Raw genomic sequence first — 57,671 nt, forward strand, 5'->3', positions numbered from 1 at the left:
GCTTTTCGCAGGCTATCACGTCTTTCATCGCCTCTGACTGCCAAGGCATCCACCACATGCACTTAATTACTTGACTATACAACCCCAAACAGTCGCTAACACATACAAGTGAGTGTTATCGTTGCAAACTTAATTGCTACTGATTCGTTGTCTGTGCATTTAAGCACTGTACAGCTTCAATCTAAATTCATATACCAAAACGCTTGATTCAGTGTTTTTGCTAGTTCTCAGATTAACTCTTCATCTAACTGAAATACTTACGTATTACCGTTAGTGTCAAATTAATCGAGTTTGAACAATTTATTTCAGACTCAATTCTACTAATCTGTTAATGATTAACTACCACCTCGTCGGTGCGTAGTAAACTGTGATAAATCACAGAGATTAATAAACCAGTCAACTTGGACTGTATTCACTAAACTCTATAATCTTCTTAGCTTTGAATTAATTTCGTTCTTACAAACTCTTTTAATTCATGGTGGAGACTAGGAGAGTCGAACTCCTGACCTCCTGCGTGCAAAGCAGGCGCTCTACCAACTAAGCTAAGTCCCCAGCTTATCACTTAATGAACGACATATCTTTTAATCTAAGCTACTGCAATCAGATTTGGTGGGTCTGACAAGACTTGAACTTGTGACCCCACGCTTATCAAGCGTGTGCTCTAACCAACTGAGCTACAGACCCTCAGATACATCTTCGAAGAACAACTTGTTGTGGATTCTTACCAGTCACCAATCTTTCGTTAAGGAGGTGATCCAGCCGCAGGTTCCCCTACGGCTACCTTGTTACGACTTCACCCCAGTCATCGGCCACACCGTGGTAAGCGTCCTCCTTACGGTTAGACTACCTACTTCTGGTGCAACAAACTCCCATGGTGTGACGGGCGGTGTGTACAAGGCCCGGGAACGTATTCACCGCGGCATTCTGATCCGCGATTACTAGCGATTCCGACTTCATGGAGTCGAGTTGCAGACTCCAATCCGGACTACGATCGGCTTTTTGAGATTAGCATCCTATCGCTAGGTAGCAACCCTTTGTACCGACCATTGTAGCACGTGTGTAGCCCTGGTCGTAAGGGCCATGATGACTTGACGTCGTCCCCGCCTTCCTCCAGTTTGTCACTGGCAGTATCCTTAAAGTTCCCGACTTTACTCGCTGGCAAATAAGGAAAAGGGTTGCGCTCGTTGCGGGACTTAACCCAACATCTCACGACACGAGCTGACGACAGCCATGCAGCACCTGTATCTAAATTCCCGAAGGCACCAATCCATCTCTGGAAAGTTTCTACTATGTCAAGACCAGGTAAGGTTCTTCGCGTTGCATCGAATTAAACCACATGCTCCACCGCTTGTGCGGGCCCCCGTCAATTCATTTGAGTTTTAGTCTTGCGACCGTACTCCCCAGGCGGTCTACTTATCGCGTTAGCTGCGCCACTAAAGCCTCAAAGGCCCCAACGGCTAGTAGACATCGTTTACGGCATGGACTACCAGGGTATCTAATCCTGTTTGCTCCCCATGCTTTCGTACCTCAGCGTCAGTATTAGGCCAGATGGCTGCCTTCGCCATCGGTATTCCTCCAGATCTCTACGCATTTCACCGCTACACCTGGAATTCTACCATCCTCTCCCATACTCCAGCTTCCCAGTATCGAATGCAATTCCCAAGTTAAGCTCGGGGATTTCACATCCGACTTAAAAAGCCGCCTACGCACGCTTTACGCCCAGTAAATCCGATTAACGCTCGCACCCTCTGTATTACCGCGGCTGCTGGCACAGAGTTAGCCGGTGCTTATTCTGCGAGTAACGTCCACTATCCTAGAGTATTAATCCAGGTAGCCTCCTCCTCGCTTAAAGTGCTTTACAACCAAAAGGCCTTCTTCACACACGCGGCATGGCTGGATCAGGCTTCCGCCCATTGTCCAATATTCCCCACTGCTGCCTCCCGTAGGAGTCTGGGCCGTGTCTCAGTCCCAGTGTGGCGGATCATCCTCTCAGACCCGCTACAGATCGTCGCCTTGGTAGGCCTTTACCCCACCAACTAGCTAATCCGACTTAGGCTCATCATTTAGCGCAAGGTCCGAAGATCCCCTGCTTTCTCCCGTAGGACGTATGCGGTATTAGCATTCCTTTCGGAATGTTGTCCCCCACTAAATGGCAGATTCCTAAGCATTACTCACCCGTCCGCCGCTAGGTTAGGTAGCAAGCTACCCTTCCCCGCTCGACTTGCATGTGTTAAGCCTGCCGCCAGCGTTCAATCTGAGCCATGATCAAACTCTTCAGTTTAAAATCATTAGTAGCTTATGGCTACAAATCTTGGCTCATCAATTTTCTGACTAAAAATTCGCTCAAATAAACTTCGAGAAATTTCTACTCTTCAATCAATGAAATATTTTCGATTGATCAACTAGTAAAAATCCACACAAGTTGTTCTTCTATTCTCTTAATGATCTTCTCGATGATTCGTCATCATCAAGCTAGGTCGGCTATATTACTCTCAATTTCTTAAAAGTCAACAGGTAATTTAGATATTTAGTAAACTTATCAATCAACTCAAGAATCCAACCTTTTCAGCCAAATCCTTGTTTCTCAACAAGTTTTTATCTGCATCACCGCCGATGGATGTGCATTCTACAGCATTCCCAACCCAATACAACCCCCTAAATAAACTTTTTTATTCAAGTGAACATTTTTAAACCAAAATCACAATTTTTCTTATATTTTTCGATCGAATTTGTTTTAATAATAAGAGAACAACTAAACTATATATCTCATCTCTATGTTTTGCGTTTAATAGCGCAATCATTTAATGGCTGTATCATTTCGCTCTAACAGCGATTAAGGACTTATATGCATTACTCTAATTTTATCTTGCTTGGGTTGTTAACTGCTGGGGCTTGTTCATCAGTATTTGCTCAAGACACATCAACTGATTCAGCCACTCAACCGGCCCCAGCTGGCACTCAGGTTAATGCTGAGCAAAAAGTTACAACCATACAAGCTATAAAAGACTTAAAGCATCTTACCAAGAATGATTTAAAGGTGAATGCAAATGCCGCACAACCTGATTCAGTGAAAGACCCACTACAACCATTGAACCGCCAGATTTATGCTTTTAATGATATGTTAGATCGAAATATCTTAAAGCCTGTTGCGATTCAATATGTCGCTAAAGTACCAGAACCAGTTCGCAGCCCATATCGTCAGTTCCGTAAAAACCTAGGTGAGCCTTGGAATGCAGTTAACCAGCTCGTTCAAGGTCGCCCAACGCGTGCAGCAAAGACACTCGGTCGTTTTACCTTGAATACCTTAACAACTTTAGGCTTTGCCGACCCTGCCCGTCGTTTGGATTTAAATACTGAAGAAGAAAGTTTTGGTGTAACTCTTGGTTATTATGGCGTTCCATCTGGTCCTTATGTGATGTTACCGTTCTTTGGCCCAAGTACCTTCCGTGATGGTTTTGGTTTAGCTGCAGATAGTTTTGGCCGCCCTCAAAAATATTTATTAAATGATCAACAAGGAATTTATTGGTCAACCAATCTATTACAGGCAATTGATGCACGTTCACAGATTTTAGATATTGAAGAAAGCCTAAAAGGCGATAAATATTCGATGATCCGAGATTTTTACTTACAACGTAAATCATTCCAGATTGCAGAGAAACGTGGTGATTCAAATGACGTCTCTTTTGTTGGTGATGTAGATGATGCTGACGACGGCGCTTCTAAAGCAAAATGATTTATTTAAAATAATGTTTTACAAACTTATGTATTGTCAGAAAATTTAAACTCTGGCAATACTATGTTCTAGATTTTATTCATTTCTACGAATGAATTAAAAAACGATCATACAAAGGATTGACTACTCATCTATGTATTTCATTCAACCTTCCCGCTCTATACCTTGTTTAAATCAAGCTTTAACTGAGTTGCCGAGTCTACAGGTTATTCAAATCGATGATTTGGATTTGTATGATCAAACCATCATTGCAATAGCAGATGTACAAGATTTTTTAAAATATCAATGGAAATTTCCTACCGTTGTCCTTGCATTTGAACATGAAGGCGCTGCTTTGGCCCAAGCATGGGAATTAGGTGCGTTGGCAGGTTGGATTTGGGATAGTTTACCTAAAAACCCAGTTCATTCTTTATTTAAAATCGATGCGCAATACAAACGCAATCAAGACAGTCGAGATTTACCCTCTGCGGCAGAATTACAAAAGCGCCTGTTACCCAATCCAATTGAATTACCCAATTATCAATTTGAATCCTTTTTTCAGCCTTCTGCTTATTTATCCGGTGATTGGTATGATTATTGGCGCCTAAATGATGAAGAGGTTTTATTCTATCTTGCCGATGTTTCCGGGCATGGTGTTACCAGTAGTTTATTAACCTCCTGGATGGCCGCTTTTCATGGCCGTTCAAAGACCCCAGGTCAGTTGATTCAAAAACTCAATGCCATGTTAGTACAGGAAAATATTGAAAAACATATTACCATGGTTGCAGGTATATTAAACCTTGCAACACATGAGGTGCGCTGGTCCAGTGCTGGGCATTATCCACCTCCAATTATTTTTGAACCGAATAAACCACCACAAATTTTAACCACCAGTAGCTTTCCTTTGGGTCTAACCGAAGAACTTGAAGTTGAAGAACATCATTGTAAATTAAGCCGTCATGCAAGGTTCATTTTATGCTCAGATGGCGCTTTAGAGCCCTTTGATGGTGGTCTTAATGATCAGTTCAACCAATTGGTCGAACATCTACAAAAAGACTCCTTCAAAGCGCCTGATCACGTTGCAGATGACATCGCAATTTTGAGCCTCCGCCGAATGAATTAACATTAAAATCAATTATTTAATTTAATAACCTCGCGCAACCACTTGTGTCTGCAATATCACTATGGGATAATTTTATATCCTTTCTCTGAAAATGGCATTTATATGTCAACAGGTCATGTTGAATATGCAAGTTTGAACGGAACGCATATTTTCAAGCTTATTGGCGAAGTGCGTGCTCACTCTTGTATAAGTCTAGACAAACTACTCAACAGGATTGAACAACAACAGAATGTTGTTGGTGCAATCGTTGATTTAACTGAAACCACATTTATTGATAGTACTGTGTTAGGCATACTAGCAAAATTGGGTTTAAAGCTTAAGCAAGCTCATCACATACAAGCAGTTATGCTGTCGACAAATCCAGACATTACCACCTTAGCCAACAGCATGGGGCTAGGGCAGGTGTTTGTGATTTTAAATTACTGCGGCGATCCAAATGTATGCACGCTAGAGCTTACAGATGAACATGTCACACATAGTGCTATGCTCAATACCGTACTCGATGCGCATAAAACGCTGATGCGTTTGAATGAAAACAATCAGAATATGTTTGAACCACTGGTGAAGCAATTGCAAAAAGAACAAGATTGTTTAAACCACGACGTACAAAAACAAAACGCTTGATCATTAAACCTAGTATTGTGGCTTCTATATGACCTTACTTTCCGTTGCACAAATGAATTCTCAAAATGACATTGAAGCAAATTTCAATGTCATTGAATCATTGCTTCAGCAGAGTAAGGCTCAAGGAGCAGAGCTGATTGTTTTTCCAGAAAATTTTGTTTGCTTTGCAGCGGGCAAGCAACGCGAAACTGCTGCGCAATTCGAAGTCATTCAAGCACGTTTAGAACAATTGGCACATCGTTATCAAATCTGGATTATTGCAGGCACACTCCCATGCCCTTTTCGTCCAGATGGTTCAATCATTTCTGATGGCCGGGTCCGTACAGTAAGTCTGTGTATTAGCCCTGAAAGGACTGAGGCACGTTATGACAAAATCCATTTATTTGATGTACAAGTGGGTGATGCAGTTGGGGGGTATCAAGAATCTAAATTTTTCGAACCTGGCAATCAGGTGGTAGTAGCCAAAACCCCTTTTGGCAATGTTGGTCTGATGGTTTGTTATGACTTACGTTTCCCTGAACTTGCTTTAACTTTACGCCAACAAGGTGCCAATATCTTAACCGCCCCTGCTGCATTTACCTACACCACAGGTCAACTGCATTGGCAATTGCTGCTACAGGCACGCGCCATGGATAGTCAGTGTCATGTTTTAGGCGCTGCACAACAAGGCTGGCATGGTGAACAACGCCAAACCTGGGGCCATGCAGCTATTACGGATAGTCGTGGTCAACTGCTACAAAGCATTGACAGCGAAGGCCATGGTTTAATTAGCAGCAGTTTTAACCTTGCGGAACAAAATCAGCTTCGTCAAGCAATGCCGCTCATGCAACATCGTACAATCATTCATTATTGATCTTGTTCTTGCTATTCTCTTTCTCTAAACAATAAATTGTATAAAATTAATACAGACAGCAACAATCTGACTGAGATGATCAAATTTTATAAATGTCTGATCTATAGAATCATGATTTAATACAAATTATTGATCATCCTAGAACAGATTCAAGTGATTTGGACTACGAATGATGTAACATCGTCAATTAATTCTTATTAAGCTTTATTCATGTTTAGATTGATTTTAATTTTATTTTTTTTGGGGACAACCGCACAACTTCATGCTTCATCGCTTGATCTCGATGGGGATGAGTCCATGCAATCTTCTCGCATTTTATCTACGCCGCAAAATTTATCATTGAATGCTTTTGGGCAATGGGTCATTGGTTGGGGCACAGGTGCTGAAGGTGCAAGGCAACGATTAAGCAATATTCGACGTGAAGATGTTGTGGTAATTAAGCAAAAAGGTGCCACCTTGGATATGATCAAAGCTTGGCAACAGCACTTTGAACTTGAGGCACAAAATAATCTGAGCAGTCCAACAGCACTTTATCGGGCTCGACTGATGAAAAAGATCGCTGAACTTTGGTAGAGACAGTTTTAAAAATTACTCTTTTTTTATAAGCATAAGCATGATCACTTGTGCTTTTTTTGTTTTAGCAGCTTGATCTCTCTATTAAAAAATCAGTTCATCATGTTTCAGCTAGACAAGCCCCGCTCTTTCAACAGATCAAGACTTAACTTTCCTTACTAGAATAGATGACTGACATGCATTTCCGTGAAAGCAGGAATTGCTACAAAAGCGAAGATCAAAACCTACAAACATTCGCACTTTAAATGTCAGAACATACAACGTTTACTTACTTGTTTTTAAATTTAGATCCAGTACGATCTAATTGCACTCAATAATATTCAGGAATAATAATCATGTCTTTAGAACAAGTGGTTTATCGTGCGAAAGCAAAAGCAACGGGTGGTCGTGATGGACGAGCAACTTCTTCTGACGGTGTTTTAGATGTTCAGTTAGGCGTACCAAAAGAAATGGGCGGCGCTGGTGGTGCCGTAACCAACCCTGAGCAACTGTTTGCTGCTGGCTATTCAGCCTGTTTCTTAGGTGCAATGAAGTTTGTTGCCAATCGCGATAAATTCAAAATTAGCAAAGATGCTTATGTCGAAGGTGAAGTCGGGATTGGCCCGATCCCAAATGGTTTTGGGATCGAAGTGACTTTAAATGTTTATCTACTTGGTATGGAACAGGCTGAAGCAGAGCAATTGGTTGCGGCTGCACATATTGTCTGCCCGTATTCAAATGCAACCCGTGGCAATATTGATGTGAATTTTAATATCGTGACTGCTGAATAAGCATTTCACATACAACAAAGAAAAACAGCATGAATAGATCATGCTGTTTTTCTATTTAGCGCTTTGATTATTCTTCCGCAGTCTCATTGGTGACACGAAGTACCTCTTCTAAAGTCGTCTTCCCCGCCAAAACTTTTAATAAACCATCATCACGAATGGAAGCAGCATAACGACGTGCATGATTTTCCAGTTCAAATTCAGCTGCATTACCATGAATGAGACGACGCATCGACTCATCTACAGGCACAATTTCATAAATTGCGGTTCGACCACTAAAGCCAACGTGTGAACATTTTTCGCAACCATGTGGTTCTGGTAGCTGCATATATGCATCCACTTTAAGGTGCTGGAACACTTGTCGCTCAAAATCATCAGCCTTACGCCAAGTCACGCAATGCGGACATAAAGTCCGTACCAAACGTTGCGCGATTACCCCAATCAATGAACTCGCCAACAAGAAGGGTTCAATTCCCATATCCTTCAGACGCGTCACTGCACCAATCGCGGTGTTGGTATGCAGTGTTGACAAGACCAAGTGACCCGTTAAAGAAGCTTGCACCGCAATTTCAGCAGTTTCCAGATCACGAATCTCACCGACCATCACCACATCAGGATCTTGACGTAACATCGCCTTGAGCGCACGCGCAAAGGTCATATCGACTTTGGTATTGACCTGAGTTTGGCCAATCCCTTCCAATTGATATTCGATCGGATCTTCAGCGGTCAAAATATTACGGGTATTGTCATTCAAATCAGATAGTGCCGCATATAGTGTGGTGGTTTTACCCGAACCCGTTGGACCTGTGACCAAGATAATGCCATGCGGACGATGCACCAATTGCGTTAAACGTTCATAGTCATTCTGCATCAAGCCCAAATGCGTCATGTTTAAACGCCCTGCTTGCTTATCGAGCAAACGCATCACCACCCGCTCACCATGTGAAGACGGTAACGTCGAAACACGCACATCCACTTCACGCCCTGCAAGACGCAATGAGATACGACCATCTTGCGGAATCCGCTTCTCGGCAATATCCAGTTTGGCCATGACTTTGATACGTGATACTAGCAACGGCGCTAATTCACGGCGTGGCTGTACAATTTCACGCAATTGCCCATCAACACGTAAACGTACCGAGAGTTTTTTCTCAAAAGCCTCAATATGGATATCCGAGGCACTAACCCGAATCGCTTCTGACAGTAATGCATTGATTAGACGCACGATCGGCGCATCATCTTCCTGATCCATCAAGTCTTCGGCTTCAGGCACTTGATCGGCCAGACTCAAAAGATCGGGATGATCTTCCAAGCCTGCAGCAACCTGCTGCGACTCCCCTGTATCCCCTGCATAGCTAGAACTGAGTAAGGCGTGAAACTCTTGATCAGTACAAAGTTGATCATGAGCTGATTTCCCCAAAATTCGGCGAGCTTCCTGCAAAGCAATACGCGCGGTGTCCTTGCGTCGTACAATAAAAACTTGATCGCCTTCATAACGTAACAAAACGCCATGTCGTTTAGCGAAACTATAAGGAATTTGTATTTGTTTAAGTATTTGCATCACACAAATAATGATAAAAGAAAGCAGTGAGTGTACTCTAAGCAGATTACAGCGTGAAGTCTGTTTAGCATACTCACACAGGAATTTTGCATCTTGTCTCAAAATAATCAATATGAAGCGCCGCATTCCAATAGTTTGAAATGGTGGGGCGAACAACAATTTGAAATCCAGCAAACCAAAGCTTGGCAATTCGGGTCATTACTGTTTCGTCTGACACGCGGTATTAAAGAGTGGCGTTTGGAATATCATCGTCCACAGTCTCAGCACGACTATGAACAGCAATGGAAAATTCTGAACGATACTGAGTTTGCCATGCCGCCCCCAGCAAAAATTGAACGCTATATGTTTCATAAAACCAATAGCAGCTTCCACCTGATGCCCCGTTTGGCCGATCGCTCAGTGGTGATTCGACCTGTTGATCCAATTTATATTCCTGCGGGTCAACGCGGAACCTTATATATCAGCACCCCTTTATGGATTGCAGGTTTGGTGGATGGGCTCTCTGAGCCTTTATTTGATATTCCAGTGATTCAACCCAAAGACACCTGGTTTGGTAAAGATCCGCAGAATGGCGAGATTTGCTATGCGACTTCAGTCGACGGGCGTATTGATTTGAATCTACTCAAACCCCGTGCGTTCCGCGCAGTGACTCCGATTGAGTTCCACAATACCAGTCATCATCAACTGCGCTTTGACCGTATGAATGTACCCGTCCCTGCGCTGCCTTTATTTTATAGTGAAAGTACGGGGCGGTTATGGACCTCACAAATCAAAGTCTATTATGAGGGTACCGACCACCCTGCACGTATCAGAATCGAAAACAAAACCCCAAGTCCTGCGGGTGAAGTGGTTTATGTGCACCCACCTCGTGCCCCAGGCAGTACCTTATTCAATATGTTTGATTCATTCTTTTAAGGGGTTGCCATGCCGAATTCAAATATTCCCAAAGATGTTGCTGGCAGCCTGACCAATGTTTTCACCAACATCAACTTTGAGCGACTCAGTGAAATCGTGGTCGCGATTATTTTATGTTTCATTGGTTTTTTAATTGCTCGTTTGGTTTCGAATGCCTTTATTCGCACTGTAGGCAGCCGATTTAATGCGCATCAACGCCTGCTCTGGCGTCGAGGTATTTTTTACTTCATCTTCTTGCTGTTCATTATGACTAGCTTAAGAGAGGCAGGCTTTAAACTCAGTGTCTTTTTAGGTGCGGCAGGGATATTAACCGTTGCCTTGGGTTTTGCTTCACAAACCTCTGCCAGCAACTTGATCAGTGGTCTTTTCTTGATTGGTGAAGGTTCATTTGAAGTCGGCGATACGATTCAAATTACTTTAATTCGGGGTCAAACCATTGAAGGTGAAGTGATTTCAATTGACTTACTTTCAGTGAAATTACTCACACTCGACAATGTTTATATTCGTTTGCCGAATGAACAGCTGATCCGAACACCGGTGATGAACCTATCCAAATATCCAATACGGCGTATTCCAATCACCTTGGCAATTAATTTCCATGAAGACATTATTAAAGTGCGACATGTGCTGTTAGACGTTGCCGCCAAATACCCGCTGGTGATGGATGACCCCAAAGCCACGGTTACCGTGACTGCTTTCAGGGAGTCTTCAATCGAACTATTATTTGCAGTATGGTGTCGTCAGGAAAACTCACTCAAAGTCCGCGATGAAATGCAGGAACGTATCCGTAATGGCTTTCTACAAAATCAGATCGAAATTCCTGTACCGAAAATGGGTCTGATTGATCGACCACTTCCCTTAGAAAATGATGAAGTCGATCAATATGCCAATCAAAAAGAACTCAAAAAAGAACAGAAAGAGCAGTAATCAGCGCTCTTTCTGAGTCTGTTCTATTGCAGGCGGCAAAGGTGCCAGATAGGCAATCACCAACATCACGACTCCTGCACCAATAAATGAAATTACACGAGTCAATGTGCCGCTTTGTGATAGATCCAATAACAACAGTTTCACCACCACAATCGCTAATAATGCAGCACCAACAAACCAAATTTGCCGGATGTGGCGACGGCTGGAAAAGGTCATCAGAATAAAGGCCAAAATCACCCATAACAACGTCAGACTGAGTTGCACATCACCATTCGACCAAATTGCTGCGCTCCAGAATGGTGTGCCCAAATAATGATGCATGGCACGCACCACCACGCTACTCAACACCAACAAGCCAATTAAAATCGTACTGACTTTAAAGCCCCACTCGATCGAACGCTCTGCACTAAAGTCATGATGATAAATAACCCAGATCAGACCTGCAAACACCAATAAAGACAAAAGATCAGTGACGTTTAGAAGCGGTAGGAAATAGTACTGTTGCACCGAATCTGGATCTAAACTCATTAACACTAACCAAAAGAGGGTTAGACACCATACAGGGAACTGATGCAATAGCGAGGTTCTATTGGATAGCAACAACCAGACACTATAGCTCACAGGTATTAACCCAAGTGCTGCAATCGGCATGATTGGAAAAATAGCGAGGCCAATCAAAGCTAAACCCAGCCAGACTAAAGTGGCCCAAATCTTGGCATCTCCTTTCGGCTTGTTCAAATTCAAGCTGATTAGGAGTAATGATAATAAGGTTGCAGCGATGGCAAAGCTCAGCTGACTTAAACCACTTGGCCAATGCCCAACCGAATAGATCTGTACAGCAAAACTTTCCACATAAAGCAGCAACAATAACACCGCCGCCAAAATCAGTTGTAGATTGCCCCATTGCAAACGTGATTTAAGATACACAGCCACACTAAATAACAGCAACAACGTGGCTGCAATCGCAAGATAAGGGCTCAGTCCATCCTGTTGCGATTGCATCCACTCAACGCCAGCAATTGCTCCCGAATACAGCCCAAGTGCCAGAAATACACCACTTAACATCCGTGCGCTGAAATACTTCTCCACTGCTTGGTAATGCAGTAGGTAAAACGCCGATATAAATTGAGCCAATGCAAAAATTGCAGTACTTAGGATCGGGAAATGATCATTTGACCAGACTTGGAACAGCAATGCCATCGAACTTAACAGCACCAGCGCCACGCCCACATAACGGCTTAATCGGTAACGCTCGGTCACGCCCCAGACAATCAGTGCGGTTCCCTGAATCACCCAACCTGTTGATGTCCAATGTGCCCCTTTGGCCAATGGAAAAACCAACGCAACGAAGACCACGGCAAGGATGAAAAAGCTTTTGGCTAAAATTGAAAGTTGGGGATACTGACGTTTAATCCAGACATTGAGACTGATATAAACAAGCGCGAGTGCAACCGCTCCCCAAGTGAGCGCTGCTGTCGAGTTCTGCATTAGATAGGCATGTAATGAAAAGCCCAATACAGGGACACTAAAAATTAGCCCGACATCTAAAATCGGTTGTAAACGCTGCGTTTTCAGACCGATTTGCTGATCTGACGCTAAACGCTGATTTTGCGCCCGCACCATTAATTGGCTGTAACGAATACTGAGCCAGATAAACAGCGCCATATGTAGCCACAGAATCATATCCAAGGTATTAAACTGCGATGTTTCTGCGTAAATTCCAATTGTTGATCCACCAATAAACATGGTGGCAAAGAAGGCAATTTGATGCAGGATTTTCCATGGCTGAATAAAGTTCAATGCAGCCACAGCCAAGTTAATGACCAAGTAGTAGCCAAATAAGAAAATCACATCAGGATGATTTTGTGGAATTAGCAATGGCGCAAGATAAGCCATGGTTAAAGCCAACATCGCTAAATATAGGGCTTGTTGCTTTAAACTCAGACAGACCGTCACCAATAATAAAATCACAAATAAAATACTGGCCGTGCTTAAACTGGCAATGACCGCAAAATGGTGTGAGAAAATCAGTGTCAGGAATACAACCGCCAGACCGACGCCTTGTAGCGCAACTGCAAATAATTGATTTTTCTTTTGCAGCCAATAACCTGCAAGGGTGGTGATGACACCTGCGCTGGCAATAAAGCCCAGTTTAACACCGAGGCTGAGTTGCCAATGTTCACTGGCAAACCGTAATAACAACACCACACCGACCATGAGTATGGCGACAGCGACACGGAGAATTGGATTGCCATGCATCATCCAGTCCAGTACGGGCTGCCACCAAGCTGGCTGTTTAGGTTTAGGCGGTTGAGAAATTGAATTTTGTCTAGTTGCTGTCTGCCCTGATTCAGGACTGGCCTGCATCCAGGCAGCTTGGTGGCCAAGAGCTGGAGAACTTATCGAGACTGATTGAGCTGACTCAATCACTTGATCATTCTGAGCATGCTGTTGCATCTGATCAGGCTGATTTAAGATATTTGCCGATGTTGGCTGCATTGCAGCTTGCTCTAAATGCAGCAATCGGGTTTGAAAAGCACTGATGGTTTGAATCAAGCAGAGCAACAGTACCAATAACGCCCCACCCGCAAGCCACATCCACGTATTGGCATAGGCAAACAGTGCAAGTAATGCGGTCGCATAAATTACAATTTTTTGTACGCCGATGCCCGTCAGTTGTGTGACATGGTTCGTTGCGGCTTGCTCAAGCTGAGTTAAACGCTGATGTATTTCTGACAGAATGTGCACAATAACAACGGTCAAGCCAATGCCAGCAGCAACAATCGTGCCTTGCCACTTCAATGCAATTGCAGCCACAAGCAACACGGCCAAGCCAATTAAAACGACGATGAGTCCCTGTTTATCTTTTTTATACATAGACTTATATCAATTATGACAGCTTCATTGCGGCTATCTTACTTGATCACCAGATCAGCAGGTATTGTTACATACAAAATACTGCAAATTTTAAACGACACAAGCAGCCGCTCTCTGTCCAGTTCAGATAAGACAGCCACCACTTTTTCACGTAAAATACTAAGTAATTTATAATTAGGATTTGCGCAATGCCACCTTTTGTCTTGGTTGACGGGTCTTATTTTTTATTTCGTGCTTTTCACGCCTTACCTCCATTAACCACGTCGACTGGCTTACATACCAATGCCATTCGTGGCGCAATCTCAGCCATTCAGAAACTGATGCGTCGTACCCAACCGACACATATGGCTGTGATTTTTGATACACCAGAGCCAACCTTTCGTCACAAACTATCACCCATCTATAAGGGTGATCGCCCAAGTATGCCTGAGGAATTGTCACAACAGATTCCCTATTTACATGCGCTCATCAAAGCCCAAGGTATTCCACTTTACAGCCTTCCTGGAGCTGAAGCGGATGATATCATCGGAACCTTAACTAAACGCGCTTTGGCTGAAGGCCATCATGTCTTGATCTCAACAGGTGACAAGGACATGGCACAGTTGGTCAATCAACATGTCAAACTGGAAGACAGTTTTAAAGAACGTGTTTTAGATGAAGCCGGTGTGTTTGAAAAATTTGGTGTACATCCAAATCAAATCATTGATTATCTTACGCTTATGGGCGATGCATCTGACGGTATTATGGGTGTACCTGGTGTCGGTGCAAAAACCGCAGCGAAACTGTTAAATGAATACGGCACACTCAGCAATATCATTGCCAACGCTGATCAGCTTAAAGGCAAAATTAGCCAAAATATCAAAGACAATGTAGACAATATAAAAATTGACCACCAACTGGCCAGTATTGTCTGTGATCTCGATCTTGCTTTGGATTGGCATGACCTGAAACTGTCTAATCCAAATGTGGAGCAGCTTCGTGATCTATACACTGAATTAGAATTCCGTAATCAGTTACAGTCTTTGGATCATCCAAACAATCCAAACAGTTCAGCCTATCAGCAAACGGCACAAAGCATTGCCAAGGCTGAACAAAAAGCAGAACCCGTGGTTGCCGAAGACCACGCCAATCTGTCTAGTCAAGATGATCAACTCGGTGAAGCCACTTATCATACGGTACTGAATCAACACGATTGGGATGTCTTATTACAGCGTATGCAGCAGGCCGATCACTTTGCAATTGATACGGAAACCACCAATCTGGATTATCGTTTTGCCGAACTGGTCGGTTTCTCTGTGGCGTTTGATGCCAAGGATGCCTATTACGTTCCAGTTGCACATGATTATGAAGGTGCACCTGAGCAGCTCAATCGCGAGCAGGTTCTTGCTCAGATCAAACCGATTCTTGAAAATGAACAAGTACGGAAAATTGGTCATCATCTCAAATATGATGCACATATCTTTGCCAATCATGGCATTACCATTCAAGGTTGGTATTTCGATACCATGCTGGCTTCATACGTATTGAATGCCGCAGCAACCCGACATGGTATGGATGATGTCGCTCGACTTTATCTCAGCCATTTGACCACAACTTTTGAACAGATCGCAGGTAAAGGTGCCAAACAGAAAACCTTTAACCAAATTGAGCTTGAAGTTGCGGCACATTATGCTGCCGAAGATGCGCATGTCACTTATCGTTTATACGAAGTGTTAGCAGCAAAACTAAAAAGCCATCCTGAATTGGTCAATATCCTACATAACATTGAAATGCCGGTTGCGCGTGTCCTCACTGGCATGGAAGAAGATGGCATTAAGCTCGATCATCAATTCCTCGATCAACTCAGTGTTGAATTCTCTAAAACCATACAAAGCCTTGAGGCACAAGCAGCTGAACTGGCAGGCGAAGCTTTCAATGTTGCCTCGCCAAAACAAGTCGGTGAAGTTCTATTTGAAAAGCTTGGACTCAAAGGCGGTAAGAAAACTGCGACAGGTCAATACAGCACCAGTGAAAGTATTCTGGAAAAAATCGAGCATCCTTTAGCCGAAGTGATTTTGGAACACCGTGGTCTGGCAAAACTCAAAAACACCTATACCGATCGTTTGATTGAACAATCACACGATTCAACCCATCGTGTACATACCAGCTATCATCAAGCCTTAACTGCAACAGGTCGTTTGTCTTCAACCGATCCAAACTTGCAAAATATTCCCATCCGTACCCCAATTGGCCGTCAAATTCGTAAAGCCTTTATTGCACCTGAAGGTCGCGTCTTATTGGCAGCCGATTATTCACAAATCGAATTGCGTTTGATGGCACATTTCTCACAAGATGATGCGCTCGTTCATGCTTTCCAGCAAGGTCAGGACGTGCACCGTCGTACCGCATCTGAAGTGCTTGGTATTGCCATTGAAGATGTGACCAATGACCAACGTCGTCAAGCCAAAGCGGTCAACTTCGGTCTGCTCTATGGCATGTCTGAATTCGGTCTCACCCGTCAGCTCGGCTTTAGCCGTGAAGAATCGCGGAGCTATATCGCCCGTTACTTCCAGCGTTATCCAGGTGTTTTGGATTATATGGAGCGCACACGACAAATTGCGCGTGAACAAGGTTTTGTTGAAACCATTTTAGGTCGTCGTCTATACACGCCAGACATTATGGCCAGCAATAAAATGATTAAACAGGCAGCTGAACGTGCAGCCATTAATGCACCGTTACAAGGCAGCGCAGCGGATATTATTAAACTGGCGATGATCGCAGTCGATAAAATGCTACCTAAAGATCAAGCCAAGCTGTTACTACAGGTACACGATGAATTGGTATTCGAGGCTGATGCTGCAATTGCAGATGAACTTTCAAAACAAATTGCTGATGTGATGCAATCGGTATTGGAAATTTCAGTGCCATTTGTGGTGGAAGTTGGACAAGGTCCAAACTGGGACGCTGCTCACTAAGCGCTGACAACCACTCAATAAAAGTTTCTTGCAGACAGGGGATCAACTCCCCTGCGCTACAAGAACACCAATAATAAAGAATAACTGATAAAAATTAATCCGCAAAGGAGATAGGAATGCAACATGTCCTTTAATCAAGTTCAATTTAACCGTTATCACTCCATTGATTCACTGCGTTTTATTTCAATCTGCTTGGTGTTACTGCATCACTTTAATATCCCCTATAAGCTGTTCGACACCTCAATCGGCTTTCAGGTTTTTGGCGAAAGTATTACCACGCTTTTAGCCCGAAACGGCAACTATGGGGTCACCATGTTCTTTGTGATCTCAGGTTATTTAATCACCTCACATACCATCAAGCGTTGGGGTGCACTCCATCAAATCAATACTCGGGACTTTTATATTTCACGATTTGCTCGCATCATGCCGACCTTGATTTTGCTAATCTGTCTGGTGAATTTGCTAGGAGCATTGGAACTTAAACCCTTTATAACCCAAGCTCCAAATGGCATTGTAGTGGCCCAGTCAACGGTCAACTTGGCAGCACTGACCTTTTGGATGAACATCCTGATCATTGAAAATGGTTGGGTCAACTATGCACTTGGGGTGCTCTGGTCGTTATCGGTTGAAGAAGTGTTTTATCTGCTTTTTCCGCTGACAGCACTGCTATTTAGGAAAAACCCCTACTTTCTATTTGTCTGTGTTGCCGTGATTCTCTTTGCACCGTATTTTAGATATTTACATTACGGTGAGGAAAGTGGTGCCTACCTCTATCATTACTTCTCCAGTTTTGATGGGATTGCCTTTGGTTGCATTGCAGCATTAATCGCACCTCAAATGAAGTTGCAAGCCCAAACTTGGCGATGGCTAAAAATCATTGCCATTACTGCAATGCTATTCATTTACTTTTCAGCACCGATTAAACAAAACTGTGTTTGGGGCATTAGTCTATTTGCACTTGCAACCGCCATTCTGATTCTGGCAAATATCGCCAATGAACAGATCACAACTCCGAAGCCGCGTTTTAAGTGGTTACAGGAGATCGGCAAGAATAGTTATGAAATTTATTTATTCCATCTCATTATTTTAGGTACTTTTAAACTTTTTTATACGCCTGCCCTGACTGAAGGCAATATCAAACTACTGTTATTATTCATCTATTTTTTACTTGCGATTGGACTCGGTGGCTTGATTGCACGCTACTTTTCCAACCCACTCAATCGAGCGATCCGACAACGCTGGATCAAGAAATAAAAAATGGGCAAGATGCCCATTTTTTATTGAAGCCATACCGCTTAAAGACCGGTTAACAGAACTTTAGCCGCTTCATTCATCAAGATCTCAGCCACGTAAAGTGCCAAGAATGCCAGAATTGGAGATAAGTCAATCATCCCCATATTCGGTAAGATACGACGGAATGGTGCAAGCAATGGCTCAGCTAGCTCCTGAATCACTTCGATATAAGGCGAGCGAGACTGGGTAAACATCACCACCCAACTGAGAATGATGGTTGCAAAAATCAAGTAACGACAGAAACGGATCAAGTCCTGAATCATGGTCACAAAAGTCGTGATCACCAAATACACAGCGCTATGCGGCATCTGTCCAGACAAATACATCAGACCAAACATTTTCAGTAAATACAGCACCACCAATAAGGCAACTGCTGCTAAATTCACGCGCCCTTTGCCGACTGTTGGGAAAATACGGCTAAAAACATCTACAATTCTGGTCGCTTTCGCTGTAGAAAGCACCACAGGATTGTAGGGACTGACTGCCGCCAATTGCATTAAAAAACGGAAAAAGACCAATAAAATCGCAACATTGATCAAAACACCAAAAATTAGCGCAGAACTTGCACCCATAATTGTCTTATCCTACTTAAACCGATTTAGACTTGTCACTCAACTCTTGCGCAAGCTCTTGGCTACGCTTCTGAGCTGCTGCAAGCGCTGCTTGAATATTTTGTGAAATCTGCGCACGATCAAACACTTCTAAAGCTGCTTGGGTTGTGCCGTTTGGAGATGTCACATTTTTACGTAATTCTGCAGGAGAGTTTGAGCTGGTAATCGCCATTTGCGCTGCACCTAATGCCGTTTGCAATGTTAAAGCAGTCGCGACTTTCTCATCTAGGCCCAAGTTCTTACCTGCACGAATCATACTTTCCATCAAATAGAAGAAATACGCAGGACCTGAACCCGATACGGCGGTAACCGCATCAATTTGTGCTTCACTGTCCACCCAGATGGTTAAACCTGTCGCTGCTAAAATTTGACTGGTTAACTCACGATCTTGCGTACCCACAGCTTCAGATGCATAAATACCGTGTGCACCTGTTTGTACCAATGCGGGGGTGTTTGGCATAACACGAACAACGCGTTGACTACCGCCAATTAAATCTGAAATGGTTTGAATTTCAGCACCCGCAATAATTGAAATGACTAGTTTATCTGACAACAGGCCTGTTAATGGTTGTAATACCGTTGCTAAGACTTGTGGTTTAACAGCCAACACCACCACATCCGCATTTTTAATCGCTTCCACATTGTCTATGGTGGTCTGAATTCCCTTTTCTTCTAGGATGTGGCGAATTTGCTCTACAGGGTCAGAAACGGTAATCCGTGTAGTCGGTAATCCACGAGAAAGTAATCCACCAATTAAGGCTTGCGCCATGTTACCGCCGCCAATAAAACAAATATTTTTATTCAATGCTGTCGCCATGTCCTACTCGTCATATGAAATAGACTGATGAAAAAAGTCATTACAGTCAGAAATTAAACTTGGTTGCCAACCACCCTGTTCTAAATACTCAGATTGCGCCAACCAAAAACCCTTTGGGCTAAAAACCCCAAGCATAACATTATCTACGACTAATATTTGAATTGTATGACGTAACCAAGGCAAAATCTGTGCCTCTTGAATGGCTTTTTTCAACGGCCAGCTTCCAACCCGTCCATAGAGATGAATCTTTTCACCGCCTTGTCGCTGTATCAAGCTGAGCTCACGTCCTAACAGTTGGGTTGAAAGTCCGATTTTATGAAGGCAAATCGTAAATCGTCCAGCTGCGACATCGATCGTTTTTCCGATCTCATAATGCTGCATTAAAACATCTGGAAATGAAGAAGTTTTTTCTGCATCACGCTCAGCCTGTGTTAAGCGATATATTTTTTTCTGATAACGTACAAAATAATGCTGATTGATATGCAAGCATGCCTGCGCATCAGGTTTTGCCAGAATCACTTCTTGCTGTAAACGCTGCACCATATCGAAGCTTGGACGATATTGATCATTTCCTTTTACCCAAGCAGACAATAGCTGTCGTTGTCGCGCCGTTGAAAGTTGACTTAGTTTATTCAGATCAAGTTCACGATCTGTTGCACAATCTTGCCAATCTGCTTGCAATACCTGATCCAGTATTTCAGCCGCATCCTGCAATAACTCACTAGTACGCGTGATAGCCGCCTGCATTTTTGGGAAACGTTGTTGCAAAACCGGCCAGAGCACTTCCCGGCACCATGCCCGATCATAATGCGTATCGTAATTGCTTGGATCAGTCACATAATCAAAATCGAGTTGCGCTGACCATTGCACAATTTGTTCACGACTGAGTTGAAGAAACGGACGCCAAATGCTCAGATCTGAACGTACATCAAACTGCTGCATCGCCGCCAAACCGTATACGCCTGCGCCAGAAAACAAACGCAATAACAATGTTTCAGCCTGATCCTGTTGATGATGTGCTAAGACTAAAATCTCATTGGACTTTAAATGCTGTTGATAAGCTTGATAACGTGCATTGCGTGCTTGTTGTTCTAAATTACCCGCTTCAACAGAAACTTTTTCAACAATAAAAGGAATATTCAGTGCTTCAGCATGGCGTTGTACAAGCGCCCCCCACTCAGCACTCATGCTTTGCAGCTGATGATCAATATAAATGACACGGCTTTGGGTCGGGAAAAGTTCAGATATCAAATACAGCAACAGCATGGAATCCATGCCGCCGCTACACCCAATCAGGAATTGAGTTTGTTCAGAAAAATGCTGAGTTTGTGCTAAGACGCGATGCCTAAATTGCTGCTGCCAAACTTCATTAAACGTTGATAACGTGCGTCGCATCGTTCTTGGGCATCCATCGGTTGCAATTCATCTAAGGCTTGTTTAAGCACATCTTTTAAATCATGCATGACTTTTTCAGGCTGCAAATGTGCGCCTTCACCTTCATCCACAACATATTCAACAATACCCAACGCTTTCAGCTTGTCCGCGGTTAAGGCCAGCGCCTCACTCGCCTGTGCTGCTTTATCTGCTGTTTTCCATAAAATAGATGCACAGCCTTCGGGTGAAATTACCGAGTAAATACTATGTGACAGCATAATCACACGATCAGCCACACCAATACCCAACGCACCACCAGAACCACCTTCACCAAGAACCGTGGCAATCACTGGCACTTTTAAACTTGAAAGTTGTGCCAAACTGGTAGCAATCGCTTCTGCCTGACCGCGTTCTTCTGCACCCACACCTGGATATGCACCCATCGTATCCACAAAAGTAAATACAGGTAAATTAAAACGCTCAGCCATATCAAGCAAACGTTGTGATTTACGATAGCCTTCCGGATTACACATCCCAAAGTTATGTTGTAACTTCTCACGGGTACTGCGGCCACGATGCTGACCCACCACCATCACGGGCTGTCCGTCAAAACGTGCCAATCCACCAATCATGGCGCCATCATCACCATATAGGCGGTCACCGTGAAGTGCATCAAATTCAGTAAAGATTTCACTGACATAATCTAGAAATTGCGGACGTTCAGGATGTCGTGCAATTTGAACCGTAGCCCAAGCCTTGGACTGAGTCGCTTTATTTTTCATAAGTCGTAGATAATCCCTAACGAGGATGTATTGTTAATCAACAAATTTGTCTGACTGGATATTTAACTCAATGTCCCAATGTTTAAATTGCACTTGCTCATCATGCAAGTCTGCAACCAATAAAGGCCATTGTTTCGCATCGCCAGAAACACTGAGTTGCCATTGTTGATCATTTACAACACTCAATTCAATGGCAGGAAGCATCTGATCACTGCGACTATGGTTCAGCAAAACAGCCAAACGAAGCAATAAACAAAGATAAAGTAAATGGCTACCGCCCACCTTTAAAACATCATTTTTTGCATCCGCACGTAGCTTACGACGATGATGAGAAACCAAGTGTGAAAGGTGATTTTGATCAATTTGTGAAAAACCAGGAATATCGGAATGTTGTAATAAATAAGCACCATGACGATGATAGCCACCGTGACTGATCGCTAATCCAATTTCATGTAAATAAGCAGCACGACGCAGTAAGTCACTGTCTTCAGTCGTTAATTTTAAAGAATCTGCTACCCCATCAAATAATTCCTGTGCCGTATTGACTACGCGTTCTGCTTGTTTTGGATCGGCGTTATAGCGCCCCATCAACGCTTGCACACTACGATCACGAATATCTTCATGCTTGAAACGGCCTAGCAGGTCATACATCACGCCTTCACGTAATGCACCATCCGAATATGCCAATTTATCAATATCGAGAACTTCGAAAATGGCAAACAAAATTGCAAGTCCAGCTGGCAAAACTGCTCGACGGTCTTCTCGCAGACCTTCAAAATCAATTTCAGTAATATGTTTAAATTTAAGCAATCGATCTTTTAATTTATATAAACCATCACGGGTCAGATTTTCCTGCTCATCACTTAAGCCAAGATTTACCGCAATCTGACGGCAGGCCTTAATCGTTCCACTTGAACCGACGACGGTATCCCAGCCTACAGATTTATAGGTATTGGCAATGGCAGACATTTCTTTACGCGCAGCAACTACAGCCTTATCAAAGGCCTTCAGTGAAATTTCACCATCCGGGAAATAGGTTTTACTATAAGCAACACAGCCCATCTGCAATGATTCGGTATGTAAGGGTTCAAACTCTTCACCAATAATAAACTCGGTTGAACCCCCGCCTATATCCACTACCAAGCGACGCCCACCATTCGCCATGGTATGAGAAACACCAAGATAGATCAGACGTGCCTCTTCCCGTCCCGCAATAATTTCTATTGGTTTAGGTAAAATTTCAGCCGCTTTCTGAATAAATTCGTGACCATTTTTTGCTTGTCTTAACGCATTGGTTGCCACGATACGTAAACGATTCGGTTGTACCGAACTCAAACGCCCAACGAAACGTGCTAAACATGCCAGTCCACGTTGTTGCGCAGCTTCTGTTAAATTCTTATTTTCATCCAGCCCGGCAGCCAACTGTACTTTTTCTGACATTGAAGCAACTTTCTTAACTTCACCGTGATCAACACGAGCAATTGCCAGATGGAAACTGTTCGATCCCATATCAATCGCAGCAAGTAATTCTTCATCAATCAGAAAATCAGACATTATTCATATAAACCCATGCTCAATTCACGCATTAGAGTAATTCACATGCTTACAATTTTAAAGTCATTTTCATCAATAAAAGCCACGTATTTTTGCTTTTCGTGCATAAATGATTGTAGAAGTCGATGATCAACATCGTGAGCATCCATTAGACTTTTCATTTTCAAACTTGAATAATCGGAACAAACCCTTACATTGAGTAAAGTAGCAATGTAATATTCATCGTGATGATGATCAAATTCGCACTTTATTCCTTAAATTTGGAGCAACCTCATGTCTGCGACTATTGTTAATACAACTGATGCAAACTTCCAAGCAGATGTTTTAGATGCTGAAACTCCTGTACTTGTTGATTTCTGGGCTGGCTGGTGTGCACCATGTAAAGCCATTGCACCAGTACTTGAAGACTTGTCAAATGAATATGCAGGTAAAGTAAAAATCGTTAAAGTTGACGTGACTGCATGTGAAGATACTGCTGTAAAATATAACATCCGTAATATTCCAGCATTATTGATGTTTAAAAATGGTGAAGTTGTTGCTCAACAAGTTGGCGCAGCACCACGTTCAAAGCTTGCAGCTTTCATTGACCAAAACATCTAATCCAATTGTTACATGGTCAATAGACGAAATACGCTATTTTTAAATGGCGTATTTTTTCGTAAAAATTGACAATTTGCTTGATTTCCTCTATATTTCTGGATCAAGAAGCTTTGAATGGAATCTACTTCATTGCGCTTCTTACAAGACACAAAACATAAGATCGCCGCTCGGCAATAACAATTGTTTTCACATATCTCTCTGAAACAATGAACCAGACTACTGAATCGTGGTTGTGTAAATACAATTACCTCAGCATGTATGTATGCGGTCGATTTTTTATTCTTTCCCTAACGTAGTCCTCCACTTATTCCATTCTGTCTGACCACTTATGAACTTAACTGAACTCAAGAAAAAACCCATTGGCGAACTCATTAAAATTGCGGAGTTTATGGGCCTTGAAGGCATGGCACGTAACCGTAAACAAGATATTATTTTTGCCATTCTAAAACGCCATGCCATGAATGGCGAAGAAATCTTTGGTGATGGTGTTCTCGAAATTCTTTCTGATGGTTTTGGCTTTTTACGCTCTGCGGCTGGTTCATATTTAGCGGGACCAGATGACATTTATGTCAGCCCATCACAGATTCGCCGTTTTAACCTGCGTACGGGTGATACCATTACGGGTACCATTCGTCCACCAAAAGAAGGTGAGCGTTATTTTGCTTTATTAAAAGTAAACCAGATTAACTACGATACACCTGAAAACTCACGTAATAAGATTTTATTTGAAAACCTTACACCGCTATTTCCAACTGAACAATTGGTCATGGAACTCGGTAATGGTACAACTGAAGACTTGACTTCCCGTGTGGTCGATCTGATTGCACCAATTGGTAAAGGTCAACGCTCGATTATTGTTGCGCCACCTAAAGCGGGTAAAACAATGTTATTGCAAACTATTGCGCAATCCATTGTTCGTAATAATCCTGAAGTATTCTTAATTGTGCTTTTAATTGACGAACGCCCTGAAGAAGTCACGGAAATGGAACGTACTGTCCGTGGTGAAGTCGTTGCATCAACATTTGATGAAGCGCCTGCCCGCCACGTTCAAGTTGCCGAGATGGTGATTGAGAAAGCGAAACGTTTAGTTGAACACAAAAAAGATGTTGTGATCTTACTTGATTCGATTACTCGCCTTGCCCGTGCTTACAACACCGTGATTCCTTCATCAGGTAAGGTGTTGACTGGTGGTGTCGATGCACATGCCCTTGAGCGCCCAAAACGTTTCTTTGGTGCTGCACGTAATATCGAAGAAGGCGGTTCATTAACGATCATCTCGACTGCACTGATTGAAACGGGCAGTAAGATGGATGATGTCATCTACGAGGAGTTTAAAGGTACAGGTAACCAAGAAATTACCCTTGACCGTCGTATTGCTGAGAAACGCGTATTCCCTGCAATGAACATCAAGAAATCAGGTACTCGTCGCGAAGAGCGCTTAATGGGTGAAGAAAATCTACGTAAAGTTTGGATTTTACGTAAATTACTCCATCCTATGGATGAACTTGCTGCGATGGAATTCTTATTGGATCGAATGAAAGAAACCAAAACCAATGATGATTTCTTTGATCAGATGAAACGGAAAGCATCGACTTAAATTTCAGCCTAAAAAAGCTACCTTAATGGTAGCTTTTTTTATTTGGTTGACACGCTTACAGAATTTTTACATGAATAATGGGAATTCCGTTATTTCACTATCCAATTGATTTAAATAAAAATAATTTTAAAGCCCTACCCAAAACACATAATTTACCGATTTATATTTTACTATCCATAGTTATTTTCTATCAAAAAATAGCCAAATTCTGCCCATTTTTGTCGTTTTGTTGGACAGAACAGTAGTAATTCATGAATGGCTTTGATACGATAGCGACAGACCAGTTAGACTGCTCCCTGCGTTGTTACCTAAAGCGTTTAGGAATAATAAAAGCACAAACAGACTAACTCAGGTTTTTTTTAATCTCACAAATTTATGAGAGTGATGCCATGTTATTCAAAAAATTCGCTGTTGTTGCTGCTATTGCTACTACTTTAGCTTTCGTTGGTTGCTCTAAGAAAGAAGAAGCTCCAGCTACTGACGCTACTGCTGCTGCATCTGAAGCTGTACAAGCTGCATCTGAAGCTGTAGAAGCTGTTGACGCTGCTGCTTCTGACGTTGCTGCTGCTGCTTCTGACGTTGCTGAAGCTGCTGCTTCTGACGTTGCTGCTGAAGCTGCTCCTGCTGAAGCTTCTGCTGCTCAATAATCTAATTTTAGATTATAAAAAAGAGAACCTAACGGTTCTCTTTTTTTATGTCTAATTTTTTGGCCAAAAAATAAAACTAAAAATACAAGTATAAAAAAAGCAGATCAATCGATCTGCTCATTTCCAACACGCTGTCTAAATTTCTGACCCGCTCGGAAGGTGACCACGCGACGAGCAGAAATTGGAATTTCCTCACCCGTCTTTGGATTACGCCCTGGACGTTCACGTTTATCACGTAATTCGAAATTACCGAAGCCAGAAAGTTTGACTTGTTCGCCAGCAATTAATGCCTGACTGATTTCGTCAAAGAATAGCTCGACCATTTGTTTTGCTTCGCGGCGATTTAAGCTAGTAAGCTCACTTAAATGGTCCGCCATATCTGCTTTTGTTAATGCTGTCATGAGGCCCTCAATGTCGCTTGGTAAGTGTCTTCCAACACTTGAATAATGTTATCCATACCAGATTTAATTTCAGCATCTTCAAGCGTACGAGTTGGATGTTGCCAGAGCACTGCAAAAGCTAAAGAGCGTTTGCCTTGTTCAACCCCTTGCCCCGTATACACATCGAACAACCATGTTGAGTCGAGTAACTCACCACCAGTCTGCTCAATTAACCGCTGAATATCTCTTACCTCAATATTATCAGAGATTAAAAGCGCAATATCACGTCTAACCGATGGAAAACGTGATAATTCTGTAAAATTAGATACATAAGATTGCAAAACTGCCTGCTGATCCAGCTCAGCTACCCAAGTTATACCCAAATCCAGCTCACTTTCCAGTGAAGGATGTAAGCGACCAAGATAACCAATCGACTGTCCATTCACTAAAATTTCAGCAGATTGACCCGGATGTAACCAAGCACGTTCCGTACGAACAAACTCAGCACCGATACGTCCTGCAGCCAAAATCTCCTCAACCTCACCTTTGAAATCAAAGAAATCCATTGCCTGCGGCTTCGCATGCCAAGACTCTGGTGTACGTGAGCCAACAGCGATCAATGCCAAGGTTGGAATCTGTTTCAGGTCATGGATGCTTTGTGCATTTTGATAATCAAAACGCAGACCAAGCTCAAAGAAACGTACACGCTGTTGCTGGCGGTTTAAATTGTACTGCACACATGGGATCAGGCTTGATAACAAGGTACTGCGCATTGCGGCCAAATCACTTGAAATTGGATTAGCCAGCATTAATGGATGTACATTTGGATTCAATTGCTTTTCAAGCTTGGCATCAGCAAAACTAAAGCTAATGGCTTCTTGGTAACCTAGTGTCACCGCAGTTTGACGCAATTGTGCAATTTCAAAACGGTCTTGATACTTTTCCAGTTTCACATCAATTTTTGGCAAACTGATTTGAATATTGTCATAGCCGTGAATACGCGCCACTTCTTCAATCAGATCTTGATAGATTGCCATATCATAGCGATGTGATGGCGGAACGACGCTCCATTCACCTTGTGCTTTACTTTCAACCACACAGCCCAAACGTGTTAACGCATCAGCAATAAAATCGCCCGCCACTTGATAACCCAACAACTGGTCTACTTGTGCTTGTTTTAGTGCAATCGCTTCACGCTTTGGCAATAAAGCAACTTGCTCAGCAACTGTAATTGGACCAAACTCACCACCTGCAAAGGCTTGAATCAACTCAGAAGCACGATGCATTGCGCTCATTGGCAACTCAAAGTCCACACCACGCTCATAGCGCTGAGATGAGTCAGTATGCAAACCGAAACGACGTGCACGACCTGCAATGGCTAAAGGTGCAAAGAATGCGCTTTCAAGGAAGATATCTTGAGTTTCATCGGTTACTGATGAATCCAGCCCACCCATGATCCCTGCAATGGCCAATAACTTCTGATCATCTGCAATGACCATCATGTCATCTTGCAATTCAACTTCTTGATCATTAAGCAAGGTCAATTTTTCTTGTGGCTGTGCTTGGCGCACTTGAATTGAACCGTCGATTTTGGCCAAGTCAAAGGCATGCATCGGTTGACCAAGTTCAAGCAATACATAGTTGGTAATATCGACCAAAATACTATGCGTGCGAATGCCTGAACGTGACAATGCTTGTTCCATCCATTCAGGTGTCGGCGCTTTCACATTCACATTCTTAACGATACGACCTAAATAACGAGGCGTACCCTCTGTGCTGATGTTCACCGCTTTCTCATCCGCGATGGTCTCTGGAATGGCTTGAATCTTCGGTTCATTCAGTTCAAGCTGGTTAATGACTGCGATTTCACGGGCAATACCACGAATACTAAAACAATCACCACGGTTTGGCGTAATACTGATGTCAATCACATTGTCATCAAGTTTTAAGTATTCACGAATATTCATTCCTACCGGTGCATCAGCAGGTAACTCGAGCAATCCATCAATTTTGTCTTCTAAATCAATTTCCGAAGCACCGCAAAGCATGCCTTGTGATTCAACACCACGTAACTTGCCTTTTTTAATTTTAAAATCACCTGGCAGTACTGCACCAATCGTCGCAACAGGGGCTTTCATGCCCACACGAACATTTGGCGCACCACATACGATCTGTAAGGGTTCACCTGAACCGATATTAATCGTAGTCACACGTAAACGATCTGCATCTGGGTGTTGTTCAACTGTGAGCACTTCACCGACAACTACACCCGTAAATGGTTTTGCAACAGGCGCTAATTCATCGACTTCCAAACCCAACATGGTCAATTGATCAGACAATGTATCGCTATCAATGGCTGGGTTCACCCAGTTGCGCAACCAATTTTCACTAATTTTCATGTGTATAAACCTTCTTTAATCCTGAAAAACTGTTTAGGCAAACTGGCGTAAGAAACGCACATCATTTTGGTAGAACATACGCAAATCATTGATGCCATAACGCAACATTGCAAAACGCTCTACCCCTAGACCAAAGGCAAAGCCTTTGTATTTATCAGGATCAATTCCTGCAGCACGCAGTACATTTGGATGTACCATGCCACAGCCTAAAACCTCTAACCAACGACCACGTTCATCCATGATATCCACCTCAGCGCTTGGCTCAGTGAATGGGAAGTAAGATGGACGGAAACGTACTTTTAAATCTTTTTCAAAGAATTCATTGAGCAAGTTAATCAACAAACCCTTTAACTCAGCAAAACTGGTATTTTCAGCAACATACAACCCTTCGATCTGATGGAACATTGGCGAATGGGTTTGATCCGAGTCACAACGATAAACACGCCCCGGACACACGATACGGATCGGCGGCTGGCTAGTTTCCATGGTTCGGATTTGCACACCCGAAGTATGGGTACGTAGCAGATGAGTTGCGTCAAAGTAAAAGGTGTCGTGCATGGCACGTGCTGGGTGATGCCCAGGAATATTTAGGGCTTCAAAGTTGTGATAGTCATCTTCAACTTCTGGACCGTGTGCTACTTGGAAACCTGCTTTGGTAAAGAATTGGCAAATACGCTCTTGTACCTGAGTAACAGGATGAATACTTCCCATGCGCTGACCGCGACCTGGTAAAGTAATATCAATGGTTTCACTTGCCAGTTTTTTTGCAAGTTCAGCTTGTTGTAATGTCTGTTGACGCTCAGTCAAAGCTGTATTGATTGCTTCACGCACAGCATGAATCGCAGCACCTTGTACTTTTCGCTCTTCAGGATCCATTTTTCCAAGTGCTTTCGACTGCTCTGCAAGCTGGCTTTTCTTCCCTGTAAATTGCACACGGACTTGATCGAGTGCAGCAAGGTCTTGAGCCGCTGCAATGGCAGCAAGCGCTTCAGTGGTCAGGGCTTCCAGTGACATAGTAACTCTCAAAGCAACAAAATATAGAAATATAATAAAACGCTATAGTTTATCAGCTTTTTACCTATTTTATGAAGATAAACCACTGTTTAAATAACATCCTTTTTCAATCAGCAATCTGAAGATAAAATCGCCAGATCCCCCAATTAATCCTTTAAATTTTCGTAAAAAAATGCTCAATAATTGAATAAAATGTATAAGATAACGATATCGTCAATGAGAAAGAATAACGATGGCGCTTGATCAAATCTGGAAACAACAGCTTGCACTAGTGACTTATGGCAATGAGTTTCTCGCAGGTGAACTCAATTTTAGTCGCTGGATTGAACATCCAATTTTCAATCAAAATCGACTGATCTTTAGGGATTTACTCTCCCAACATCTATTGGCACAACATTTTCAGATTTGGCTTGAAGGGTTAAAAAAACAGGGGGTTAAAAAACTCAGCCTACATTTATCCAGCGTACTCAATGATGAGCAGAATCCCAATGCCAATGTCGAGCTACTCCCCTTTGCACATTTTATCGTAAGCCATCAAGGCAATAAAAAAACCGCGTGGATTTGTGGACAAGAACTGGCTGAATGGGATAACAGTGATCAAGTCTTTGATGCTCCCTCATCACAACAAATCACACTCCGCCAAGAAGTATTGTGGCGCTATGAGTTGAATGATAAATTCGCTAAAAAAATTGATACCGACTTACAGAAGGTCAATTGGAATCAGGTTGCTATTTTTTTGGAGAAAGAACTGTTTGACAGCAAATACGCAGAACATTTCTCAGAACCGGAACAACAAGACCTTCCTTTCTATGGCTATGAATTTGATTCGATCAGTACACCAAACCAGCAACTTGCCTTAATTCCAACCGATTATCCAGCAGATTGTGCACATCGCCTGTTACATCGAACCCAAGCTTTGGCTGATTATTTGCAACAACAAAGACAACATCCTTATCATGCGACAGGTGAATTGATGAGTCCTGAAGAACAAATCAATTTACGTAATTTTTCACAGAAGACCGATGATTTATTTGCCAAGCTGATTGTGAAAATAGCAAATCATTACCAGACGGCTCAATTGACAGCGGAAGAACCTGAAATCATTGATCGAACCATGGAAATACAGCATCAATCAGATAAAGCCCAGCATCATAAAGTGGGTGCATCAGGTGTGATTAAACTGATTATCTTGACTGTGATTATCTGTCTGCTTGCTTATTATTTTGGTCTGTAATCACCCTGTAAAAGAAAAAACCTAGATCATATTATCTAGGTTTTTTCTTTTATCGAATTAGAATGTCGGTCGAATTGTTATAATGACTTTATGCCCACCATCATGCTGATTGACAATGTGATGCACATTTGCAATTTCGCCCTCAACTTCAGCATCTGGCCCATAAAAAATTCGGATGGTTTCACCCTTTCTTGGGACGATACTCAGTTCAGTTTCAAATGCGCCTTGCTGTAACCCTTCTACGCTCACTAACATGTTTTTATCCTGATGTTGTTTTCTCTACTGTAAAAAGATTCCAGTGCAAAAGTCTAATCGAACCTGTTTGGGTTATGTAATCTTCAAGTCAATCAAGAGATTGATTTAATCCTCATAATCCAAGTCATCTTGATTCACATTGATAAAATCAGGCTCAGGCGTTTGCTCAAATTGTACGGCGAGAATATCTTTTTGTTGAAGTAAACTGGCTTTAGCCACACGATGCATTCCATCCATGACGCGCCCTTGTGCACACAAGATAATCAGATATCTTAGATCAGCGTCTTGAATCAATTGAAAGTGCTCAATGATTTGTTGGGTATTGATCTGGAAACCAATAGGCTTCGTTTAACTCTTGAATATCAGCCAATAAAACCTTCTTAGGCATCAAGTTTTGGGTTAACTTCAGCAAATGATGTACATCCCAGATATAAGTATCCTTACCCACTGCTCTAAAGTGATATTGTCTGCGCATAATTACTCCTAGATCAGCTAAATACTACAAAGTTGAAAGCTGGACACGAACCTGCATGAGTGCAAAACCAAGTAAGTTTAGCCCCTGCCATTGGCTCGGATCTTGGATCTGCTGGTGATCTTGTGCCAGACCAATTCCCCAAACCTTATCAACAGGCGATGCTTCAACCAAAATACGATCATGTGTGGCAAGTAAGAAATCGCTTAATTCTGGATATTGTGAGAATTTGGCCAAATTTGCCTGTACCACGATTTCAAAACGTTTTTGCTGCCACAGCTGTTCATCATAGTGTTGTACTTTACGACCGAGCTGTTTTGCTTCATTTGGATGTGTGACCTTCAAAATCCGATCAAATATCTCATCATCATTAAAGAGTTTAGCTTTTTGCGCCATCATATAATGTTCAGCCGTGAGATATTCAACGCCATCCTGTTTAAATGGCGATGGAAACCACTGGCTAAAACAACTTTTATCCACATGATGGTTTTGCTTTGGGGTATGTCCCCAGAAATATAAATATTTAAATTGACGCCCTTGTTGGACGTGTTGAATTAAATCATTTAAAAATTGTTCGTCTTGCATCATCTATCTCTGATTATTATCTATTATTGAAAATCCAATATCCTAAAAATAAAAAAGACCGCTAAAAAGCGGCCTTCTTTGAATCTCTAAGCTTATGCAGCTAATGCGCCTTTAGCTTTTTCAGCTAAAGCAGCAAATGCAACTGCATCATGCATAGCGATGTCAGCTAATACGCGACGGTCGATGATCACTTGAGCTTTTTTCAAGCCATCGATCATACGGCTGTATGACAAACCGTTTTGACGAGCACCAGCATTGATACGCGCAATCCATAAAGCACGGAATTGACGTTTCTTTTGACGGCGGTCACGGTAAGCGTATTGACCAGCTTTGATTACCGCTTGGAACGCTACGCGATAAACGCGTGAACGAGCACCATAGTAACCTTTAGCGCGAGCAAGAATTTTTTTGTGACGGCGATGAGCCACTACACCACGTTTTACACGAGCCATTTATAATCTCCTTAGATGTATGGGCACATAGCACGAACTGATGCAACGTCACTTACGTGAACCATTACACAACCGCGCAATTGACGGATACGCTTAGCAGATTTTTTGGTCAAAATGTGGCGCTTGAATGCTTGTTTGCGCTTGAAACCGTTTGCAGTCGCTTTAAAGCGTTTAGCTGCACCACGGCGAGTTTTTAACTTAGCCATAGTAACCTCTTTTGGGCACCTGTTCGGCACGTTTGCACTATTGCAAATCAACCTGCAGGTAAGGAAGGCAGTATCATATAGTATCTCTACTCAAAACAAAAGCAAAATGCTCATTTTTTGACAGAAATAGCGCTGTTTTCAGCAAACGTTATTTCCCATAATTAATTCTTAAACGATGAGAAACATGCACAAAATCAGCGCCTATAATAAATACAAATTGTTAAATCTCTATCCATATGAATATACAGAATGACGCTTTCGCCGCCTTGCGCTATCGGGATTTCTCTATCGTCACCCTCAATCAATTTTGCTTAACGCTGGCGATCTTGATTCAGGAAATTATCGTGGCGTATTCACTCTATCAAATCACGCGTGACCCACTTACGCTGGGTTTCATTGGTCTGGCCGAAGCGATTCCCTTCATCACCCTGTCCTTATGGGGGGGATATTTTGCCGATAAGCTGAATAAGCAAAGCATTATGAAAGTCTGTTTATTCTTTTCCATTCCTTTGCCTTTGGTGCTTTGGGGCTTATTCCATTTATATGGTTTAGAAAAAATTGGCATTAGCACGCTGTCTTGGGGTATCTATGCCGTCATCTTTGCCTTAGGCACCATTCGGGGATTTTACAATCCATCTGCGACCTCACTGAAACCTTTTTTGATTCCACGTGAACTGTATGCCAATGGTGCCACTTGGACCACGATTGGCTGGCAAAGTGGTGTCATTATTGGGCCAATGTTAGGTGGTTTTATGCTGGCCGTTCTTGGCCGAGAAAACAGTCTCTTTGCCGTATCGATCTTATTGGCGGTCTGTTTTATTTTGATTAATTGCTTACAGAATCGTACTTTCCCCAAAATGGAAACTGAGAATGTCCTACAAAGCCTGACCGATGGTTTCCGCTTTATCTGGAAAACCAAGATTGTTCTGTGGGCTATTTCACTGGATCTCGTTTCCGTTCTATTTGGTGGCGTGATTGCCCTTTTGCCGATTTTTGCTGAAGAAATTTTAAAGGTGGGTCCTGAAGGTCTTGGCTATTTACGTGCTGCGCCATCGATTGGTGCACTAATCACCATGATCGTGCTGACCAAGTTCCCGCCAATGCATCATGCATGGCGCAATATGCTATTGGCCGTCGCGGGCTTTGGTCTTTTTACCATTCTGTTCGCCTTCTCGAACAATATATGGCTATCACTATTTGCCCTAGCCATGACAGGGGCTTGTGACAGTGTTTCCGTCGTAGTTCGTCAAACTGTATTGCAAATTTTCCCACCCGAAAATATGCGAGGCCGTGTCGCAGCAGTAAACGGAATGTTTGTATCTTCAAGCAATGAACTGGGTGCTTTTGAATCAGGTCTCGCAGCTAAATATCTTGGCACCATCACCGCAACCATTCTTGGCGGTTGTATCACACTGGCGGTGGTGAGTTACTGCTGGTTTAAAACCAGTGACTTATTCAAAGTTGACATCACTAAAGGCAATAATCAATAAACTGAAAGGGAAAGCATCACATCTTTCCCTTTTTAAAAGATTCCTAAATAGAGTGCGTATAAGGTGAGATATCGCCCACCTTTGGCGATTGTGACAATCAACAAGAATCGCCAAAAGTTTTCTTTCATCAACCCAGCAATCAAGGTAATGGGATCACCAATCACGGGCGTCCAACTCAGTAGCAATGAATAAAAACCATATTTATGATAAATCTGTTGTGCTTGTAACAACCGCTGTTCTGAAACTGGAAACCATTTTTTATCTTTAAAATGCTCGATTTTCAGTCCAAGCCACCAATTCACACAAGAACCTAAGACATTACCAATGGTCGCAACTAAAATTAGATAAAAAGGATTTGAAAGTCCTTGTACCAATAATGCCATTAATACCGCTTCAGACTGTAACGGCAATAAGGTCGCAGCGCCAAAGGCTGAGAGAAATAATAAAAAATAGGACATCAAAACAGGTTTTACTCAAACTAAGATCAGCACATCATCAAGCGCAGACCATATCGTGTGAACACTATAGATTCAAGCTTAATTTTGCCCAAGCTGCTTTTAGCTGCTGTTGCGAAATATTCATTCGAAATACGGTTTTAATCACATCCTCAAACGCTTCAAAAGTGGATAACTCTTTTTTATCAGATTGTCCTTTGCCATGAATTCGAAGTACACCATCTTTGAGCGTCGTACGTGCAGTGGTGTTGGCTGTAAACAACATTAAATGTTGGGTAAACAACGATTCAGGCGAGGTCGAAATATACCAATTGGCAACAAAGGCATCCGCATCTGCAATTTGCTGTGTCGGATTAATTGCATAGACATTCACCCACTGATCTTGAAGATAAACTTGCAGCATATATTGCATCTCGGTTAATACCGAATGATCCAAACCGCTCTGCTCGACATCTACCCATCTAAAGGGTTCTAATGGCGTCTGCTGTGTTTCACCAATTTGATCAAGAGACAAGGTCGTTGTTGGCGTCATCCCGCCAAATCCTGGATCATATAAGAACAATTGCTGATTGATACGGACCACTGTGACCAAATGCGTACGCACAGGTGTAGTGATCGGCGTACTCTGATAATAGACCCGCCCCAGTACGTTATAGGCTTCATAGCCCAATTCAGTCAGTGCAATTCTGGTCAAGCTACTCTGTTCAAGGCAATAGCCTTCGCGTCCATCAAGCAATAATTTCTGAGCAAGTTGATTGGGTTCTAAGGAGACCTCCTCTCCAAGAAAAGAGGAAAAATTGCCAAAAGGAATGGTTTGCACATGCAGGTTTAACAAGGTCTTAAGATGATCCAAGGTCGGTAAAAATTCGCCTTTAAAACCAAGCTTTTTTAAATAAAGGGCGGATATTTGAGTTTGCATGATACGTTATCTTTTTTGAACTTAAAACATCGTAGCTTGAACATGCGCAGAGCAGATGAAAACTTACACAATTATAAAACTGCCCTGCTGACAGCCATAAAGATAGGGTTTTGCCAAAAATTAATTTTTAGTTTTCGCTTTTTTAGATCGAATAGAAAAATACATAACTGAAAAAATGAATGGAAAAAGAAATCCGATCCAAAAGGTCAGATCAGACCTGACATTTTTTTGGTACCAAGTCAGCTGTATTTCACCCGCAGAGACTGCTGCCCAGTCAATAGACACGGTAAGATCAAGATAAATGTATAACACTAGATATACATTTAAAAATCCAACAAACACCGCTGTACTTAAATATAAGTTTCCAGTTTCAAGCTGCAACCAAGCAAAAAGTGTAGAAAATAAGAGCCCTAAAACAGTAATAAAAGCAAATACCAAAACCACTAAATGACTCTCTGAATAGAGCTTTTGCAACTGAGCACAAAGGATTGCTGTGAGCAACAACAATCCCATCGCAATCACCCAATGTTTGAAATAGAACGCCATCCAGCCTTTTGATTCAGGCTCATCCCACTTTGATCGATAAGGCTTTTTGTATCGCAGGACGAGCTGTAAGACGTTCAATGTAGTCTTTCACATAAGGATAGTCCTCAAGTTGAATACCTTGCCACTCGTAACGTAATGCCCAAGGCAAGATTGCCATATCGGCAATGGAGTATTCACCTGCCACAAATTTTTGCCCAATCAATTGCTTATTTAAAACAGTGTACAGGCGTTTGGTTTCATTAATATATCGCTCAATGGCATAAGGAATCCGTTCGGGTGCAAATTTATTGAAATGATGATTTTGTCCCAGCATTGGACCAAAACCGCCCATTTGCCACATCAACCATTGTTCCACCTCAACACGCTCTTGTTCATCTGTTGGATAGAACAGGCCGGTTTTTCGACCTAAATATTGTAAGATCGCACCAGACTCAAACACTGAAATCGGCTCGCCTCGTGGGCCATTTTGATCAACAATGGCTGGAATTTTATTATTTGGAGAGATTCTAAGAAAATCAGGTTGAAACTGATCGTTTTCTAAAATATTAATTGGGAAAATCTGATAGTCGAGTCCCATTTCCTCTAAGGCAATTGTTATTTTATGCCCATTGGGTGTCCCCCAATAATATAAGTCAATCATTTATATTGTCCTGTTCATCATTATCTTGACTGTTTTTTGCGTTATAGCACACTTTCCACTTACTGATCAGCAAATAAGCACGAAAAGAAACAATAAAGCCGTGTTTTCAAAGACAATGTTTGGAAATTTAAACTTGGCTTTGCAAAAACTCCTTGGCCTTTTCACCGACAAATTTACGACCTGCATTGCTGCCATTGATCCATTCATCAACAGAAAATAAATCAAACATACCGACTTTGAATAAGGTGGGTACAGCCAAGGTTAACTCTTCTTCCACAGTGCCGCGAACGCCTGCATTATAGAGATTAATATTATGCAGCATAGTGGCAACTGTCCCTGTTTGAACACGACTGCCATCTTTAAGTTTAACCTGAGGCAGAACCTCGCCATCTTGTACTACTTTTTGATTAATTTCAGAAAGTTGTTCAGTACCGGTGATTATCGGCATGTATTTTTCCTATTTTGAAATAGTGTAATTATCCGGCAATGCAAGCCTTGTCTGTTTTCATTATACCAAATGATGCTTAACATTTTTTTAATAAAACAACCTATGATTTTAGACATAAAAAAGCACCGCCTATTGCGGTGCTTTTTCTAAGAAAAAATTACTTTTTCTTTTTCGGACCAAGCAACATGCCCATCTGACGGCCTTCCATCTTCGGCGCTTGTTCAACAACACCAAACTCAGCAACGTCAGCTTCAATTTTTTGTAATTGAGCTAAACCAAGCTGTTGGTGTGCCATCTCACGACCACGGAAACGCAAAGTGATTTTCACCTTATTTCCTTCTTCAAGGAAACGTAAAATTGCACGCAATTTTACTTGGTAATCACCTACGTCCGTCGCTGGACGTAACTTGATTTCTTTCACTTGCACTTGATGCTGTTTTTTCTTCGCATCTTTTTGCTTCTGTTTCAAGTCAAATAAGTGCTTGTTGTAGTCCATGATCTTACAAACAGGAGGTTCTGCATTTGCCACAATCTCAACAAGGTCAAGATTAGCTTCTTCTGCAGCACGCAATGCTTCATTTAATGAAACAACACCTTTTTGTTCCCCATCTGCAGCGACGAGGCGTACTTCTTTCGCACGGATCTCATCGTTAATTGCAGGACGGTTACTTTTAGCACCTTGTTGTTGGTTACGGTCAGGCTGTTTAATCTTTATTACTCCACGATGTACCGGCCACGTTCGGCAACGGCAGATTTCACTAAGTCAATAAATGCATCTACTGACATAGTACCTAAATTTTTTCCTGAGCGAGTACGCACATTAACTGTACCTTCTTCAACTTCCCGATCACCAAGAACCAGAAGGTAAGGAATACGCTCTAGGGTACGCTCACGAATCTTAAATCCGATCTTTTCATTTCTCAAGTCAGAAATAGCACGAAGACCATTTTCTTTGAGTTTTGCGACCACTTGTTCACTTGCTTCCGCTTGTGAATCGGTAATATTCATCACACAAGCTTGGATTGGTGCAAGCCAAGGTGGCATGAAACCCGCATAGTGTTCAATTAGTATACCAATAAAACGCTCGAAACTGCCAAGAATTGCACGATGCAACATGACTGGCTGATCACGATCATTGTCCTCAGTGACATAAGATGCATCTAAACGGATTGGTAAGTTGAAGTCACACTGGATTGTACCGCACTGCCAGATACGGCCTAAGCAGTCTTTCAATGAGAATTCAATTTTCGGGCCATAGAATGCGCCTTCACCTGGTTGCAAGTCCCAAGCCAAGCCTGCATCATCCAAAGCATCTGCCAAAGATTTTTCAGCCAAGTCCCAAAGTGCATCATCCCCCACACGTTTTTCTGGACGTGTAGATAATTTCATCTGTACTTCTTCAAAGCCGAAGTCTTTATAAACATCTAAAGTCAGTTTAATAAAGTCAGCCACTTCTTTACCAATCTGTTCTTTGGTACAGAAAATGTGCGCATCATCTTGAGTAAAGCCACGAACACGCATAATGCCATGTAAAGAACCTGATGGTTCATTACGGTGACAAGAACCAAACTCCGCCAAGCGAATTGGTAAATCACGGTAAGATTTCAAACCTTGGTTAAACACTTGCACGTGACATGGGCAGTTCATTGGCTTCACTGCATAGTTACGGCTTTCTGAATGGGTCGTGAACATGTTTTCAGCATAGTTCGCCGCATGTCCAGACTTTTCCCACAAGGTGAAGTCTACAATTTGTGGTGTCTTGATTTCTTGGTAACCATTGTCTTGCTGAACTTTACGCATGTATTGTTCAAGCACTTGGTAAATGGTCCAGCCGTTCGGATGCCAGAACACCATACCCGGTGCTTCTTCTTGCATATGGAACAGGTCTAAAGCTTTACCAATTTTACGGTGGTCACGCTTTTCAGCTTCTTCAATACGTTTGATATAAGCAGCTAACTGCTTTTTGTCCGCCCAAGCAGTCCCATAAATACGCTGTAGCTGTTCATTCTTCGCATCACCACGCCAGTAAGCACCAGAGATTTTAGTGAGTTTGAATGATTTTAAGAATTTAGTGTTGGGTACGTGCGGACCACGGCACATATCCAAATAATCTTGATGGTAGTACAAGCCCATTTGTGTTTCGTTCGGCATGTCTGCAATCAAGCGTAATTTGTATTCTTCGCCACGTGCTGTGAATTCTGCAATCACTTCATCACGTGGAGTCATCTTTTTGATGACATCATAATCTTGGTCGATGAGCTTTTTCATGCGCTCTTCAACTGCAGCCATATCATCCAAAGTAAATGGACGTGGCATCCAGATGTCGTAGTAGAAACCTTCTTCGATCACCGGACCGATCACCATTTTCGCTTCTGGGAACAATTGCTTAACCGCATGTCCAACCAAGTGCGCACAAGAGTGACGAATGATTTCTAAACCTTCTTCATCTTTAGGGGTAATAATCTGAACTGTTGCATCTTCTGTGATTAAATCACAAGCATCCACCAAGCGATCATTGATACGGCCAGCAACTGTATTTTTTGCAAGACCCGGACCAATGCTTTGAGCAAGTTCCATCACGGAAATCGGATGATCAAACTGTTTCTGATCACCATTTGGTAAAGTAATGATTGGCATAATAAAATCCTTAAGGAGTGATGCCCTATACGAAGGAGCATATCACCGCGAGATTATGTATTGAGGCGCGGCCTCAAAAGATAAAAAACGGCGGATAAAAAAGTATCCAAGATTTTACACGGGTTTAGCTGTGGATGAAACCTCTGAACTAGAAAAACCCAAGATCAGTCTAGATTCATCTCCGACTAAAGCCTAAATGCTTTAGACTCGATGACAGAATAGTTTAGTTATAAATGAAAAGAACAGAAAGGAAACAATACACATGGTCAGTGCATATGATGAATTACCGAAGACCCCCGCCAATTTTGTGGCCTTGTCTCCGCTACGTTATTTAGAGCGCGCAGCTTACATTTATCCACAGCAAGCGGCGATTATTCATGCTGATCGTCACATTACTTGGCAACAGACGTATCAGCGTTGTCGGCAATTTGCACACCAATTAATACGTTTGGGCATCCAAAAGAACGACACCGTTTCTGTGCTCTTACCCAACATCCCCGCCATGATTGAAGCACATTTTGCTGTACCCATGGCAGGTGCCGTATTGAATACCTTAAACACCCGCCTCGATGCCAAATCCATTGCCTTTATGCTTGAACATGCAGAAGCCAAAGTCCTGCTGGTTGATCCCGAGTTTCGCCAAGTTGCAGCAGAAGTACTCACGCTGATCCCTCAAGACATCATCGTGATTGATGTCTTTGATGCTGAGTTTGACGGGGAACAGATTGCGCTTGGACAGTATGAATATGAGTCATGGCTCGCTCAAGGCGACCCTGAATTTGAATGGCTATTACCACAAGATGAATGGGATGCGATTAGTCTCAACTATACGTCTGGTACCACAGGCAATCCTAAAGGTGTGGTTTATCACCATCGTGGCGCTTATCTGAATGCGGCCAGTAATATCTTGGCTTGTGGCATGAAACCTCGTGCTACATACCTTTGGACCTTACCACTATTTCATTGCAATGGTTGGTGCTTTGCCTGGTCAATTGCCGCCAGTGGTGGCACCAATATATGTTTGCGTCGCGTCGATCCAACCCTGATTTTTAAATATATTGCAGCACATAAAGTCGATTATTTCTGTGGTGCGCCGATAGTATTGTCCATGCTGATCAACACGCCAAACGAACAGAGAACTGCTTTTGAGCATCACGTCGAAGTCATGGTGGCTGGTGCTGCACCACCTGTAGCGATCATTGAGGGCATGCACAATATTGGCATTAACGTCAATCATGTCTATGGCTTAACCGAGACTTATGGCCCTTCCGCACTATGTGCTTCTCAAGCTGGTTGGAGTGATTTATCCATTCAGGAACAGGCGCAACTCCACTCTCGTCAAGGCGTGCCTTATCCGCTACAGGATAGTATGCGGGTACTTGATCCAGAAACCATGCAACCTGTTCCCAATGATGGACAAACCATGGGCGAAATCATGTTCCGCGGCAATATCGTCATGAAAGGCTATTTAAAGAATCCGCAAGCCACAGCAGAGGCCTTTAAAGGAGGATGGTTTCATACAGGTGATTTAGCCGTGAGCCATGCGGATGGTTATGCCAAAATTACTGATCGCTCCAAAGATATTATTATTTCAGGTGGCGAAAATATTTCATCGCTCGAAGTCGAAGATGTGCTTTACCGCCACCCAGCAGTACTTACAGCAGCAGTCGTTGCTAAACCGGATGCGCGCTGGCAAGAAGTACCTTGTGCTTTCATTGAACTGAAACAGGGTACATCCGCCTCTGCCGAAGAGCTCATTGCGCATTGCCAGCAAGAACTGGCTCGCTTCAAAGTTCCCAAAGATGTGGTAATTACTGAGATTCCCAAGACTGCGACAGGAAAATTGCAGAAATTTATTTTAAGGGAATGGGCAAAGGAACGGGCGGCAAGTGAGTTTAGAAATTAAGTTCTCCCATAAAAAAAAAGAAGTTTCCTAGGAAACTTCTTTTTGACTTGATCTTTACTGCTCAGATAACAACGCCACCTGTTGCACATAGTTTACAAATTTGCGTTTTGACGCCTCTAACTCTTCTTCACTGACTTGCTGTTTGATATCACGATGGATACGCAAAACATGCTGACGCAAGGTATGTCGTTCAGAGGCATTAAATACTTTACTAAATTCATTAATGATTGGATCACCTTGATCAATCATACGATCAACCCAACGCATCAACTGCATTTGTTTTTTCGCGCCTTGCTGCGGAGTGAGATAAGACAAAATTGTGGTTTCATCTTCATTGCGCAATAACTTACCAACACGTTGGAACTGACGACGACGTGCTTCAAATGAACTGATCTTTTGCACTTCAAGCAATGCATCAATTAAACGTTCATCGACAGGAAGTTTTTGAATCTGCTTTGGGTTCAATTGAGCCAATTGCTCTCCCAAAGCGGCCATGCGCTGGACTGCTTTTTTTTGCTCAGTTCGACTCGCACGCCCATCTAATGACTCAAAATCTTCATCGGTATAACGTTGGGGACCACGTGCCACTATTACTCTGCCTCATAAAATTTTGCTGCGAACAGCGTTTGAATTTCTTCCAGTGCCTTGTCTTCATCGGCACCTTCGATCACCAGTCTTAATGTAGTGCCCTTACCCGCACCCAACATCAACAATGACATAATATTTTTTGCATCAACCAACTTATCGCCCTTACCAATTTGAATCGAAGCACGAAACTTGGTCGTCACTTCAATCAGTTTACCAGATGCGCGCGCGTGTAAGCCAAGTTTGTTAATTACATCAATTGTTGTGTCTATCATGACCAGTGCTTCATTTCTCTATGTAAGATTTGGACAGCCCATTTTGCCTCAAGGGCTTGTTTGAGTCTATCCACGATATAAACTGAACGATGCTGACCACCGGTACATCCCACTGAAATGGTCATGTAATGGCGATGCCCTTCTGCAAAAGCAGGTAACCATTTCTCTAGAAAAGCATAAATATCTTCAAACATCTCATTGGTTTGTTGACTGCCTTCCAAAAAGCGGCGCACAGGTTCATCTAAACCTGAAAAACGGCGTAATTCTAAATCCCAATGTGGATTAGGTAAATGTCGTACGTCAAAAACATAATCTGCATCCAGTGGAATGCCATGCTTATAACCAAAGGACTGCAAAATGACGATCAAATTATCGGATTGTCCAAGCTTGGACAATAAAATATGTTTTAAATCATGAACACTTTTATCGGTGGTATCAATATGTACTGTGGAGCGGAATTGTATCGGAATTAAAAGCTGTTTCTCTTCCTGAATACATTGCAGCAGACTATTAAAGCGGTTTGCCAGAGGATGAGGTCGACGAGATGCGCTAAAACGTGCAATCAAATCCTGATCCTGTGTGGTCAGATAAATAATATCGACTATACCATGTCGTTGTAATTGCTGAAAAACATGATCAAACTCTTGCATATCGGCACGGGTACTTCGAATATCGACCCCAAGAGCCAGTTGCTCCAGATTATTTTCATGATCAAGTTTGGCTACAATTTCAGGCAATAACGCCAAAGGTAAATTATCTATACAATAATAGCCCAAGTCTTCAAGCACTTGTAAAGCCGAAGATTTCCCTGAACCAGATTGACCTGTGACGATAAGAATACGCTTCATGGCGTTTTGCCCTTCATTTTTATGTTTTAAAGTCGATTTGTAAGTTATCAATCAACCGGGTTGAACCAAGCTTGGCTGCAATAAATAACACCAAATTCTGGTCAAACTGTTGAATTGGTTGCAAGTTAGTTTGGCGAGCTTCTACATAATCCACAACAAAACCTGCTTGTGTCAATTGAGTAGAGATATTTTCTAACACCTGTGACAACGCCTGCCCTTCATGCAATTGCTGCTCAGCGCCTTTAAGCAATTGGTAAATCGTTGGTGCTACAGCGCGTTGCTGTTCGGTCAGATAACCATTTCGCGAGCTTAAAGCAAGTCCATCTTCAGCACGGACTATCGGCACACCAATCACTTCCAGTGGCATATTCAAATCTTGTACCAACTGGCGAATCACCGCCAATTGCTGATAGTCTTTTTGCCCAAAGAAAGCAAAATCTGGCTGTACGATATTGAATAACTTGGTCACCACAACCGCAACGCCATCAAAATGACCTGGGCGCGATTTTCCACACAGATCATCCGTGATTTGACCGACACTGATATTGGTCAAACGTGGTTGTGTACCATACATTTGCTCAACCGTTGGGGCAAAAATAATATCGCAGCCGACATCCGCCAATAGACGACTATCTTGCTCTAAAGTACGTGGATAACTCTCAAAATCTTCACCAGCACCAAACTGAATTGGATTGACGAAAATACTAACCACCACGACATCGCACAGTTTTTTTGCTTCACGCACCAAAGTCAAATGACCTTCGTGCAAGTTTCCCATAGTTGGTACGAAACCAATCAATTTTTTTGAACTGCGCGCAGGTGCCAATGATGCGGTTAAGCCTTGTATTGTTGTTTCAGTTTTCATGAATTAAAGCTCAACTTGGAACGTATGTTCCTTGGCTGGGAACGACTGGTCTTGAACTGCAGCATGATACGATTTAAATGCATCCACAATCGCGGTTTCACCCGCTTGCTCTTTCATAAAGTTGCGAACAAAACGTGCCACACGACCAAAAGTCAAACCAAGCATGTCCTGTACCACGAGCACTTGACCATCGGTTTCATTGCCCGCACCAATTCCGATCACTGGCGTATTCGGAAATAATTCAGCAATTTCTTTGCCCAATTGAGCTGGAACACATTCAAGCAATAATACCGCAGCACCTGCATCAACTACTGCTTGGCAATCTGCAATCAACTGATCTGCTGCTTCACGTGTTCTTGCTTGCAGCTTATAACCACCAAACACATGTACAGATTGAGGAGTTAATCCCAAGTGAACGCAGACCGGAATACCATTACGGGTTAACACAGTCACCAATTCGCTGAGCCAAGCTCCACCTTCGATTTTGACCATTTGTGCACCGACTTGCATCACGGTCTTAGCATTTTTCAAGCCATCCTCAAGTGTGGCATAGCTCATAAATGGCAAATCAGTCATAATCAAGGCATGCGCATTTCCACGGCGTACAGCAGCGGTATGATATGCCATATCTTCAACGGTGACAGGAAGCGTAGAGTCTCTGCCTTGAATTGCCATTCCTAGAGAATCACCGATTAAAATCGTATCAATTTCAGCCAATTCCATAGCTTTCGCCATACTTGCATCGTAACAAGTCAGGCATGAGAACTTGCGTCCTTCGGCTTTAAACTTTCTTAAGTCACTTAGACTAATCATGATGATGTCCTCTACAGGCGTTTCCAGAACGAAACAGTCTTAAGCGGTTGCCCAAGACTGATCTGCTATTACAGTCAAGTGAGCTTGCTGCACCAGTTCTAAATCTTTTAATGAATGACCATTCAGTTGTAAATGAGCATCTAAATCCAATAAGGGAAGAATCACAAAATCACGTTGTAACAGACCCGTATGTGGGACAGTTAAACGTTCATTTTGAATCTGTTCCTGACCATAAATCAGTAGATCCAGATCAAGGGTACGCTCTCCCCAACGTCGTAAACGAATACGTCCTGCCTCTTGCTCAAATTGTTGTAATTGATCTAATAAGGCAAGTGGTTCAAGTGTTGTATCCAGTTGAACAACGGCGTTTAAAAAGTTGGGCTGATCCTGTGGTCCCATCGGCGGACTTTGATAGAGCCGCGATATCTGTACAGCCCCCAAAGTGGCGAGCTTCGCAACCGCTTCTCTCAGAATTTGTTGCGAATCGCCTAAGTTACTGCCCAGACCAATATAGCTGCGAATACTCATTGGGTCGGCCCGAAAACCACTTGACTGAGATCACGTTGAACGCGCTTACGCTTGAGAATTGGGTGATCGGCATTGACTTGCCCAGAACCCGCTGTCGCTTTTTCAATAAAACGACTGGATGACTCATCCGCTCTGACACGCTCTTTCTTGGCACGGCGACTTCTTGGCTCAGGCACATTGACCAAAGGCTCAATTTCAGTCGACTTCGGCTCATCCACCTCAACTGCTTTACGACGTGTCTTACTACGTTGACGGTTGTATTGACGAATCACAGCTTCTTTTTGGTCTGTGGTCATTTCTTGGTAGGCTTCCCACCAAATGCCCATACCTTCCGTACTGCTATCACCTGATTTCTCACGTAACAACAAGAAGTCAAAGCCTGCACGGAATCGCGCATGTCCTGCCAAGGCTTCAATCTGCTGAGGTTTAGGATTGAGCAAGCGAGTTTGCATTTCCCATACTTCACGAATAAAAGTTTCGGCAAAACGAGGAATAATGGTCCGCGTCGCTTGACGTTTCAGCACATCCAAACCGGCTTGCGCACGTGCTTCCGCAGGCACAACCCCTTTGTTTAAATAGAAGTCACAACGCTCCAAGAAAGGTTTCCATAACAACACAGCATAGAAAAATGCAGGATTGATGGTTTTACCAATTTGGATCCGTTGATCGGTATTGCGCGCCGCACGCTCAATAAAAGCGGTCAAATTCGGTGGAATTTCAGCAAACAATTGTTTCCAGACACCAAACTCAATCAACATGGGTAATACACGGGTCAGGTGTCCCATGGTGAATAGCTTTTGCGACTCATCATATAAACGATGAGGTGAGACATCACGCAATAATTGCGTCATCTCGGCATCAAACACATCAAGAATCGATTGATCAATCTGAAAGTTGAGCTTTGCAGCAAAGCGTAAAGCACGCAACATCCGCACAGGATCTTCTTCAAAACGCTGAGCAGGTTCCCCAAGGAAACGTAAAGTACGGCTATTGATATCATCCACTGCATGGCAGAAATCAAGCACAACCGCTTTACGTGGTTGATAATACAAAGTATTGATCGAAAAATCTCGACGAGCAAAGTCTTGCTCGATCGTTCCCCAGTTATTATCACGAAGAATCATTCCAGATGCACTGGTGACTGCTTTTTTCGGTGGGGCACGGAAGGTCGCAACTTCAATCAGCTCGCGACCGGAATATACATGTGCTAACTCAAAACGCCGTCCGATAATTCGGCAACGTCGACCAAAAACCTCTTTTACTTGGGCTGGTGTAGCATTGGTAACCGCATCAAAATCCTTTGGATTAAGACCTAACATCATGTCTCGAACACCCCCACCCACAATATATGCCTCATAGCCGGCTTTAGTCAGACTATCGATGACATCTAAAATTGAGGAAGGAAGTTGAGCTGTGGACAAACCACATTTTGACGCACGCAAAGTTTGCAAAAGACACTGTCTCCTACGTCAGGACGTAAATAACAATTTGTCGCTAATCATAGCTCTAACACACACAAAGGGCAATTTATTCTGTTGGAAGTTTCAACAGTTCAGTCTGCCTAATCAATCACCTTTTTACCATTTCAAACTTATAGCATCAGCTTTGACTTATTTTTCTCAAGTAATTTTGGCCCAATGCCTTTGATATTCATCAACTCATCCACGGTTTTAAAGCCGCCATTTTTTTGACGATACTCTACAATGGCTTGGGCTTTTTTCTCGCCCACACCATTTAACATTTGTAGTTGCTGTAAGTTGGCTTGATTTAAGCTAATTTTATCACCCTGAATGTTGCCCGATGATGAAATCTGCTTCGGAAGCTGCTGAGTTGGACGAGATAAATAGTAATTATTATCGGCTTGTCTTGCCAATTGCTGATCACGTGCCTGCTGCTGTGCCTTCCACTGTTGATAAGATTGGTCAAACTGCTGTGCCTTGAGATGTGATATACACCCCAGGCACAAGATCATCAATAAAAAAAACTTATGTTTGCTGCGTGATTGCGGCAATCTCATGACTGCTCTCCTGAGCTTTTAATTGTCGTTTTGCCTGCTCCCAAAGCTCATCCATCTCGGCCAAGCTCATGTCTTGCAAGTCTTTCTGTTGTCGCTGTGCCTGCTGCTCAATAAAAGCAAAACGGCTTCTAAATTTATGGATGGTTGCCAGCAGCGCGGTCTCACTTGACACGCCCAGCTTCCGTCCCACATTGATTAAAGAAAATAAACAATCACCAAACTCTTCGTGGATATCCTCGGCACACTGGCTTTTCATCGCCTGCTGCAATTCTCCCAGTTCCTCATCCAACTTTGCATAAGCATCTGCAACCGTTTCAAAATCAAAACCGAGCTGAGCTGCTTTTTTTTGAATTTCATGTGCCTGTACCAATGCCGGTGCATGCTTAACTTCATCTAATCGGGATACTACTTTACCCTGTTTTTCTTGTTGTTTGATTTGTTTCCACAATTCACCGACCTGCTCGGAATCCAAATTTTGATATTTTTCAGCCTGAAAGACATGCGGATGACGTCGAATTAATTTTTCACTAATCGCTTCCACCACATCCTGAAAGTTGAATAATCCTTTTTCATCAAACATTTGGGATTGAAAAACTACTTGCAACAGTAAGTCGCCAAGTTCATTGCGGATTTCATCCACTTCGCCCGAGCGAATTGCAGCCTCAACCTCATATGCCTCTTCAATGGCATATCGTGTCAAACTTTCTGGTGTTTGTTGTTGATCCCATGGACACTTCTGTCTTAACTCTTGCATAATTGCCAATAACTTTTCCATGATGATCTCCAAACTAGATATAGCCAAATGGTTGCAGCTTAAACAAGCTTATGTCTAATATAGACGCACGCAAAAAATATCAATATAAAGCAAGGGAACGCAATGCAATATAGTGTTTTTATTAGTGGCGCCGCACAAGGAATTGGCGCTGAAATTGCCCGTCTTTTTCATCAAAAAGGCTTTAAAGTAGGCATCTATGACATCAATGAGGCACAGGCACAGGCTTTAGCTACAGAACTTGGAGCACATGCCAAAGCAGGTTATCTCGATGTCAGTCATTACGACCAATGGCAAACTGCCTTGCAAGAGTTTAAACGCTGGGCGGGTGAACTGAATGTTTTAGTCAATAATGCAGGCATTCTGTATTCAGGCGCATTTGAAAATACCCCCATCCAATCACATCACCGTACCTTTGATATTAATGTAAAAGGCGTTGCTAACGGCTGCCATGCTGCCCTGATACATCTGCAACAAGCCAGCTTTGCTCGCATTATTAACCTTTCTTCAGCCTCTGCGATTTATGGCCAAGCCGACTTGGCCTCTTATTCTGCTAGCAAATTTGCTGTGCGCGGTTTAACTGAAGCCTTAGATGTAGAATGGCAAAAATACAATATTCGTGTCTTGGATGTGATGCCGCTCTTTGTGCAAACCAATATGGTCAAAGATATGGATGCTGGCAGCATTCAACATATTGGTGTGGATCTCACCCCTGCCGATGTGGCAAAACAGGTACTGCATTTGGCGCAACACAAAGACCATGCCTTGCTTCCAACCCATACCCCTGTCGGGATCAAAACCAAACTCATGTATCAGTTATCCAGCATGAGCCCACAGTTCCTAAACCGACTCACCAATCTCTTTTTAGCGAAGCGCTAAAAATAAAAAAGCTGCATCGAAATGCAGCTTTTTTATTTTTATGATCTAGCTTCCTTGAACCAACCGTCTGGCACTGATAATCCCAGGTTGCTGCTCTAAACGAGCCAACAAACGTGACAACTGTGCCAAACCTTTGACTTCAATTAATAACTTCATGTTGGCAATACCATCTGCCTCAGAAATGGTATTGACCTGACGAATATTGATTTGGTCTGAGAAAATCACCTGTGTCAGATCTTTGAGTAAACCACGACGATCATAGGCTTCCACCACGATCTGCACACTCTGGCCACGCGTCGGTTGCATTTCCCAATCGGCTTCAACCGCACGTTCAGGCTCTTGTGTGGTCATGCGCAAGTAATCCGGACACGCGACCTTATGAATGCTGACCCCACGATTCAAGGTGATATATCCGCCAATCGATTCACCATGGACAGGCTGACAACATTGCGCAATATGCAACTCCACATTGTCCAACCCATCAATCAAGATCCCATGCGCCGATAAGGTATGGCTGGCACGTGGATTCAAGGCTGGCTTTAACACCAGCTCTGGTTCATCCTGATCCAGATGCATCTGACGATTCACTTGATTCATCAAGGCATGCAGACTGATATCACCACTGACCAAAGCCACTAAAATATCATCACCTGATTTCAGGTTAAAATGCGATGAATAGTCTTTTAAATCAATACTTTTTGGGTGAATCGCTAACCGTGCCAGCTCTTTATTGAGTAACTCCCGTCCAACTTCAACGTTCTTGCTGCGATCCTGCTGTCTAAACCAATGCCGCAACTTGTCACGCGCACGCGCGGTCTTGATATAACCCAGCGAGTTCACCAACCAGTCACGGTTCGGCTCACGATCTTTCTTGGTTAAAATTTCAACCTGCTCACCCGTTTTCAGGGTATAGGTTAATGGCACATAACGCTGGTTGACACGTGCTGCATAACACTTGTTCCCCACTTCGGTATGTACATGGTAAGCAAAGTCTAAAACAGTTGAACCACGCGGTAATTCTTTAATATCCCCGTCACGGCTAAACACATAGATCTTTTCAAAATTCTCAAAATCCTGAATCTGATCAATGCCATTCGACTCTTCATCTTCAGCATGGGGTGTGGTTTCCGTCCGCTCTTGATAATGCTCAAGCACCGCACGGAGAGAATGTAAACGATCATTGAAGGAATGATCGGTATTCTTGGCACCTTCTTTATAGTTAAAGTGCGAACACACCCCCAACTCTGCTTCGTTATGCATCTCAAAGGTACGAATTTGTACTTCCAGAGATTTATTCTCAGCAATCACTGCGGTATGCAATGAGCGATAACCATTGGCTTTCGGATTAGTAACATAGTCATCAAACTGGTTCGGAATGTGACGCCATAACTGATGTACGATGCCTAAGGCGTGATAACAATCTGGAACACTCTTGACCAAGACACGCACAGCACGAATATCATACAGCTGATCGAAGCTGAGGTTTTTGCTTTTCATTTTTCGATAAATCGAATAAATGTGCTTCACCCGCCCCGTGATTTCAGCCTGAATATCATAACTGGCCAATTCCGTTTTCAATTTATCAATTACAAACTGAATATATTGCTCACGCTCTAAACGCTTTTCATTGAGTAGAGAGGCAATTTCTTTATAACGTTCAGGCGCCAAATAGCGGAAGGCAAGATCTTCTAGCTCCCACTTCAGTTGGGCAATCCCCAAACGATGGGCCAGTGGGGAGTAAATCGTAAGAATTTCACGTGCGACACGTTCCTGACGCTCTTTGCTTGCGGTCGCCAACTCACGTAAAGCGTAGGTCCGTTCTGCCAGTTTAATTAATACAACCCGCACGTCTTCCGTCACTGAAATCAGCATTTTATAAATGCCGTTTAAATGTTCCCGCTGGTTATTATTAAAATGATCTTCTAAGCGTTTATTTTTTTCAATCAACTCAGACAGCTTACCCATTGCAAGGGTGCCTTGAACCAGACTCAAGACTTGCTCGCCAAACTGTTGCTGGATATCTTCTAGAGTAATCAGTCCCTCACGCACGCTACGATATAACACTGCCGCTGAAAGCGTGTCTTCGTCAACATGCAGATGCGCCAGAATATCCGCCATACCAATCCCGGTACTAAAGGTATTGATACGATGATTGTCCGTCGCTTGTAATTCTTTTGCTAAGGTTAGCTCCGCAACTTGTTGAAGTTGTTTTAGCTCTGCCCCATCCAAAATATCACGCACTCGGTCTAGCCAAGACACTAGACTACTTTGCGCTTCAGCGGCATGTTCTCCAGTCGCTTCCTCAGACAACTCTTGGAGTCGTCCAGGTAACTGCTCACGTACTGTGACCATACCATTCTCCTCTGGATATGTAACTCATTTTTTAATCGTTTATCTCTTCGATTTTTTCAAGCCGTTCAACTTTTTCAAACAGGGCAATCGATTCCACATGTTCAGTATGCGTGAACATATCCATTACCGCAGCTTTCTTTAATTGATAGCCATATTGTGCCAGTACACCTGCATCCCTTGCCAGTGTTGATGGGTTACATGAAACATAAACGATTCTTTTCGCTCCAAAATTAGGTACATATTGCATGACTTCAAACGCACCTGATCGTGGAGGATCAATTAATAATGCATCAAATCCCTGTTTCGCCCAAGAATGATGCGAAAAGTCTTTTGTTAAATCTTGTGAAAAGAATATTGCCTGAGACAAATGATTTGCTTGCGCATTTTCAGTTGCCCTTTTGACCATCTCGTCACTCGCCTCAACGCCGACCACTTGACCTGTCTCACCCACACAACGTGCAATCGGGAGAGAAAAATTACCTAACCCACAGAAGAGGTCCAGTACTCTTTCCCCTTTCTGTAACTGAAGCAATTCACATGCCAAGTGAATCATCTGTGCATTTACCCCACTGTTCACTTGAGTAAAATCTAAGGGTGAAAACGCGAATTTGACGGCAAAATCATCCAAACTGTAATGCAAACGCATTGCGGCTTGTGAATCATCCACACGATGTAAGCTATCTCCCCCTTTAGGCTGCAAATACAACTGCCATCCTTTGAGTAACGAAAATTGACGTAATTGGTTGACATCCGACACATTTAATTCATCCAAATGACGAATTAATAAGGCCACCTCACTGTCTCCCATTGCCAATTCTATATGACCAATATGGGCTTTGCCTGTAAGACTTTCGAGTAGTTTTTTTAGTTCTGGTAAACTTTCCGATAAGGTTTGATCAAGCACTTTACACTGCTGAATCGGGGTTAAATGATTACTGTGATGCTCACGAAACCCCATCACCAAACGGTTTTGCTTGGCAATATAACGCACCCCGATGCGGGCACGACGACGATAATCAGCTTTGACTGAACGAATGGGATCGAGCCATTGTTCAGGCTGCAATCCAGCAAAATGTTCTAGATGGGATTTTAATACATTCTGTTTTAACAAAATTTGCTCATCAGGATGAATGTGCTGCAAGCTACAGCCGCCACACACGCCGAAATGCGGACAAATGGGATCCACTCGGCCCCCGGCTGCATCACTCTCCAGCTTGATCATATCCGCTTCTTCTAAGCGTGAAGTCTGATTGGTAATCTTGGCCTGCACCGTTTCGCCGACAAGGGCATAACGGATAAAAACTTTCTTGCCGTGCTTTTCTTTAGGATGATCTGGATGCGTTCCATAATGCGCAATGCCACGCCCCTCATGAGAAAAAGCCTCGACTTGAAAGGTATAGCTTGGATATTGTGCTGGACGTTGTTTCGCTTTATGTTTCAAAAGATGAACCTAATTGTTTGGCGCAAAAGTATCTGCGGTGAATACAGTATATTGCGATGTTTGCTGCCATACCTGTAAAAAATCTGTTTGTTGCGTTTGCGTTTGTAAATAAGCAATGGTGGATTGAACTAAATGCTGATGATCCTGCTGATTTAATTGGCCTTTAAGCAACAGCCAACGAAGATAAACCAACCAGGTATTCAGTACATCACCTTCACAGTAACTGCACAATTCTAACCATTGTTTGTTCCGTACATATTCTGGCACATGATAGCCCGTCTCACCACGTTTTCCGGGAAAACCGAGCAAACAGGCAATATCATCCAATTTCTGGAAGTTACGACAATTAAACATCGCCATCACATCCATCAAGTCAACATGACGATGATGGTAACGGTTCTGATAGTTGTTAAAACGCTTTTGCTGATCAATTTCGCCTTGATCAAACAGACTCGGTGCAGAAAGCCCATGATACATGGCACGAAACAGAATCACAGGCAAATCAAATTGCGAGCCATTCCAACTGACTAAGGTGGGCTGCTTCTTGTCAAAAATCGATAAGAATTTTGCCAGCATTTCAGCTTCGCTATTTTGTTCCTGACTAAATGAAAACAGACGGTAGCCTTTTTCATCAATCCATAAACCGGAAATACAGACGATTTCATGCAAAGGTAACCGCTGAAAGTCCATCCCCGACTCTTGGCGACGAATTTTAGTGAGCGCCTGCTCCACATCAGCTTCAGGCAAGTCAAGATGATACAGATGTGCGCCTGCCTTTAAATCGGTCAGGGTCTCAATATCAAAAACTAAAATCGGAAAACGTAAATTCATCTTAAAATCTCTTCAAATCCCTCCCAACCTTCCTTTTATAAAGGGAGGAGTTTCCCCTTCTTTTTTAAAGAGGGGGGTTAGGGGGAGATTCTAATCTTGTACTGAGAATAATCCCGTTGATAAATAACGATCACCACGGTCACAGATAATGCAGACAATCACCGCATCTGGTTGTTCTTCTGCGATTTTAATTGATGCCCACACTGCGCCACCAGAAGATGTTCCTGCACTGATGCCCTCAGTACGCGCCAGCTTACGCATGGTCTTTTCCGCTTCAATCTGAGGAATATCAATGATGCGGTCGACACGGCTACGGTCAAAAATGGTCGGCAAATATTCTTCTGGCCAGCGACGAATCCCTGCAATGCTGGAACCATCCGAAGGCTGTAAGCCCACAATTTGAATATCAGGATTTTGTTGCTTGAGATATTTGGAAACGCCCATGATGGTTCCAGTGGTCCCCATTGAGCTGACAAAGTGAGTAATTTTCCCACCTGTTTGCTTCCAGATTTCTGGACCTGTGGTCAGGTAATGTGCATCGACATTATCTGGGTTACCGAACTGGTTCAGCACAAAGCCTTTGCCTTCAGCCTGCATTTGTAAAGCAAGGTCGCGTGCACCTTCCATGCCTTGCTGCTGCGTAACTTCAATCAACTCAGCCCCATAAGCCAACATCGCATCTTTACGCTCTTGGCTCATATTGTTCGGCATGATCAACTTCATTTTATAGCCGCGCATGGCTGCAACCATGGCCAACGCGATCCCGGTATTACCACTGGTCGCTTCGATTAAGGTATCCCCTGGTTGAATCTGGCCCCGTTTTTCCGCCTGAATAATCATGTTATAGGCTGGACGATCTTTCACCGATCCTGCGGGGTTATTACCTTCTAATTTTGCTAATACCGTGGCTTGGGTATGACACGCTAAACGCTGCAAACGCACCAAAGGGGTTTTACCGACATAATCATCCAGTAAAAATTCATCTGCTAAAAAATCAGTTTGCGTATTCGTCATGATCGACACCGATATTAAGGTGGCGACTATTGTATGAAAAAAACGGCAATACTGCACCATTTCACTCTGCTTTTTATTGCCAAGCAGATGTCCTTGATTTTCACAAAGCGTGCTAAGATGTTGCGCAGAATGATAAATCTGACCGCACTATGTCAAATTTCAATAAGACCATATCGAAACGTTTACGCCTCAATCATGCTTATGGGCAGTTGATTGCACTGATTCTTGTGCCAATTGCAATTTTGACCAGTGTAGGGATTCTTTGGGTTTTAGCAGAAACAACCAATTCAGCCAAACAACAACAACGCTCAGATGCTGCTGCGATTTTGGCACGTTATCACCAAACAGCAAATGATTTATTACGCTTGGTACAAGAACAACCAGATCAATATGATCGCGCTCAAAACATTATGCAAAAAATGTTTGATGAGAAGAACTTACAGCGTGCAGTCTTGATTGACAACAAAGGCCAAACCTATCTCAGTGTCGGGTATCAAAACAACCGGTTTTGGCCCAGTTTTCCAGAAAATCGTAATTTTTTCGGCCCAATTCCGCATAATCACAACAGTATTTATGGTTCAAAATTAGACAGCAGCAATTCAGATTCAGTCTGGTTGATGATTGAACTCGATAACCAACCACTCGAATTAGCACGCTACAAAATTCTGTTATCTCTGGTCGTGACCGGACTGATGACCTTACTGATTTTATTGTTCTGTTTAAACGTTTTCTCACGTCGCTGGCTCGCACCGCTCTATGAAATCCGCATGCAGATGCAACGTCTCAATGCCGACACCCTAGATCAGCATATTGTGGTGAACAGTACCGGTGAACTGCGTTTACTGCAGCGTGATATTGCCAATGTGGTGAAACGTCTGCATTTCAGTTTTTTAGAATTAAAAGAACATACCGAACAAACCGAAGAAGATTTACGCCGAACACTGGATACCTTAGAAGTTCAGAACATTACCTATCGCCAGGCGCGTGACCAAGCAATTTCATCAAACCAGTCTAAATCGGTGTTCTTGGCCAACATCAGTCATGAACTCAGAACACCGCTAAACAGTATTGATGGCTTTATTCACTTATTACTACGCCAACAAAACCTCAGCAATGAGCAGAACCTTTACCTGCAAACCATTCGCAAATCTTCTGCTCACTTATTGGCGCTGATTAATGATGTACTGGATTTCTCAAAAATTGATGCAGGTAAACTCGAACTCGAAACGGCTCCTTTTGACCTTGAAGAAGCTATTTTTGATGTGATGGATATGCTCTCGCCTTTGGCTGCACAAAAGCATATCAATATGGCGTTTTACTATGCAGAGAACATTCCCAAGCATGTGGTCGGTGATGCGCTACGCTTTAAGCAAATCCTGACCAATCTGATTTCCAATGCGATCAAGTTCACCCCTGATGGTGAAATCATCGTGCGGGTACGTATGGAAGATGATGAGATCGGGCAATGTTTACTGCATTTTAGTGTTCAAGACAGCGGCATTGGTCTGAGTGGCACTGATCGTAAAAAGCTGTTTGAATCCTTCTCTCAGGGCGATGCATCGGTGACACGTCAATTTGGCGGTACAGGACTGGGCCTCGCCATTTCCAAACAGTTGGTGCATTTGATGCATGGTCAGATTGGCTTTGAAGACAACCAAGAGCGTGCGCCAACCGAAAAAGGCTCGACCTTCTGGTTCACCGCTTCATTTAAAGTTGAAGAGCAGGATGAATTTGTTGAACATCCTCGTTTCGATCATTTACAAGTAGTGTCTTATCTCGCCCATCCTGCAACGGCTAGCGTACTGCGTTCATATTTAGAGAACTACCATGTCGCTCATATTGAAACACAATCGATTCTGGACTTATTCAGCCGTTTGAATCATCTCAATCAACAAGAAAATACTTGGCTGATTGTCGATCATAGTGGTGATACAGAGGCCTTACTCAAAGAAATTCGTCAACGCTATCATGGCAACTTAGCGGTTTATGGCTATCAGATGAGTCTGGAGCCAAACATGCTGAATGAATATCGTGCACGGCCATTATATCAACCGCTGAGTCGTCGTGAATTGGTACAGTTACTGGGTAATCAACCCATTTTTGAACAAGAATCCGAAGACTTTAACGGTCAAGGCTTGCATGTCTTGGCGGTGGATGACCATTTGCCGAACTTGATTGTGCTTGAAGCCCTGCTCGGTGAGCTCAATGTCACCACCACCAAAGCGTTGAGTGGACAAAAGGCCATCGATATC

General features: G+C 42.9%; 52 protein-coding genes, 2 tRNA genes, 1 rRNA gene and 1 pseudogene (1 of these 56 running past the window's edge). 18 read left to right on the forward strand and 38 right to left on the reverse strand.

The window, feature by feature from the left end; all coding sequences use genetic code 11:
- Positions 1–476 precede the first annotated feature (476 nt).
- The 3 genes from F895_RS14215 to F895_RS14205 all read right to left on the reverse strand — a co-directional run bounded on the left by F895_RS14215 (position 477) and on the right by F895_RS14205 (position 2,281).
- Positions 477–552, reverse strand: a tRNA-Ala gene (locus tag F895_RS14215).
- 55 nt (positions 553–607) lie between these two features.
- A tRNA-Ile gene (locus F895_RS14210) sits at positions 608–684 on the reverse strand.
- A 59-nt stretch (positions 685–743) separates the two neighbouring features.
- Positions 744–2,281: ribosomal RNA gene (locus F895_RS14205) — 16S ribosomal RNA — on the reverse strand.
- A gap of 564 nt (positions 2,282–2,845) precedes the next feature.
- Between F895_RS14205 and F895_RS14200 the strand changes: the two genes are divergently transcribed.
- From F895_RS14200 to F895_RS14175, 6 genes are all read left to right on the forward strand, one after another.
- A complete protein-coding gene (locus F895_RS14200; RefSeq protein WP_005239576.1) occupies positions 2,846–3,733 on the forward strand; it encodes an MlaA family lipoprotein in 888 nt (295 codons plus the stop codon).
- 133 nt (positions 3,734–3,866) lie between these two features.
- A complete protein-coding gene (gene gigA / locus F895_RS14195; protein WP_005239578.1) occupies positions 3,867–4,835 on the forward strand; it encodes an RsbU family protein phosphatase GigA in 969 nt (322 codons plus the stop codon).
- A 102-nt stretch (positions 4,836–4,937) separates the two neighbouring features.
- Complete coding sequence (gigB, locus tag F895_RS14190) at positions 4,938–5,459, forward strand: anti-anti-sigma factor GigB (protein ID WP_005239579.1); 522 nt, start codon at positions 4,938–4,940, stop codon at positions 5,457–5,459.
- Between the two features lie 28 nt (positions 5,460–5,487).
- Positions 5,488–6,312: a carbon-nitrogen hydrolase family protein gene (locus F895_RS14185; RefSeq protein WP_005239580.1), complete on the forward strand. Its 825-nt coding sequence runs from the start codon at positions 5,488–5,490 to the stop codon at positions 6,310–6,312.
- A gap of 210 nt (positions 6,313–6,522) precedes the next feature.
- Entirely contained in the window at positions 6,523–6,885 is a 363-nt protein-coding gene (locus F895_RS14180) for a DUF4951 domain-containing protein (RefSeq protein ID WP_005239581.1), read from the forward strand.
- Positions 6,886–7,220: 335 nt separating this feature from the next.
- Complete coding sequence (locus F895_RS14175; protein ID WP_005239582.1) at positions 7,221–7,655, forward strand: organic hydroperoxide resistance protein; 435 nt, start codon at positions 7,221–7,223, stop codon at positions 7,653–7,655.
- Positions 7,656–7,722: 67 nt separating this feature from the next.
- Here F895_RS14175 and gspE read toward each other — a convergent pair whose 3' ends face one another.
- Positions 7,723–9,213, reverse strand: a complete 1,491-nt coding sequence (gene gspE / locus F895_RS14170) for a type II secretion system ATPase GspE (RefSeq protein ID WP_005239583.1) — start codon at positions 9,211–9,213, stop codon at positions 7,723–7,725.
- A 93-nt stretch (positions 9,214–9,306) separates the two neighbouring features.
- On the opposite strand from gspE, the gene F895_RS14165 reads away from it, so the two are divergent.
- On the forward strand, positions 9,307–10,128 hold the full coding sequence (locus tag F895_RS14165) for a hypothetical protein (protein WP_005239584.1): 822 nt from the start codon (positions 9,307–9,309) through the stop codon (positions 10,126–10,128).
- 9 nt (positions 10,129–10,137) lie between these two features.
- Complete coding sequence (locus F895_RS14160) at positions 10,138–11,055, forward strand: mechanosensitive ion channel family protein (protein WP_005239586.1); 918 nt, start codon at positions 10,138–10,140, stop codon at positions 11,053–11,055.
- Here the strand turns inward: F895_RS14160 and F895_RS14155 are convergent, their stop codons facing one another.
- Positions 11,056–13,932 carry a DUF2339 domain-containing protein gene (locus tag F895_RS14155; RefSeq protein ID WP_005239587.1) on the reverse strand — a complete coding sequence of 959 codons (2,877 nt, stop codon included), beginning with the start codon at positions 13,930–13,932 and terminating at the stop codon, positions 11,056–11,058.
- A 188-nt stretch (positions 13,933–14,120) separates the two neighbouring features.
- On the opposite strand from F895_RS14155, the gene polA reads away from it, so the two are divergent.
- Together polA and F895_RS14145 are read left to right on the forward strand one after the other, a co-directional pair.
- The gene (polA, locus tag F895_RS14150; protein ID WP_005239588.1) at positions 14,121–16,886 is read left to right on the forward strand and encodes a DNA polymerase I; all 2,766 of its coding nucleotides are present in this window, start codon (positions 14,121–14,123) and stop codon (positions 16,884–16,886) included.
- 123 nt (positions 16,887–17,009) lie between these two features.
- Positions 17,010–18,140 carry an acyltransferase family protein gene (locus F895_RS14145; protein ID WP_005239589.1) on the forward strand — a complete coding sequence of 377 codons (1,131 nt, stop codon included), beginning with the start codon at positions 17,010–17,012 and terminating at the stop codon, positions 18,138–18,140.
- Between the two features lie 41 nt (positions 18,141–18,181).
- Here F895_RS14145 and F895_RS14140 read toward each other — a convergent pair whose 3' ends face one another.
- From F895_RS14140 to ppx, 5 genes are read right to left on the reverse strand one after another with little or no spacing between them, the layout of a single operon-like run.
- Complete coding sequence (locus tag F895_RS14140) at positions 18,182–18,751, reverse strand: YggT family protein (protein ID WP_005239590.1); 570 nt, start codon at positions 18,749–18,751, stop codon at positions 18,182–18,184.
- 16 nt (positions 18,752–18,767) lie between these two features.
- Entirely contained in the window at positions 18,768–19,607 is an 840-nt protein-coding gene (gene proC / locus F895_RS14135) for a pyrroline-5-carboxylate reductase (RefSeq protein WP_005239592.1), read from the reverse strand.
- 3 nt (positions 19,608–19,610) lie between these two features.
- The gene (gene tilS / locus F895_RS14130) at positions 19,611–21,002 is read right to left on the reverse strand and encodes a tRNA lysidine(34) synthetase TilS (RefSeq protein WP_081402015.1); all 1,392 of its coding nucleotides are present in this window, start codon (positions 21,000–21,002) and stop codon (positions 19,611–19,613) included.
- Complete coding sequence (locus F895_RS14125) at positions 20,939–21,763, reverse strand: acetyl-CoA carboxylase carboxyltransferase subunit alpha (protein WP_005239596.1); 825 nt, start codon at positions 21,761–21,763, stop codon at positions 20,939–20,941. The genes tilS and F895_RS14125 overlap by 64 nt, the downstream gene beginning before the upstream one ends.
- Positions 21,764–21,796: 33 nt before the next feature.
- Positions 21,797–23,317 carry an exopolyphosphatase gene (gene ppx / locus F895_RS14120; RefSeq protein WP_005239597.1) on the reverse strand — a complete coding sequence of 507 codons (1,521 nt, stop codon included), beginning with the start codon at positions 23,315–23,317 and terminating at the stop codon, positions 21,797–21,799.
- A 273-nt stretch (positions 23,318–23,590) separates the two neighbouring features.
- On the opposite strand from ppx, the gene trxA reads away from it, so the two are divergent.
- The 3 genes from trxA to F895_RS14105 all read left to right on the forward strand — a co-directional run bounded on the left by trxA (position 23,591) and on the right by F895_RS14105 (position 26,161).
- On the forward strand, positions 23,591–23,917 hold the full coding sequence (gene trxA, locus F895_RS14115) for a thioredoxin (protein ID WP_005239599.1): 327 nt from the start codon (positions 23,591–23,593) through the stop codon (positions 23,915–23,917).
- 328 nt (positions 23,918–24,245) lie between these two features.
- Positions 24,246–25,514, forward strand: coding sequence for a transcription termination factor Rho (rho, locus tag F895_RS14110; RefSeq protein ID WP_004881796.1), 1,269 nt, complete (start codon positions 24,246–24,248; stop codon positions 25,512–25,514).
- Positions 25,515–25,903: 389 nt separating this feature from the next.
- Positions 25,904–26,161 carry a hypothetical protein gene (locus tag F895_RS14105; RefSeq protein WP_005239601.1) on the forward strand — a complete coding sequence of 86 codons (258 nt, stop codon included), beginning with the start codon at positions 25,904–25,906 and terminating at the stop codon, positions 26,159–26,161.
- 104 nt (positions 26,162–26,265) lie between these two features.
- On the opposite strand, the gene F895_RS14100 is transcribed toward F895_RS14105, so the two are convergent.
- The 3 genes from F895_RS14100 to pheS are packed head-to-tail and all read right to left on the reverse strand — an operon-like array spanning position 26,266 to position 29,954.
- On the reverse strand, positions 26,266–26,562 hold the full coding sequence (locus tag F895_RS14100; RefSeq protein WP_000126166.1) for an integration host factor subunit alpha: 297 nt from the start codon (positions 26,560–26,562) through the stop codon (positions 26,266–26,268).
- Positions 26,559–28,940 (reverse strand): phenylalanine--tRNA ligase subunit beta, encoded by a 2,382-nt coding sequence (gene pheT / locus F895_RS14095; protein ID WP_005239604.1) that lies wholly within the window; start codon positions 28,938–28,940, stop codon positions 26,559–26,561. The genes F895_RS14100 and pheT overlap by 4 nt, the downstream gene beginning before the upstream one ends.
- Before the next feature lie 33 nt (positions 28,941–28,973).
- Positions 28,974–29,954 (reverse strand): phenylalanine--tRNA ligase subunit alpha, encoded by a 981-nt coding sequence (pheS, locus tag F895_RS14090; RefSeq protein WP_005239606.1) that lies wholly within the window; start codon positions 29,952–29,954, stop codon positions 28,974–28,976.
- A gap of 232 nt (positions 29,955–30,186) precedes the next feature.
- Here pheS and F895_RS14085 point away from each other — a divergent pair, with 232 nt between their 5' ends.
- Positions 30,187–31,188: a hypothetical protein gene (locus F895_RS14085; RefSeq protein ID WP_005239608.1), complete on the forward strand. Its 1,002-nt coding sequence runs from the start codon at positions 30,187–30,189 to the stop codon at positions 31,186–31,188.
- A gap of 57 nt (positions 31,189–31,245) precedes the next feature.
- Here F895_RS14085 and F895_RS14080 read toward each other — a convergent pair whose 3' ends face one another.
- The 5 genes and pseudogenes from F895_RS14080 to rpmI form a co-directional block, all read right to left on the reverse strand.
- A complete protein-coding gene (locus tag F895_RS14080) occupies positions 31,246–31,443 on the reverse strand; it encodes a hypothetical protein (RefSeq protein WP_005239609.1) in 198 nt (65 codons plus the stop codon).
- 105 nt (positions 31,444–31,548) lie between these two features.
- A pseudogene (locus F895_RS0118835) lies at positions 31,549–31,918 on the reverse strand (hypothetical protein).
- A 24-nt stretch (positions 31,919–31,942) separates the two neighbouring features.
- A complete protein-coding gene (locus F895_RS14075) occupies positions 31,943–32,500 on the reverse strand; it encodes an NADAR family protein (protein ID WP_005239621.1) in 558 nt (185 codons plus the stop codon).
- Between the two features lie 92 nt (positions 32,501–32,592).
- Positions 32,593–32,952: a 50S ribosomal protein L20 gene (gene rplT / locus F895_RS14070; RefSeq protein WP_000124858.1), complete on the reverse strand. Its 360-nt coding sequence runs from the start codon at positions 32,950–32,952 to the stop codon at positions 32,593–32,595.
- A gap of 11 nt (positions 32,953–32,963) precedes the next feature.
- Positions 32,964–33,158, reverse strand: a complete 195-nt coding sequence (rpmI, locus tag F895_RS14065) for a 50S ribosomal protein L35 (protein WP_004637967.1) — start codon at positions 33,156–33,158, stop codon at positions 32,964–32,966.
- A gap of 236 nt (positions 33,159–33,394) precedes the next feature.
- On the opposite strand from rpmI, the gene F895_RS14060 reads away from it, so the two are divergent.
- The gene (locus F895_RS14060) at positions 33,395–34,648 is read left to right on the forward strand and encodes an MFS transporter (protein WP_005239624.1); all 1,254 of its coding nucleotides are present in this window, start codon (positions 33,395–33,397) and stop codon (positions 34,646–34,648) included.
- 32 nt (positions 34,649–34,680) lie between these two features.
- Here the strand turns inward: F895_RS14060 and F895_RS14055 are convergent, their stop codons facing one another.
- The 7 genes from F895_RS14055 to thrS form a co-directional block, all read right to left on the reverse strand.
- Positions 34,681–35,106 (reverse strand): YqaA family protein, encoded by a 426-nt coding sequence (locus tag F895_RS14055; protein WP_005239627.1) that lies wholly within the window; start codon positions 35,104–35,106, stop codon positions 34,681–34,683.
- Positions 35,107–35,170: 64 nt separating this feature from the next.
- A complete protein-coding gene (locus F895_RS14050; protein ID WP_005239629.1) occupies positions 35,171–36,022 on the reverse strand; it encodes an arylamine N-acetyltransferase family protein in 852 nt (283 codons plus the stop codon).
- Positions 36,023–36,142: 120 nt separating this feature from the next.
- Positions 36,143–36,568 carry a hypothetical protein gene (locus F895_RS14045; RefSeq protein WP_005239631.1) on the reverse strand — a complete coding sequence of 142 codons (426 nt, stop codon included), beginning with the start codon at positions 36,566–36,568 and terminating at the stop codon, positions 36,143–36,145.
- A 19-nt stretch (positions 36,569–36,587) separates the two neighbouring features.
- Entirely contained in the window at positions 36,588–37,208 is a 621-nt protein-coding gene (locus tag F895_RS14040) for a glutathione S-transferase N-terminal domain-containing protein (RefSeq protein WP_005239641.1), read from the reverse strand.
- A 127-nt stretch (positions 37,209–37,335) separates the two neighbouring features.
- Positions 37,336–37,656, reverse strand: coding sequence for a DUF7709 family protein (locus F895_RS14035; protein WP_005239643.1), 321 nt, complete (start codon positions 37,654–37,656; stop codon positions 37,336–37,338).
- Positions 37,657–37,813: 157 nt separating this feature from the next.
- On the reverse strand, positions 37,814–38,365 hold the full coding sequence (infC, locus tag F895_RS14030; protein ID WP_079281829.1) for a translation initiation factor IF-3: 552 nt from the start codon (positions 38,363–38,365) through the stop codon (positions 37,814–37,816).
- Between the two features lie 5 nt (positions 38,366–38,370).
- Complete coding sequence (gene thrS / locus F895_RS14025; RefSeq protein ID WP_005239645.1) at positions 38,371–40,293, reverse strand: threonine--tRNA ligase; 1,923 nt, start codon at positions 40,291–40,293, stop codon at positions 38,371–38,373.
- A 262-nt stretch (positions 40,294–40,555) separates the two neighbouring features.
- On the opposite strand from thrS, the gene F895_RS14020 reads away from it, so the two are divergent.
- Positions 40,556–42,199 (forward strand): acyl-CoA synthetase, encoded by a 1,644-nt coding sequence (locus F895_RS14020; RefSeq protein WP_005239646.1) that lies wholly within the window; start codon positions 40,556–40,558, stop codon positions 42,197–42,199.
- 54 nt (positions 42,200–42,253) lie between these two features.
- Here F895_RS14020 and yjgA read toward each other — a convergent pair whose 3' ends face one another.
- The 9 genes from yjgA to mazG form a co-directional block, all read right to left on the reverse strand.
- On the reverse strand, positions 42,254–42,787 hold the full coding sequence (gene yjgA / locus F895_RS14015; protein ID WP_005239647.1) for a ribosome biogenesis factor YjgA: 534 nt from the start codon (positions 42,785–42,787) through the stop codon (positions 42,254–42,256).
- A gap of 2 nt (positions 42,788–42,789) precedes the next feature.
- Positions 42,790–43,059 (reverse strand): HPr family phosphocarrier protein, encoded by a 270-nt coding sequence (locus F895_RS14010; RefSeq protein ID WP_004655677.1) that lies wholly within the window; start codon positions 43,057–43,059, stop codon positions 42,790–42,792.
- Positions 43,056–43,907 (reverse strand): RNase adapter RapZ, encoded by an 852-nt coding sequence (gene rapZ, locus F895_RS14005; RefSeq protein ID WP_005239648.1) that lies wholly within the window; start codon positions 43,905–43,907, stop codon positions 43,056–43,058. The genes F895_RS14010 and rapZ overlap by 4 nt, the downstream gene beginning before the upstream one ends.
- Positions 43,908–43,926: 19 nt before the next feature.
- Positions 43,927–44,772 carry a pantoate--beta-alanine ligase gene (gene panC / locus F895_RS14000; protein WP_005239649.1) on the reverse strand — a complete coding sequence of 282 codons (846 nt, stop codon included), beginning with the start codon at positions 44,770–44,772 and terminating at the stop codon, positions 43,927–43,929.
- A 3-nt stretch (positions 44,773–44,775) separates the two neighbouring features.
- On the reverse strand, positions 44,776–45,585 hold the full coding sequence (gene panB, locus F895_RS13995) for a 3-methyl-2-oxobutanoate hydroxymethyltransferase (protein WP_004655682.1): 810 nt from the start codon (positions 45,583–45,585) through the stop codon (positions 44,776–44,778).
- A 39-nt stretch (positions 45,586–45,624) separates the two neighbouring features.
- The gene (gene folK / locus F895_RS13990) at positions 45,625–46,113 is read right to left on the reverse strand and encodes a 2-amino-4-hydroxy-6-hydroxymethyldihydropteridine diphosphokinase (RefSeq protein ID WP_005239650.1); all 489 of its coding nucleotides are present in this window, start codon (positions 46,111–46,113) and stop codon (positions 45,625–45,627) included.
- A complete protein-coding gene (gene pcnB / locus F895_RS13985) occupies positions 46,110–47,564 on the reverse strand; it encodes a polynucleotide adenylyltransferase PcnB (RefSeq protein WP_005239651.1) in 1,455 nt (484 codons plus the stop codon). Before pcnB ends, folK begins: the two co-directional genes overlap by 4 nt.
- 140 nt (positions 47,565–47,704) lie before the next feature.
- Positions 47,705–48,130: a ComEA family DNA-binding protein gene (locus F895_RS13980; RefSeq protein ID WP_005239652.1), complete on the reverse strand. Its 426-nt coding sequence runs from the start codon at positions 48,128–48,130 to the stop codon at positions 47,705–47,707.
- A complete protein-coding gene (gene mazG, locus F895_RS13975) occupies positions 48,099–48,905 on the reverse strand; it encodes a nucleoside triphosphate pyrophosphohydrolase (RefSeq protein WP_005239653.1) in 807 nt (268 codons plus the stop codon). The genes F895_RS13980 and mazG overlap by 32 nt, the downstream gene beginning before the upstream one ends.
- Before the next feature lie 102 nt (positions 48,906–49,007).
- Between mazG and F895_RS13970 the strand changes: the two genes are divergently transcribed.
- Entirely contained in the window at positions 49,008–49,781 is a 774-nt protein-coding gene (locus tag F895_RS13970; RefSeq protein ID WP_005239654.1) for an SDR family oxidoreductase, read from the forward strand.
- 45 nt (positions 49,782–49,826) lie between these two features.
- Here F895_RS13970 and F895_RS13965 read toward each other — a convergent pair whose 3' ends face one another.
- The 4 genes from F895_RS13965 to cysM all read right to left on the reverse strand — a co-directional run bounded on the left by F895_RS13965 (position 49,827) and on the right by cysM (position 55,419).
- Positions 49,827–52,133, reverse strand: coding sequence for a RelA/SpoT family protein (locus F895_RS13965; protein WP_005239655.1), 2,307 nt, complete (start codon positions 52,131–52,133; stop codon positions 49,827–49,829).
- 31 nt (positions 52,134–52,164) lie between these two features.
- Positions 52,165–53,574, reverse strand: coding sequence for a 23S rRNA (uracil(1939)-C(5))-methyltransferase RlmD (gene rlmD / locus F895_RS13960; protein WP_005239656.1), 1,410 nt, complete (start codon positions 53,572–53,574; stop codon positions 52,165–52,167).
- Between the two features lie 9 nt (positions 53,575–53,583).
- Positions 53,584–54,405 carry a 3'-5' exonuclease gene (locus F895_RS13955; RefSeq protein ID WP_005239659.1) on the reverse strand — a complete coding sequence of 274 codons (822 nt, stop codon included), beginning with the start codon at positions 54,403–54,405 and terminating at the stop codon, positions 53,584–53,586.
- A gap of 90 nt (positions 54,406–54,495) precedes the next feature.
- Positions 54,496–55,419, reverse strand: coding sequence for a cysteine synthase CysM (gene cysM / locus F895_RS13950; RefSeq protein WP_005239661.1), 924 nt, complete (start codon positions 55,417–55,419; stop codon positions 54,496–54,498).
- A gap of 149 nt (positions 55,420–55,568) precedes the next feature.
- On the opposite strand from cysM, the gene F895_RS13945 reads away from it, so the two are divergent.
- Positions 55,569–57,671: the 5' portion of a GacS-like sensor histidine kinase gene (locus F895_RS13945; protein ID WP_005239663.1), read on the forward strand. Its footprint extends 708 nt past the window's final position; the window shows 2,103 of its 2,811 coding nt (coding positions 1–2,103); its start codon is at positions 55,569–55,571; the stop codon falls past the right edge of the window.

The organism is Acinetobacter sp. CIP 64.2 (genome assembly GCF_000369645.1).
In the GTDB taxonomy this organism is placed as follows: Bacteria; Pseudomonadota; Gammaproteobacteria; order Pseudomonadales; family Moraxellaceae; genus Acinetobacter.

Bases quoted from the DNA above. Each gene is read 5' to 3' on its own strand.
- F895_RS14200 (WP_005239576.1), top strand. From the start codon at position 2,846: ATGCATTACTCTAATTTTATCTTGCTTGGGTTGTTAACTGCTGGGGCT.
- gigA (WP_005239578.1), top strand. From the start codon at position 3,867: ATGTATTTCATTCAACCTTCCCGCTCTATACCTTGTTTAAATCAAGCT.
- gigB (WP_005239579.1), top strand. From the start codon at position 4,938: ATGTCAACAGGTCATGTTGAATATGCAAGTTTGAACGGAACGCATATT.
- F895_RS14185 (WP_005239580.1), top strand. From the start codon at position 5,488: ATGACCTTACTTTCCGTTGCACAAATGAATTCTCAAAATGACATTGAA.
- F895_RS14180 (WP_005239581.1), top strand. From the start codon at position 6,523: ATGTTTAGATTGATTTTAATTTTATTTTTTTTGGGGACAACCGCACAA.
- F895_RS14175 (WP_005239582.1), top strand. From the start codon at position 7,221: ATGTCTTTAGAACAAGTGGTTTATCGTGCGAAAGCAAAAGCAACGGGT.
- gspE (WP_005239583.1), bottom strand. From the start codon at position 9,213: ATGCAAATACTTAAACAAATACAAATTCCTTATAGTTTCGCTAAACGA.
- F895_RS14160 (WP_005239586.1), top strand. From the start codon at position 10,138: ATGCCGAATTCAAATATTCCCAAAGATGTTGCTGGCAGCCTGACCAAT.
- F895_RS14155 (WP_005239587.1), bottom strand. From the start codon at position 13,932: ATGTATAAAAAAGATAAACAGGGACTCATCGTCGTTTTAATTGGCTTG.
- polA (WP_005239588.1), top strand. From the start codon at position 14,121: ATGCCACCTTTTGTCTTGGTTGACGGGTCTTATTTTTTATTTCGTGCT.
- F895_RS14145 (WP_005239589.1), top strand. From the start codon at position 17,010: ATGTCCTTTAATCAAGTTCAATTTAACCGTTATCACTCCATTGATTCA.
- F895_RS14140 (WP_005239590.1), bottom strand. From the start codon at position 18,751: ATGGGTGCAAGTTCTGCGCTAATTTTTGGTGTTTTGATCAATGTTGCG.
- proC (WP_005239592.1), bottom strand. From the start codon at position 19,607: ATGGCGACAGCATTGAATAAAAATATTTGTTTTATTGGCGGCGGTAAC.
- tilS (WP_081402015.1), bottom strand. From the start codon at position 21,002: ATGCGACGCACGTTATCAACGTTTAATGAAGTTTGGCAGCAGCAATTT.
- F895_RS14125 (WP_005239596.1), bottom strand. From the start codon at position 21,763: ATGAAAAATAAAGCGACTCAGTCCAAGGCTTGGGCTACGGTTCAAATT.
- ppx (WP_005239597.1), bottom strand. From the start codon at position 23,317: ATGTCTGATTTTCTGATTGATGAAGAATTACTTGCTGCGATTGATATG.
- trxA (WP_005239599.1), top strand. From the start codon at position 23,591: ATGTCTGCGACTATTGTTAATACAACTGATGCAAACTTCCAAGCAGAT.
- rho (WP_004881796.1), top strand. From the start codon at position 24,246: ATGAACTTAACTGAACTCAAGAAAAAACCCATTGGCGAACTCATTAAA.
- F895_RS14105 (WP_005239601.1), top strand. From the start codon at position 25,904: ATGTTATTCAAAAAATTCGCTGTTGTTGCTGCTATTGCTACTACTTTA.
- F895_RS14100 (WP_000126166.1), bottom strand. From the start codon at position 26,562: ATGACAGCATTAACAAAAGCAGATATGGCGGACCATTTAAGTGAGCTT.
- pheT (WP_005239604.1), bottom strand. From the start codon at position 28,940: ATGAAAATTAGTGAAAATTGGTTGCGCAACTGGGTGAACCCAGCCATT.
- pheS (WP_005239606.1), bottom strand. From the start codon at position 29,954: ATGTCACTGGAAGCCCTGACCACTGAAGCGCTTGCTGCCATTGCAGCG.
- F895_RS14085 (WP_005239608.1), top strand. From the start codon at position 30,187: ATGGCGCTTGATCAAATCTGGAAACAACAGCTTGCACTAGTGACTTAT.
- F895_RS14080 (WP_005239609.1), bottom strand. From the start codon at position 31,443: ATGTTAGTGAGCGTAGAAGGGTTACAGCAAGGCGCATTTGAAACTGAA.
- F895_RS14075 (WP_005239621.1), bottom strand. From the start codon at position 32,500: ATGCAAGACGAACAATTTTTAAATGATTTAATTCAACACGTCCAACAA.
- rplT (WP_000124858.1), bottom strand. From the start codon at position 32,952: ATGGCTCGTGTAAAACGTGGTGTAGTGGCTCATCGCCGTCACAAAAAA.
- rpmI (WP_004637967.1), bottom strand. From the start codon at position 33,158: ATGGCTAAGTTAAAAACTCGCCGTGGTGCAGCTAAACGCTTTAAAGCG.
- F895_RS14060 (WP_005239624.1), top strand. From the start codon at position 33,395: ATGAATATACAGAATGACGCTTTCGCCGCCTTGCGCTATCGGGATTTC.
- F895_RS14055 (WP_005239627.1), bottom strand. From the start codon at position 35,106: ATGTCCTATTTTTTATTATTTCTCTCAGCCTTTGGCGCTGCGACCTTA.
- F895_RS14050 (WP_005239629.1), bottom strand. From the start codon at position 36,022: ATGCAAACTCAAATATCCGCCCTTTATTTAAAAAAGCTTGGTTTTAAA.
- F895_RS14045 (WP_005239631.1), bottom strand. From the start codon at position 36,568: ATGGCGTTCTATTTCAAACATTGGGTGATTGCGATGGGATTGTTGTTG.
- F895_RS14040 (WP_005239641.1), bottom strand. From the start codon at position 37,208: ATGATTGACTTATATTATTGGGGGACACCCAATGGGCATAAAATAACA.
- F895_RS14035 (WP_005239643.1), bottom strand. From the start codon at position 37,656: ATGCCGATAATCACCGGTACTGAACAACTTTCTGAAATTAATCAAAAA.
- thrS (WP_005239645.1), bottom strand. From the start codon at position 40,293: ATGCCAATCATTACTTTACCAAATGGTGATCAGAAACAGTTTGATCAT.
- F895_RS14020 (WP_005239646.1), top strand. From the start codon at position 40,556: ATGGTCAGTGCATATGATGAATTACCGAAGACCCCCGCCAATTTTGTG.
- F895_RS14010 (WP_004655677.1), bottom strand. From the start codon at position 43,059: ATGATAGACACAACAATTGATGTAATTAACAAACTTGGCTTACACGCG.
- rapZ (WP_005239648.1), bottom strand. From the start codon at position 43,907: ATGAAGCGTATTCTTATCGTCACAGGTCAATCTGGTTCAGGGAAATCT.
- panC (WP_005239649.1), bottom strand. From the start codon at position 44,772: ATGAAAACTGAAACAACAATACAAGGCTTAACCGCATCATTGGCACCT.
- panB (WP_004655682.1), bottom strand. From the start codon at position 45,585: ATGATTAGTCTAAGTGACTTAAGAAAGTTTAAAGCCGAAGGACGCAAG.
- folK (WP_005239650.1), bottom strand. From the start codon at position 46,113: ATGAGTATTCGCAGCTATATTGGTCTGGGCAGTAACTTAGGCGATTCG.
- F895_RS13980 (WP_005239652.1), bottom strand. From the start codon at position 48,130: ATGAGATTGCCGCAATCACGCAGCAAACATAAGTTTTTTTTATTGATG.
- mazG (WP_005239653.1), bottom strand. From the start codon at position 48,905: ATGGAAAAGTTATTGGCAATTATGCAAGAGTTAAGACAGAAGTGTCCA.
- F895_RS13970 (WP_005239654.1), top strand. From the start codon at position 49,008: ATGCAATATAGTGTTTTTATTAGTGGCGCCGCACAAGGAATTGGCGCT.
- F895_RS13965 (WP_005239655.1), bottom strand. From the start codon at position 52,133: ATGGTCACAGTACGTGAGCAGTTACCTGGACGACTCCAAGAGTTGTCT.
- F895_RS13955 (WP_005239659.1), bottom strand. From the start codon at position 54,405: ATGAATTTACGTTTTCCGATTTTAGTTTTTGATATTGAGACCCTGACC.
- cysM (WP_005239661.1), bottom strand. From the start codon at position 55,419: ATGACGAATACGCAAACTGATTTTTTAGCAGATGAATTTTTACTGGAT.